Here is a 48000-nt window from a genome sequence, read left to right as displayed (position 1 = left end):
GCGCGCGGCCGGCGGCCGCGCGCTATCCTGCACTCATCTGGCAACGGGCGCGACACTGCCGCGCCCTGTCGCCCTGCCCGGCCTCAGACGCCGCAGAGAGAGACCGTCAGCCCCATCTCGCGCGCCAGCTCGGCCCGGGCCAGCATGGCGCGGTCGGCCTCTTCGGCCGAGTTGGCATAGACCACCTGGATGTGGTTGGCCTTGTGCCGCGCCATCATCTGATCACGGCTGACGCCGGTCAGCACGGCGTTCATGATCGGCCATTCCGGGTTGGTGCCCTGCGAGCGGCGCTCCTGCTCTTCAGTGCTCAACGCCACGGCCCGGCCCCGGCCAAGGTCCATGTGCAGCGCGCCGTCCTGCAGGAAGATGCGCGACCAGATGATCTCGCCCGGCTTGGCATAGCCCTTCAGCGTGCCGCCGCCCGCCGGGAAGAACATCGGCGGCTGGCGCAGGCTTTCCGAGCCGGCCCAGCCCCCCGCGTGGTGCGCAGGCGGTGCCGCGCCCGAGATCTCGAAGACCCAGACGAAACCGTCCTGTCCGCCCGAGGCATCCATCCCGCCCCAGCGGAGGTCATGCAGCGTGTTCTCGACCGGCTGACCAAGGGCGGTATGCACCCGCTGGATCATCACCCCGTCGAGCGCCGCGCATTCGTCGACCTCGTTGAAATGCACGATGGCCGCGCCCTCGCGGATGACGCTGCCATCGGCGCGGGCCACAGGCGGACGCTCGGCGTTGTTCAGCATGCCTTCGACCAGGTCCGAGGCCGGCAGCAGGTCCTTCAGGCCCTGCTGGTACTGGATGCCGATCGCCTCGCAGCCGAAGCGGTCCATCAGGCGCACGGCGGCGACATACATGCGGCACTGGTCCAGCACCTGGGCCTCGGTCAGATCCGTCGCCGGGTTGTCGCCCAGGTGGAAGGTCATGCCCTTGCCGAGCATCCAGTCGTAGACCGCGCGCGCTTCGGTCTCGGGAACCTGCTTGGTCTCGAAATAGAGCGCCGATTGCGACAGCCGTTCCTTGAAGATGCCCAGCGGCATCAGCAGCTCATCCGGGATGATGGCGTTGTACATGCCCATGCAGCCCTCGTCGAAGACCCCGAGGATCGTCTTGCGGCTGCGCAGGTCCTGGGCAATCTGCTGGGCCAGCTCCGCATCCGCGCTGCCGCCGTCGTAGGGGCGCACATGCGAGGTGTCATGGGTGATGCGCCCGGTCTCAAGCCACTCCTTCAGCCCGTCGAGGAAGAAGGCATCGCTGAAATCCTCGCTCCAGAGCGAGGCGTATTCGACGCCCGCCTTGGTCAGCGAACCGTTGAGGTTCAGCAGACCCACCAGCCCCGGCCACTGGCCCGACCAGTTGGCCAGAGTCAGGATCGGGCCACGGTGGGTGGTCAACCCCGGCAGGACATGGTGCGAATATTGCCAGACCGCCTCGGCGACGATCAGCGGGGCGTCGGGGTCGAGACCGGCGAAGATATCCATACCCTCGCGCTGGCTGGCGATGAAGCCATGGCCCTCGGGCTTTTCGGGATGGCCCCGGACAAGCTCATGGCCCAGCCCGGCCAGCACGCGGGCCAGGTCTTCTTCCAAGGCCTTCTGGGTCGGCCAGCATTGCAGGTTGGCGCTTTCGCGCAGGTCGCCGCTGGCGACGAGTTGTATCCTGGTCATCGCTCTCACTCCTCCATGATCGTTCGGTAGGCCGCGTGGTCGTCCTGCATCCGCCGCATGACCCGGTACTTGCGGTCATGGAAGGCTGCGATCCGGCCGCCGCGCGGGTGGATTTCGCTGTAGCCGCCGGACATGGCGGCCATCATCGCGGGCAGGTCCGCGCCATCGCCCGCCGCCACGGCGCCCAGCATGGCCGAGCCCAGCAGGACCGGCTCGCGCCCCTCGGGCACCAGCACGCGGCAGCCCGTGGCATCGGCGTGTTCGCGCAGGTAAAGCGCATTGGCCGCCAGCCCGCCGCTCATCACCAGCGTGTCGATCTGCGCGCCCTTGGCCCGCATCGCCTCGATGATGTGACGCGAGCCATAGGCCAGCGCCTGCACCGTCGCGAGGTAGTCCAGCGCCAGGTCGTCCAGCCCGCCTTCCAGCGTCAGCCCCGAGACACCGCCCTGCCGCCATGGTTCGGCCAGAGGAGAGCGGTTGCCATGAAAATCCGGCTGGATATGGCGGTCGCGGGTCAGCAGGGCGGTTTCCTCACCCATGCCCGCCAGGTGTTCCTCGATCAGCGTGGCGACCCGGGTGCCGCGCCGCGCGGCCTTTTCCGCCAGCGGCACCGAGGCCGCGTGGCGCGCAATCACCGCATCCATCAGCGCCCCGGCGGCGGACTGGCCGCCTTCCAGCGCCCAGAACTCCGGCAGGGCGGCGCCGAAGTAGGGCCCCCAGACGCCGGGCACGAAGATCGCCTCGCGCGACAGCGCGATATGGCAGGTCGAAGTGCCGGCGATCACGGCAAGGCGGCGGTCGATGCCCGCATCGCCCTCAAGCCCCAGCCCGAGGGTGCCGAGCGCACCGGCATAGGCGTCGATGACACTGGCCGCGACGGGGGTGCCGGGGGCAAGGCCCAGCTCTTCGGCGGCCCTCTCGCTCAGCCCGCCGCAGGGAGCGCCGGGCGAGGCGAGGCTGGCGCCGATGGCAGCGTGATCGTCGCGGGACAGTTCCTCAAGCCCGATGTTGGCGAGGAAGGCATCGTCCCAGCCCTCGCCCGCGGTGCCCTTGTGCCCAAGGTAGGTCCACTTGCAGACGGTCGAGCAGAGCGAGCGGGTCAGATCCCCGGTGGCGCGATGCACCAGCCAGTCGGGCAGATCCCAGAAATGCGCCGCCTCGGCCCATTGGCCCGGCAGTTCCCGCTTCATCCAGCGCAGCTTGGGCAGCTCCATCTCGGGCGAGATCCGCCCGCCCACATGGGCCAGCGGCGCGCCACCGATAGCGTTGATCTCTTCCGCGTCGCCGAGGGCGCGGTGATCCATCCACAGCATCACGTCCTGCCCCGGGGCGCCCTCGGGGTCGACGCTGACCGGTCCAAGGCGCGCATCCGACACCACCAGCGAACAGGTCGCATCGAAGCCCAGTCCGCGGATCGCGCTGGCCTCAAGCCCCGAGGCCTTGAGCGCCGCACGAACCGAGGCGCAGACGGCGGCCCAGATTTCGGCCGAGGCCTGTTGCGCGTGATGGGCGCGCGGGCGGTAGGTCCGGATGGCGCAGCTGCCGGCGCCAAGCAGGTCTCCGGATGCGTTGAAGACACCGGCGCGGGCGCTGCCCGTGCCGACGTCGATGCCGATATAGCTCATGTTTCTCTCCCTCAGCCTGCCGAAAGGCGCAGGTCATGCCGACCCGGCGCCAGGGCAAGGTGTTCCTTCCCGTCGCACCGCCATCCTGGCGGCAAGGTGACCTTCGCCGTCACGCCCGGTGGCAGGCTGACCTGCCAGCCGAGCGTATCGCCCTCGAACCGCCAGGCGCTTTCGACGGGCCCGGTGGCCGCGTCATAGCGCGCGCTGACATGGCCGATCCGCCGGTCGAAGACCGGGCGCATGCGCAGGCGCAGGTAGCCTGGCGCCGCCTCGTCCCAATCGATCCCGGCCAGCCGCGCCCAGATCCATTCCCCGATGGCGCCGTAGGTGTAGTGGTTGAACGAGTTCATCGCGGTCGACTGGAAACCCCGTTCCGGCGTCCAGCCGTCCCAGCGTTCCCAGATCGAGGTCGCCCCCTGCCGGATCGAGAACCCCCACGAGGGGTAGCTTTCCTTCAGCAGCAGATCGACAGCACGTTCCGGCCCCAGCCAGTCGCAGATCACCGGCGCCAGGTGGCGCACGCCCAGGAAGCCGGTCTGCAGGTGGCCGCCTGCCTCCTGCAGCAGAGCATCCAGCCGCGCAGCGGCCTGCGGGCGCTGATCCTCGGGCAGCAGGTCGAAATCCAGCGCCAGTAGGTAGGCCGTCTGGGTGTCGCCGGTCAGACGCTGACCATCCCAGAAGCGCGCGAGGAAACCTGCGCGCAAGCGCGTCGCAAGGGCCTGCCATCGAGTGGCATTCTCGCCGATCTCGGCTGCCATGCGGGCCATCAGATCGGCAAGACGGATCCAGTAGGCGGTGTTCAGCAGCGGCCGGTCGGTCGCGGGACCGATCGACAGCCAGTCGCCGTAATTGTTGTGGACCGAGTGCTCGCGGATGCCGTCCGGGTTCTCGCGCTCGATATAATCCATCCAGGCGACCAGCGGGGCCCACATGCGCTGCATAAGCGCCCGGTCGCCGTAGCGCATCAGGTGGTCCCAGCACAGGATCACCGGCGCATCGCCCCATGCGGGCGCGCCGGGTTGCGGGGTCAGGCGGTAGGGGTTGAGCGGCTTGGTCGGCGCCACGTCGGGGAAGACCCCCTCCGGCGACTGGCCGTCGACCATGTCCTCCAGCCACTTGGCGGTGAAGGCCGAGACATCCATGAAATACCCGGCGGTCTTCCAGAAGACCTGGGCATCGGCGGACCAGCCGTAGCGCTCATCCCGCTGCGGGCAATCGGTGGGCACGGCCAGGAAGTTGCCGCGCTGGCTCCAGAAGATGTTCGAGAGCAGCTGGTTGACCATTGCGTGGCCGGTCTCGATCCGGCCCGTGCGCGGCAGGTCGGTCTGGATCGCCACCGATTGCACGCGGATCTTCGCGCCGGGGTCGCTGCTGCGCAACCCGAGGTACTGGTAGCCGTGGAAGGTGAAGCGGGGGGCAAAGACCTCCTCCCCGCCGCCACGACAGATGTAGATATCCTCGCTGACCGCGAAACGCAGGTTGGCGGTATAGAGCGCGCCGGTCTCGTCCAGCCGCTCTCCGTGGCGCAGGCGGATCTCGGTGCCCTCGGGGGCCTCGACGGTCAGGCGGATGTAGCCGGCAAGGTTCTGACCAAAGTCGAAGATCCGCTCGCCATCCGGGGCGGCGCTTTCGGCGACGGCGTCCAGCCACGCGACCTCTCGAGCCTGCGGGGCGCGGGCGGCATCAAGCTGCGGGGCGCGCGGATCGGGCGTGAAGACCTCGACCGGCTGCCAGTTGACCTCGGTGAACCCGGGTGCCGACCAGCCGGGCATTTCCAGGCGGGCGTCGTACATCTCGCCTGCGAGGAAGTCCGAATAGCAGATTGGGCCCTGCCGGGTGGTCCAGCTGTCGTCCGAAGTGACCTTCTCGAGCCGCCCGTCGGCATACTCGAGGTGCAGTTGCAGCTTCAGCGCAGGCCGTCCGCCGTAGTGATTGCCCGCACGGCGCTGGTTGTGCCCGATCCGGCCCGAGTACCAGCCCTCGCCCAGGATCACGCCCAGCACGTTCTCGCCCGGAACGAGCGCCCCGGTCACGTCCAGAACGTCGTATTCGGCGCGCTGGTGGTAGTCGGTCCAGCCAGGTGCCATGACCGCATCACCGATGCGTGTGCCGTTGACCTCAAGCTCATAAAGGCCGAGGGCCGCGACATAGGCAAAGGCGCGCACCGGCGCTTCGGGCAGCGACAGCGGTCGGCGCAGGTAGTCGGCGGGGCGGGCCTGGAAACGGTTGTCGTAATTGGAATCCTGGGGAACCTCGCGCCCGGCGGGCAGGACGAAATAGCGGGCGATCCAGTCGGCTTGCCAATCGTCCGGCGCGAGGCCCGTCAGGATCGGCGCCGGGGCCGCGCGGGTGATCGCGCCATCGACCGAGGTCATCTCGACGCTCCACCAGAGGCGGGCATCGCGCGGCAGGTCGGGGCCGGTATAGGCAAGGCTGCGGGCGTCGGGCGCAAGCGCGCCGCTATCCCAGACCTCCGCCGAGCCATTGGCCAGCGCCTTCGCGTCGGTGCCCAGCAACAGACGCTGAGAGATGACCTCCCCCACCCCTTCGGCGCCCCATGCGAAACGGGGCGTGCCGTTCAGGCCCGCGGGCGCGGCCAGCAGGTTGCAGCGCAGGGACACGGCGTGCGGCGCGCCCGTGTTGGCGGGGGGCTGATCCGGGGCGAGGCCAGACGGTCCGGTCATTTCAAAGTTCCAGGGCGCGTTCGCGGGCGTTGGCGATATGGCGGTCCATGGCGGCGGGCGCGGCCACGGGATCGCGGGCCAGCAGCGCCTCGATCACCGCGATATGGTCGGCAAAGGCCGCCGGCAGGGTGATCGAGCTGAGCTTGATGCGGTCCAGCTTGATCAGCCGGATGCGGATCGAGTTGATGTCATAGGCCGCCTTGATCAGCTCGTTGCCGGTCTCGCGGATCAGCAGCATGTGAAAGCCGGTGTCGACCTCCTGCCCGCGCTGCAGGATCTCTTCCGAGGGGTTCTCGCGCACCGCCTCGATGATCTCGCGATGCAGGTCCAGCTGAGTGCGCAGCACCTCGTCGGGCATGGTGCGCAGCGCGTTCAGCACCGCTTCGCGCTCCAGTGCGGCACGCATCTGGAAGGCGTCGCGGATCATCGGAAGGTCGATGGCCGGGATCTGGATGCCCCGCTGCGGCAGGACATGGATCAGCCCCTCGGATTCCAGCCGCGGCAGCAGCTCGCGCAGGGCGCCGATGGAGAGGTGCATCAGCTCGACCAGCTCGCGCTGGCTGACCAGCTGGCCGGGGCGCAGGCGCCCGTCCAGCAGCGCGTCCTGGAACTGGTGATAGGCCGATTGCCGGACCGTTCCGTCGTGCCGTTTCGATGCGCCGCCGCGACCTGCTGCCATGATGCCTCTCCTCCCGGGTCTTTCCGCCTGACTCAGGCGGTCTTTTCGGCACCTGCAAAGCCCAACTCAAGGGCAAGCCTGCCCTGAAGAGCCGCGTCCAGCGGTGCCAGCGGGGGCATCGTACGCAGGAATGTTTCATCATCATAGCGGATCGCCAGCAGAGCCTTCAGCGCCGCCAGCCCGCCGTTGCCGTCCACCGCCTCGATGCGATGCGCGGCGCGGGCCTCGAAGGCTGCGTCCACGCCACCGGCGCAGAGCGTCACGCTGTCGGCAGGGAAGAGGTTCACCAGCCCACCGATCATGCCCGCGCCGCCTGCGGCGACCATGCGGCTCAGGATGCGGTCATCGCCGGTGAAGATCGACAGCTCGGGGAAGGCCTCGATCAGCGCCTTGCCGCCTTCGAGGTTGCCGGTCGAATCCTTGATGCCGATGACCCGTCCGCCCGCGACATCGCAGACCGCGCGCACCAGCGAAGGCGTGAAGGTAACGCCCGAGAAGAACGGAAAGTTGTAGAGCACGATATCTAGGTCCGGCGCGCCGGCCTTCTCGATCACAGCCGCGAAGAAAGCGGCCACGGCCGCCTCGGACGAAGGCGCATAGTAGAAGGGCGGGATGATCAGCGCGGCGCGGCAACCCAGCGCGGCATAGGCACGATAGAGGGTCGCCGCATCATCGACCGAGGCCGCGACGACGCCCGGCACATGGCGCGACATGTCGGCGCCCGCCGCCTTCATCTGCTGCAGCGCCGCGATCTTCTGGGCTGCCGAGAACGAGGCCCCCTCTCCGGTCGTGCCGAAGCACGACACGAAGGCACAACCGGCGTCCAGCAGCGCGGCGCAATGGCCCGACAGCTTCACCGAATCGACCTCCAACGCCTGCGTTACCGGGGTGACGGTCGCCCCCACCACTCCTTTGAAGTCCGTGCCGCTGCGCATCCTGCTTTCCCTGATCCAATCGGACGAATCGCCTGAAACAGGCCTGATTGCGTCACTGATATAACAACTGATACAATCAGTGTTTACTTGCGGGCCCGACCTTTGTAAAGTCCCGCTGATCCGCCGCCGTAGAGGAGCTTGACTGCGGTCGGAATGGCGGGGAAATTCCATCCAGGGAGGACACTTAATGAAATTGACATGCACTCTTGGCGCTCTGGCGCTGACCACCGCGCTCGCGGCCCCGGCGCTGGCCCAGGACGCGATCGAGATCAAGTACACCACGGCTTCGGTGCCCAGCGACCTGCACACCCGCGCCATGCAGGTGTTCAAGGATGAGCTGGAAGCAAAGGTCCCGGGCCGTTTCGACGTGCAGCTCTATGACTCGGGCTCGCTGTTCGGCCAGGGCGCGGACCTCGACGCCCTGCAGCGCGGCAACGCGGAAATGACCTACCTGTCGTTCCAGCTGATCGCCGATGCGATCCCGGAATTCAGCCTGCTGACCGCCGGTTACCTGTTCCAGAACCCCGATCACTACCGCGCCTTCCTCGCCTCGGACATCGGCGCCGAGTTCAAGGCGAAGGTCAGCGACGAAATGGACGTCCAGCTGCTGGACACCTGCTATCTTGGCACCCGACAGCTGAACCTGCGCAAGGCACGCGACGTGCAGACCCCGGCGGACCTGGACGGCGTGAAGCTTCGCATGCCCGGCTCTGACGCCTGGCTGTTCCTCGGCTCGGCCCTTGGCGCCGCACCGACGCCCCTGCCTTTCGGCGAGGTCTACCTGGCACTGCAGACCGGCACTATCGACGCCCAGGACAACCCCCTGCCCACCGTCGAGGCCGCCAAGTTCTACGAGGTGACCGAGCAGATCGTGCTGACCAACCACCTGGTCGACGGCATCAACATCGCCATCAGCAACGAGACCTGGGATCAGCTCTCGGATGACGAGAAGTCCGCCGTGACCGAGGCCGCCGTGGCCTCCTGCGACTGGAACAACGCCGAGCGCGTGGCCAACGAGGACCGCCTGGTCGACTTCTTCAAGTCCGAGGGCCTGCAGGTGACCGAGCCCGACCTGGCCGCCTTCCGCGAGCACGTGCAGGGCGCCTACTTCAACTCCGAGCGCGCCGAAGCCTGGCCCGAAGGCTGGGTCGAGCAGATCAACGCAATGGCCAAGTGATCGGCCGTGACTGACCAGTCTGTCCCCGACAGCCGTGTCGAACAGATCGGCCACCTGCTTTCGCGGGTGGCCGATGCCGTCGGCGTGGTAATGTTCCTGATCGCCTTCTCGGGCTTCATCGTCCAGGTCTTCTTCCGCTACGTGGTCGGCACGCCGCTGATCTGGACGGAAGAGGTGGTGATGATCGCCTTCATCTGGACCGTGTTCTGGGCCGTCGCCTTTTGCGTGCCGATCCGCGAACATGTGACCTTCGACGTGGTCTACGACGTGGTCTCGCCCAGGACCCGCCGCATCATGGCGCTCGGGGTCACCGTCATCGCGCTAATCGCCTTCGGGCTGCTGATCCTGCCGACGCTGGACTACCTCGACTTCCTCACCCGCAAGAAAAGCCCGGTGCTGCGCCTGCCGATGCACTGGATCTACGGCTGCTACATCCTCTTCGTGGTCGGTTTCTCGGTGAAGCTTCTGGCCCGCCTGCTGCGCCTTCTGGGTCCGAACTGGCGCGGCGCTCTCTGACCTGAAAGAACTTCCATGGAATTTTTCGCGGATAATGCGCTTCTGCTGATGATCTTCCTGCTCATCGGCATCACCGTCGCGGGGCTGCCCATGGGCATCGCGATGATCGTCTCGAGCATCTTCTACCTGCTGATGGCCGGGCGCGACATCGGCCTGGCCGCCGAGAACGTGCTGAACGGGGTCTTCGGCAATTTCGTCGCCCTGGCCGTACCTCTGTTCATCTTCGCCGCCAACATCATGAACGCAGGCAAGGTCTCGGACCGGCTGCTGAGCTTCGCGCTGGCCCTCGTGGGCCGGGTGCCGGGCGGTCTTGCGCAGGTCAATATCCTGACCTCGCTGATCTTCTCGGGCATGTCCGGCTCGGCCATCTCGGATGCGGCGGGCGTGGGTAAGGTGATCACCGACATGATGACCAAGGACGGCCGCTATCCGCGCGGCTTCGCCGGCGCCATCACCGCGACCTCTGCCGTGGTCGGGCCGATCTTCCCGCCCTCGATCCCCATGGTCTTCTACGCGCTGATCTCCTCGACCTCCGTCGGCGCGCTGTTCCTCGGCGGCGTGGTCCCGGCACTGATCCTGGTCGTGGTGCTGGGCGTGGCCGTGATGGTCATGGCCAGGCTGCGCGGCTTCCCGGTTGAAGAGGCCATCCCGTGGCGCGCCTTCCCCCTGATCTTCCTGCGCGCCCTGCCCGCCCTGCTGATGCCGGTGATCTTGCTGGGCGGCATCTACTCGGGTGTCTTCACGCCGACCGAGGCCGCGGCCGTCTCGGCCTTCTACGCCCTGCTGCTGGCGGTCTTCGCCTATCGCGTCATGGGATGGCGCAGCTTCTTCGACGTGGTGGTCTCGACCATGAAGACCACCGCCGTCGTCACCATCGTGCTCTGCGGCGCCTTCATCTTCAACTACGTCATCACGGTCGAGCGCGTGCCCGCGGCGGTCTTCGCCGTCTTCGACGGCATGGACCTCAACATGCTGCACTTCCTGCTGCTGTTGAACCTGCTCTACCTGCTGATGGGCTGCTTCCTGGATGTCTCGACCATCATGCTGGTGGTGACACCGCTGTTCATCCCGACCGCCGCAGCACTCGGGGTCGACCTGACGCACCTCGGCGTGGTGCTGGTCTTCAACATGATGATCGGGCTGATCACACCGCCCTACGGCATCCTGCTGTTCATCATCAAGGCGCTGACGGGCATCCCGGTCGCAGAGATGATCCGCGAGGTCTGGATCTTCCTCGCCATCCTGATCTCAATCCTGCTGTTGCTGACCTTCGTGCCGGATATCGTCCTGTGGCTGCCACGCGCCGCCGGCATGCTCTGAGCCGTCCAAGGGGGCCGCACCATCCGGCCCCCTTTCGGCTGCCCTAATGTAGCGCGACACGCAATTTTGCAGTGCGCGACACTGAAAGTTGCAGCAGATGACTTTCGTTTCAATGGCGGTTTCAAGGTCGCGCGTTATGGGCGCCTTCACTCCTAGACAATCGGTTCAAAAGGCTTCGTGGACACTCACCCGCGCGACCTCGATGCCTGTGGCGTCCTCTCCGTCCAGCCGGACCGTGAAGGAGGTGCCCCCGTCCGGCAGTACCAGAGGGAACCGCAGCTTAGTGCTGTTGGCCGATGTTCACTCGCTCAACCCTGTCGGACGCGACCCGATACCGTAGCAAGCGATAGCCTCACCCATGGCCAAACCGATTTCGTCATACCCGGCAGCGGTGTAGTGGAACGTGTCGCTCATCAATCCCCTGCCAGCAAAGTACTTCGCGCCGCTGTGCGCCATGAGTACATCTCCAGCAATCGCAAGGTTCGCCTGCGCCTGCCTTATCGTCGCATATCCGGTTGTGTCCCCGGTGCTTTTTGTGCCCGTCTGGGTCATTACCAGTTTGAACCGTTCCCCCATGCCCGTGTGTGCCTGCATCCGGGAAAGAAGGTCGAGAAATCCGTTCTCATAGTCGGTAGCGCTCATGCTATTGTCGCCATCTGTCTCGCCTTGGACGATTGCACCAATGCATCCGACGACATTCAGTTCTAGCATTTCAATCTCAGTCAGCGTGTTGGTGAACCGCGACTTTGCGTTGTTCCAAACCGTCTGCCCGTCGCCCCAATTGCTGACAATGCCGGTGCCGCCGACGGCAGTGTTGATGAAGATCACGCCTATACGCCCATTCGTGGCCGACAGGACCGCATAGCAAAGCGCGGACCCAAGCGACCCTTCGGTCGTGCCATCATTCCCTGTCGGCTCCTCTACATCGACAAGGCCGGTGCCGGCCTTGAACATATACCCGCGACCAGAGGGGACGGTGTAGGCAGTGGCGTCCTCGGCTCGGCCCGCCATGTTGGACTGCCCGACACCCCAAACGATGATGAAGCCGGTCGTATCGTCCCAGTCAGCTCCGCCCGAAGCTTCCAGCGTTTCAACGCGCTCCTCGATAGATGGGACATCCAGTGCCTCGATCACGCCAATGCGACGATCAAGGTCGAGAAGATATCCATCAGGGCCGCCTGTGATCAGGCCAAGGCGAACAAGGAAACGATAAGAGGGCCGGACGTTGGCGTCTGTGAATGTCGCTTTATCGCCTGTTGCGTAGTGGTATCCACCGAAGTCGCTGGTCCGCCCGTCGCCGTCGTAAACCATGGTCCCGACAGAGCCATAGAAACCGAAATGCTCACCTGCGGCGATGTCCAGGGGCTCATCTAGATAGATAGTCTGAACCCCCGAGCCCGGCACGGTCACCGTGACCTCGTTCGTCTGGGTGTAGGTGCTGCCGCTCAAAGAGAAGCTGCGCAGGCTAACGGTTCCAGCTGCGCGCGCGTAGAGCGTGAAATACTGCACACGAACGGCCTGTTCGAACGCCGCGGGGAAGACAAACGTCCGGTCCGGCATGTCGTCATCGCTGCCTGTATCGCTCAAGTCGTCAAGTGTGCCCCAGTCCCATGCACCAGCGCGCTGCTCGTACTCTGCACTGTCCATTTTCTTGCCGAGAGCGACTGCGAGGCTGCTGCGGATTGAAGCCGGCGGCATGACGGAAAGCCGCGCGTTGATGTGGTCTCCGGCGACGCCGGTCCCCGCCCCGAACGTGCCCGACGCTATGGAACCTATGCTCTTGTACGGCGTCCCAGGACTGTACGATTGCTCAAGCTTGACATCTGCCGTGCCGCTCTTGACGGCGAAATAGTGCCCCGCGCTTTCAATGTCCGGTACGCCCTCAACATCCAGAAGAGAAATGGTGTTCACTCCATCCACGACGTCCAGGGTGATTGTGCTGTCGACAAGCGTGTAGGCATCTCCGCTGTCTGTCCCGTCCGGTGCTGCGACAAAGGCCAAGATGATGGTCCCTGCGCCGGAGGCACCGATTACCAATTCAGCCGGTGTGCCGATGTCCAGTTCATCCGCCAGAACATAGTAGTTCCCGCCAACCACCGTGCTACCCGTGAACATGGAGCCGCCGAAGTCTTGGAAGTCGCCAGTGATTTGCGTGAAAAAATCGAGACTAGTCTTCGAGCTCAGCCCCGTGTCGTACGGCCCATCCCAGCTCGACCCGTTCCATTCGTAGATCTGCTGAGCATCCTGCTGGAAAGCGCGCTCTCCGGACGACGGAGACAGCGCCAAGCGCGCGGTTTCGTCGGCAGGGAAATACGTGATGTTCGCGCTGATCGCGGCCTGATCTGCCGAAGCTTCAGCGATTGTTCTCGCCTCTTCTGCGCTTTCCAACACTGAGATCGCTTCCAACTTCAGCTGGGTCGTCTCCTCGACCGTGGCCGGGTCGATCAGCTTTCCGGTCAGATCGGCATAGGCGTGGAAGGCCTTGATCGCGTAGATCATCGCGATGTTGCGCGGGCGTGTCTCGTCGCCAACACGGGCTTCGGGGCTGTCTCCACTGTCGAAGGAGACCGTCTGAACGCCGGCGCCGGAACCTTCATGCCGTGAGGTTTCACTCGTCGACGAGGTGGTGAAAGCGCCTCCGGAAATCCCCGTGTTGTTCGTGCGGTTGACGAAGGACCCGGTGATGCGCTGCATCTGATCCAGCTGCGACGACCCGAGATCGCGATCGACATCGACACCGCGTGCATTGTCCCAGCCTCGGATGAACTCGCCGCGCGTGTCAGGCAGCAAGGGATCGCCACTGCCGTCGGTGCCCCAGAGCGACCCGCCATCAATGAGGAGCTGGCGCAGATCCGGATAGTCTGAGGTGACAGCCTGGCCTTCCATCGCCAAGAAGGTCGAAGGCATGCTGTCGACGGGAAAGATCGCCACGGCGCCGATCGGGAACACTGCCCCGCCGATATAATCCTTGATGAGCTGCGCGTCCGAAACTGCCTCTTCAGCGTCAGTGACCGCCTGATCGACCTGGTCTTCGTGCTCGGAGAACTTCGCCGCCATGGCGCCGGTTTCTGCGAGTTGCGCGGCAAGGTGCTCCGTCAAGATCCTCCTGACGCCTCCCTCACGGTTCCCAACGAGATCGTCGATCAGTTCTGTCGTGGGGATTTGACCGGTGGTCAGTCCGTCATCAGCCATCAATGCGCTCCTAGATGGTGATCAGGAACGGGCCACTGACGGGGCCGGGCAGACCGTCCTCGTTCTGTGGCTCGATCCAGATGAAATGCGCCCCCTGTGCAAGGCAGGCGTCGGTTTCGAGGTAGGCGGAAAGGTTGTCCAATGCCCCGTTGAAGTCGGCAGATGCCAGGAAGGACAGCGTGTCGTTGCCGGTCGTTGCCTGGATCCGGTCAGCGAACTGGCCGTCGGCGCCAGCGGGACTGCCTGCCCGGACAGAGCCGCCGGTCAGGCGTGGCGTGACGGTGCCGGCGGTGCGACCCGAGACGTCATGGCTGATCCGATACCACTTGCCGGCGGTGGTTTCGAAGGCCTGCGAGACGGTGTCTGCTGCACCGGCCGTGTGCTGCGCAACGCCTCCGGAGATCGCCCAGTTGGCGTCGGCCGTCCAACTCGCGGCGGTATCCATATTGCCGCCGGTGACCAGTTCCTCCCGCGTAGTGTCGCCAAGGGTGATGGAGTAGCTCTGTAGCGGCGTGACCGCGATCCGTGCGCCAGCCGCATCGGTCTCCCGATCGAGCGTGGCGCTTTGCGACCGGTAGACCTGCAAGCCCGTCGTGGCCGTGTCGGTGCCGGTGGCCACCTGGATCAGGGCCCCGCCCAGGAGGGTGGTGATGTCGATCGCGTCGTCGTCAAGTGCAGCGGGGATATCCGCATCAGCTTCTCCGACCACGACTACGACGGTCCCGGTCCAGGGGCCGATCTGACCGGTGGAGGAGATCCCTCGTGCCTGCAGCTCGATCGTGTTGCCCGCAGAATAGCTCGTGAGGGTTCCGCCGCCGGTGGCCACAGCCACGGTCACCTCGGTCCATTCACCCGAGGACGTCAGCCGGTGCCAGATCTCGTACTCGGCCGTGGCGACGGCGCCGCTGCCGGGCTCCAGGAGGTATTCGACCAGGTTGGCGCTGCCGGTCCCCGAGATTCCCGTCGCCACGGAGACGAAACGGGGCGCCGACGGCTGCAGGAGGTTCTCATCGATCTCGGCCCCGACGCGCCCGGACCATGCCGGCACGGTATCGGCATCGAGGAGTTCGTCGATGATCGTGGCCTCGTCCAGCATGTAGAGGATCGAGTGCCCGTCCTCGGTGGCTTCGACCCGGTTCACGATGGCCGGGAAGCTCTCGACGCCGGCGATACCGAAATGAACCAGGTCCCCTGCGGTCGGCATGCTGTCCTCGCCCTGGACATAGATGACCGACCGGGCGTTCTCGTCGGTGCGGACAGTCCGCACCACGGATTGCCCGATGGTGTCTTCCTCGTCGGCAAAGACGCGGAATCGGATGGCATAGCTTTCCCCGGCTTGCATCGAGATCCGCTCATCCAGTTCGACCAGGCGCCCGACGATGCTCTTCACCCGGGCGGCCCGTTGGAACTTGTCCAGGACGTCGTGGCTGACCATGACCTTGTCGCCACGGGTCGCGGTTCGAAGGTGACCGGTCTGGGTCGCCTGGTAGACGTCGGGGCGGTAGATCGCCTCGTACATGCGCCGGCGGGCTTCGATCCAGATCTCGTCGGGGTCGGTCTTGCCCGGCAGCTCCAGGCCCTCGGTGGTGAGGATCTCTCCCTCGTAGCCCGGCCAGCGGATGATGCGCTCGGCCGGCTTGAAGTCATTGGTCGCATCCAGGAACTTGACCTTGAAAGCGTGGGGCGGCGTGAAATACGTCCGGGTGCAGCGGAAGTCCCAGCTGTTGCGCGGGCTGATGTGATCCACGACCAGATCCTGAGCGCGGTCGATCGTCACCCCCCATTTGACCCCGTCGTGGCGCGGCGTCGCCCGCCCGGCTGCCGCGATCTCGGTCAGCACCTCGCGCAGGGGCGTCTGCACCTTGTCTTGCACGCGGTCATATTTCAGGTTCTTGAGCCTGCAGAAGTTGTGCCATTCCTCCAACTGCTGCAGGTCGATCCCGGCGTCTGCAACGGCCCTCTGCTGCGCCGGGCTCTGCAAGGCGTAGCGATAGAGGGACGCCGGGTTCGAGGTCGCCCGCTCGATCCAGGTGCCGGTCGCGCTGTCATAGTCGAGGCAAATCCGCTGGACGAAGGCCGAGCAGTTGTCGAGCGCCCCGGAAAGCTGGTGAGTGGCCTTGATGCGCGCCGAGATGAGCGCCAGGGGCCGGGGGTAGTTCAGCGGATACTCCGGGCGAAGGGTATGGAGCGCTGCCCATGTGCAGCGGCGCTGGCGCTGGCTGTCGGTCGTCTCATCGGTCAGCATGATGAGGCGCACTTGCCAGCGCCCCCGGCTCGGGAAGGTCCAGGTGTGCTGCCGATAGAAACTCTCCAGCTTCTGGCCGCGGATTTCGAGGGTCTCCACTTCCTGCCATTCCTCGGCTTCCGCCAGGCGATGTTCGATCCGAACGGCGACCTCCTCAGTCCGCTTCTTCCCCTCATCGTTGAAGCGCACCAGGCCGGAGGGGAAAGACAGGATCACCGACGCGCCGGCGGCATCTGCACCCGTGGTGCGCACCACGGGCGTTTCGATCGAGGGATCATCCTCGATGATCTCGCCCAGCTCATCGCGGGGAAGCGGCCGGGTCAGCTCGACCGAGATTGCCTCTTCGGCGACCTGCTGGGGGTACAGGCTCAGCGGCAGGTCGCCAGCGAGACCGGCCCGGGTCTCGGTCTCGACGTTGGTGAACTCGCTGATGGAGGTCTCACCGATCCTGATGTCCGAAATCCCGACCTGACCTTCGCCGAAGTTGAAGGCGGTCCGGATGTACTGCCAGTCGCCCACGATCTCGGAGTAGCTGAGCGCGGCGAAGGGCGGAGCATAGCGGATCTGGCCCAGCACCATGGGCACCGCGCCGTCTGGATCGAGGGTGTTTCTGAAGCCGCTGATCGCGTAGCGGTTTTCCGCGTCCCGATCGTCGGGTTTCACGGGCGGAATGAGAGCGTTGATCAGGAGGTTGCCGACTACCGTGATCCCGGCGGTGATAAGGGCCGAAGAGATTGCGAAGGTGCTCGACCCGATCGCCCCGATGGCCCAGTACTGCCCCGCCGCGACGGCCGCGATCGCGACCACAACGCTGAGGATCGAGCGCAAGGCGCTCTTGTCCGAGATCACCCGAATGACGACGTGGACGCCCGGACGTGGGCGGACACGCGCCCAGTGCTCCGGCAGGATGACCTCGGAGGCCTGTGGGGTCACGAGAGCAACCCGGCACTGCCGGAGGTCTTCCTCGGGCAGCATCGGTAGCGTCACCCTCACGATCTCTGCGAGGCTCATGCCGGCGGGAAGCTCACGCGCGATGCGTCGGGCCTGAGGGTCGAAGTGCGGGAGTGCCAGCACCGGGGTCTGGAGATCCTTCATCGGGCGGCCTCCGAGACGATTTGAACAGGCCGTTCAAAGTGCCTGTAATGCCCCGTCAAACGGTGCTTCCAGGCACCGCTGGTGTAGTCGGCGAGCTTGGCGGCATCCTCGCCCTCCATGTGGATCATCAGGCCGTGGCGAACGACGATGCCGATATGCGAGCTGAGGCGCCCGCGGCGGAACACAGCGATGTCAAAGGCGATGGCCGGCCCTTCCGTCGGAAGCCAGAGCGGCGAGTTCAATGCCCCGTCGACCAGGGCAGAGATCTCGCCAAGCTCCTCGGCCGAGCCATAGCCGAGGTAGTCCGGCAGGCTGATGCCGAGCTCTTCCTGGTAGATGACGCAGGCCAGCCCCCAGCAATCGGCACCAGAGCGGCCACGCCCGAACTCCTGCCAGGGCAGACCGATGAAGCGGTTCGACCAGCTCATAGGAACAACCCCGGGAAGCTTTCGCGCGTCATGCGGCCGGACGGGAAAGGCTCGGCTTCGATCTCGTCGCGGCTGATCGACAAGACGATCTCGCCGGCATCGATGTCGGCCGAGACGATCTGCAGGTCCAGGTACTCGGCCTCGATGACGTCTGGGCTGTCGGCGAGGACAACGGCCATGTTGACCGATGGCGGGGTCGAGATGCTGCGCACGAGGCTCACCATGTCACTGTCGAGGTTCTCCAGGACCAGGGTCGAGCTCGCCGGCGCATCCTCCAGATCGGACGGCAGCAGGGTCGAGGCGACGATCCAGAGCCAGGGCTCGGTCGCAGGATCGGCGCCGCGCCAGGTCGAGCGCGTACCCATGAGATAGGGGTCTTCGCTCAGCTTCTCGGTCGGATCCGTGGAAAGCCGGATCACCTCATCCAGATCTGGATGCGTGATCTCGAACAACACGACCTCGATCTCCTGCGAGGTCACGCTGTCCTGCGCCTGGCGGGCGTTGAGGCTGACACGTCTCATGGCATCACCACGATGTTGAAGGATTTCCGGAACTCGATGCCCAGGACAGTCTCGCGTGGGGGCTGATCTCCCCAGGCGCAGAGCCAGCTGCCTGACATGAGCAGAGGGGCGCCGCTCTCGTCATAGAGCTGGGCGCCAGAGGGGTCTTTCAGCGGCCAGCCTTCAGTCGTCGGATCGGGCATCCTGAACAGGCGGGAACCGTCGAGGCAGTCCTCGACATAGAAGGTATCGAAGACCTCGCGTTGGCTCCTGGTGAGCAGCACCGAGAGCGTCACCATGGTCGCCGCGCTGGAGAAACGGCGCCCATAGGCGGGCGGGCCGGCTTCGCTCTGGCGGCGACGGCGGGCGTCCTGACGCTGCCTCTGGAACGATGTGCGCTCCGGGCGCGGCAGAGAGGTGGGCCAGGTCATGATCATCCCCGGTTCCTCGTCGTCGGTCGCAGGCCGAACTCATTCTGCATGGTCCGGCGCAGCGGGTTGCCACGCTGAGCGACTGCAGCTGCGGCCTGCCGGCCGACGGTCATGACCAGCTGCGGCTGACCTTTGCTGTCGGGCTGGACATCGACGTCGACGTCGTCGGTGCCGAAATTGTTGATGATCGGTGCGGGCATGACGAGGCGGGGAGACCCGCTCGCGGCGCCTGCACCTCCGACCAACCCACCTTGCGCAAAGGCCGGAAGGCCTCCGGCGTTCAGCGATTCAAGCAGGTGGCGGTTCTGGCGCGTGGCGCGGGCGTTCATGACGTATTCGCCTGCCGATGCCCACATGAGCACATCATCGGACTTGGCCCCGCCGGGACCATGGACATATCCGCCTTCTGCGCGGGCCTGAAGCCCGCCTGTCAGGCCAGAGAAGAGCGTGCCCAGCAAGCCACCACCCGAGCTGGTCCCGAACATCCCAGCCAGCGGACCCTCGCCCAGGAGGGCGGCCTTGAGCACAGCCTGGCCGATCATGTCGGCTACACTCGCAAAGGTGTCGGCGAGCGACTGCCCGCGGAAGACCAAGCCATCGATCGCGTCATATGCCGTCTGCGCATAAAACTCTTGCTGCTGTGTCAGCGAGGTCAGGGCGTCGTTCTCTTCGATCCTGGTGCGGATCAGGGCTTCCACCTCTGCGCGCTCAGTTTCGGTGGCCGACGCCAGGGTTTCTCGGTTGCGGATCATCTCCTTCTGGACGGGGTCAGTCTCGCGCAGAAGGTCGAGCTGCAGCTGCTCCTGCTCGATGAGCTTGCGAACCGCATCGGTTTCAGCGCCGCTGCTCCTGGTCTTCTTCAGGCGCTCCGAGCGCTGTTGATTGAGCTCGGCCTCCTGGGCCATGAGGTTGCCGTAGGCGACGGCTTCAGCATCGAGCGCGGCCAGTTCGGCTCCGGTGGCACCTTCGCGACGCACGCCCTGCGTTTGCTGCATCTGCCGGACACCGAGCTGCCGGGCAAGCTCAACGGGTTCATTGGCCAGGTCGAGACGGAGCTGCGCCTCCTCGACGGAGCGAACTCCCTGGGCCGAGAGCGAGGCGGAGGCCTCGAAGGCGCGGACCAGCTCGTCGGCAAGCCGGGACGCTTCGGACCGGGCGGCCGAGATCGCCGAGGCCATGCCGGCGTTCGCCAGACCCTCGGCATTTGCCTTGCCTTCGGCCAACTGCGCGGCCGCCTGACGTGCCAGGTCTTCGGCGCGGGTGAGGCCGTCAGCCACGTCCTGATCGATCGTCGCACCGCTTTCCTTCAGGGCGGCCTGCATCCGGGCAATCTGGTCGGCAACTGCCCCAAGGTCGCCAGCGGAGAGCGCTTCGCTGATCGACGCGCGAATCTCCGCGATCTCACGCGCAAAGTCCGGGGAAATCGAGAGGTCTTGGGCGAGAGCGCCAATGTTGCCCAAGTCACCCTCTAGAGCAGCAATCTCATTTCGATAGATCCCAGCCTGTTTCTCAAGGTCGCCTGTGAACTGGTTTGCGAAACTCATCGTGGCGATCTCGGCCTCGATGTCGCGCAGGTTTTTCCGTGCCAGCTCCAGCTGCTCAGCATTGGCTTGGCTGCCGGCGCCGGCCAGGGCCGCGCCCACGGCCCCGGCAATCCGCTCGATCTCCGTGTCGAACTTTTCGCCCGTCGCATCATCCAGGACGATCGAAACCTTGGCGACGGCCGCGCGGCGTTCGATGTCGAAGAGGCGTTCCGACAGGGCCAGCACCTGGTCGGAGATCTCGCCGTACTTGGCCCGCATGTCTTCCAGGCCGCCCATGCTGGCAAAGGCCGCTGCCTGCTCTGCCCGACCGATTGCAGCGGCCGCCTCGTCCACCTTCTCGGCGAAAGTCAGGGTTTTCTCTTCCGCGTCTTCGACCTTGAACGCCCATTGCACCAGCGCAGCGCCGCCGGCGATGACGCCGAGTGTGACGAGGTTTACGGGGCTCAGCAGGGACAGGAAGGCCGTGCCCAGAGCACGGACAGCACCACGCGCCCCCATCGGACCGATGACCTGGGTGATCTGCGTACCCTGCTGGATCGCAAGCTGAAACGGGTTCTGGCCAGCCGCGAGCATGACGCCAAGGTCGTTGAACTGTGCCGTGAGGTTGCTGATGCTGCCAGCGGCCATGGGGGCGCTGCGGTTCATGCCCATGAACCTGGCGTTTATCTGGTCGACCTGCGCCTGCATCTGCGCCATCTGGGCGACGGCCTTGGCCTCGGAGCTGGTCAGCACCTCGACCTGGGCCGAGGCCTTTGCGAGCTCCGCATTCAGCGCTGCGATCTCGGCATCCGTGGCGGTGCCCTTCTTCCCGAGCGACTGCACTGAGAGGCCGGCCTTGTCGGCACTTGCCGAGAGCTTCTGCAGCTCCGCCTGGGCCGCCTTTCCATCGGCCCGGATCAGGATGGAGAGTGCCGTTGTCATTTCCGGTCCTCGTTCAGCGCTTCCAGCGCTCCGCTTTCAATCAGCCTCAGGTCCGACCAGACCGAAGGCGGTGGCACGTCGCCCGAGAGACGAAGACCAGCCTCGGCCGAGGCGTAGTCGAGCCCGACGGTCACCATGCCGGACATCCCGATCGCGACCCGCCATTGCGTGCAGATCGCCAGGAAGGTCTGGAGGGCTGGCAGATGCGCGGACCAAATCTCGAAGATATCTTTGGCAGGCTTCAGGACCTCCAGATCGATGCCCCAGAGATCCGCGTCTTCCTCTGCGTCCTCAGCGCTTTCCTGGCCGAGCCGGCCCTCCGCCCAGGCCCGCCCGACCGCCCTTAGTTTCCCGCCTTGGCCTTGGTCAGCGCCGACATGTAGGTACGCAGCAGAGCGAGCCGCACGTAGGGGAGGCCCAGCAGCTGGTCGCGCAGGTCTATCGACCAGGCGACAGCCTGGCCGTCATCGTCTTGGATGTCGCTGGCCCCGAGCCAGACCTGGCGCAGGAATTCCTTCAGCCCGTCCTTCGTCGACACGTCATAGCCATCGACATCGTCGTCCGGCAGCACCTTGAAGCGGGCCTTGAAGGTCTCCTCACGGTGGCCGTCATCCTGGGGGACCATCACGACGACAGGGTGGGTGAACTCGGGGGCGGCATTGATCTTGAACATGAGGGCTCCGTGGGATCAGGTGAGGGTCAGGGTCCACTGGTCGTTGCCGGTGACAGGCAGCGGGACGAGGCGCAGCGGCCATTCCTTGATGTTCTGGCTGTTCTCCAGCCCCTGCGGGCGTTGCATCTGGGCACCGGGCACGTTCAGCGCGGCGATGCTGCCGGCGGTCACACCATGCACCAGGTCGACTTCCACGGCGGTCTGGGCGGCGGCCAGGGCGAAGGGGTTGAAGCTCGTCAGGGCCAGCGCCTCGACCACCGTCTCGATCGTCTCCGACCGGTCGGTGATCAGCACGCCTTCGGATCCGATCAGGAAACGGGTCTCGACGCTGTTGCCCAGGTTCATCCGGAAACTGCGCGCCACGAAGTCCGTACCGTTCATCTGGAAGGTCGGCGTGTTCGTCGAGGTCGCCAGCAGGGGCTTCTTGTAGGCGTCCAGCGCAACCGTCGGCCGGGTCTGTTCGGAGGGCTGGGTGAAGAGCCCGGTGAACTCGAAAGCGAGATAGGGAATGCCCTGGGCATCGAGCTGGATCGTGCAGTTGCCACGCGTGCCGAGAAGGACGTAGCGGGTCGAGCCGATCAGGAGGTGGATCGTAATACTTTCGTGGTCATCGCTCACCGGGTTGTAGGTGACGGATACCCCGGCCTCGATCGTCTCGGCCACTGCACAGGCGCGCAGGAGCGGACCCCAGGCCGGTGCTGTGCCGGCGGCACCGGAGGGGGCCATCTCGACGTTGAAGTTCAGCGTGGCGTGAAGCTCGGCCGGCATCGTGCCGGAGGCGCCCAGCCAGGGCGTTTCGAGGTCGCGGTCGACGTCCGAACCTTCCATCGGCGTCAGGCGAACGTCATTCGCCAGGACCGCGTTTAGCGCGCCGGTCGGCGCCGGGTCGGTCCCGTAGGTGTCCTCAATCTTCGCGAGCAGGATCTTCGACTTCCACTTGATGGGCATCTATCAGCCCTCCTTCTTCGTCGCGGTCTTGCGCGAGGTGGTCTTCTTCGTGGTCCCTTCCTTGGTCGGGGCCACCTCCTGCTTGAGGCTGCCGGCCTCATCGCGGCTGTAGCTGCCACCGGACTGGGGGAGCGGCTTCTTGGTCATGTCGGGATCCTCAACTGGTCGGTGATCGTGAAATCGAGCTGGTAGACGAGCGCGCCGGCCCGGATGCTGACGAGGGCACCGCGCCGGAGCTGAAAGGTTCCGATCTCGTCATCGGGTTCCCATCCGGCGATTGCCGAAATGACCGACCGGATCAGGGGATCGACTCTGGACAGCGCGCGGGCGCCGGTCTGGTCATGGCCGCGGATCGTGAGGACCACGGCCACGGCCTCGGTGAACAGCTGGGTAAACATCCCGGTCGCCGCCTGGGCCTGTCCGCCTGTCAGTCCCAGGGGAAGGACATGGGCGGCGGGCGTCACCTGGGGCAGCGCGTTGCGCTCCATGAGGCTGGTGAAGCTGGCAGCGCCCTCGACCCGCCCTTCGAGCGTCGAGACCTCTGCCTTCAGCCGGTCGATCACAAGGTCGAGCATCAGATGAAGCCCTTCATGTTTGCCTCGGTGAAGGGCCGTTCGCGATCGGTGATACGTGCGCCGGTGGTGTCGGAGGCCTCGGGCTCGACGCCTTCAGCCGGAATCCGGATTGCGCCCTTGGAAATCCCTTCCAGGGAGCGTCGGGCCATCTTGTAGTCCTCGGCGATCTTCGGATCCGGCGCATAGCGGTGCAGCTTGTAGATCGCGATGGTCAGCGCCAGGTCCGCGATCAGCGGCGGCACCTCGGCCAGGGGCAGCACGTAGCGGGGACGCAGGAAGCCATCGATCTCCGCATCGGTATCGGCCAGGGCCCGATCGACCACATCCACGTCAACTTCCCCGGTCGGCACGGTGGCGCGATCGGTAAGGCTGACGAGCATCTCGCTGCCGAAACGGTCGGTGAGCTGGTCGAGGGTGGCGTAGGTCATGGTCGTGCGGGTCCTGGCTGCGAGGGTCCCGGCGGCGATCGCCCGCCGCCGGGCAGGCCCCCGAAGGAGCTGGGCTGTCGTCTCTCACGGCTCGGAGCCCATCCCGGCCGCTGCCCGCCGGCCTCCCGCCGGGGATCAGTCGCCCTGGGGCTTGCCCAGCTCGACGACCGTCAGGGCCGGTTCGGAGAGCAGCGCGGTGTAGGCGTCGTCGCTGAGGTCCTTGACCGGGATGGTGACCTGTTGGGGGCCGAAGCGGCGGCCTGCACGACGGAAGCCGCGCGCCGGGCCGGAGATGACCAGAACATGCGGGATTTCGGTGGCGGGGGCCGTCTGGACCTCCGCCAGTACCGGGCCCTCATCCGAAACCACTTGCTCCGTGGACCCCACGGGGTTTTCCTGGTCGGACGTCCCCGGTGCGGTATTGGCGGCGGCCTCGGCCGCCTCGACCCGTTCCTTCAGGCTCTCATCGCCGATGTTGCCGGCGAACTTCACGCCGGCAGCCTTGGCACGCTCTTCGAGATCGATGCGTTCTGCGCTCTTGTCGGTCACTTTGCTCTCCTGTCAGCTTACAAAAGGGGCCGGCCGGACCGGCCCCTCGGTAAACTGACCGCTTCGTCTGCGGCGTCAGGCCAGCCAGGGCACGACGAGCAGTTCGGCGGTGCCCTTCCACTCGTTGGTCTCGCCACCGGTCCCCAGCTCGGAATTCAGGATCTTCCGGCCGGCGCTTTCCAGCGACGGGGGCACGACCAGCAGGTTCGGCATCAGGCCCAGGGGACGGCCATAGTCCCCCTTCATGCCACTGAGCGCCGCCCGTGCCGTGCCATAGGCAGCGGCATTCAGGGTCTGCTTGGAGCCGTAGGCCATCTGCCAGAAGCCGAAGCCCGCGTTGAAACGCGCGTCGGCGCCGTAGACGAATTCCTTGTTGTTGAAGACGTTGTCGTCGGTGACCTTGTCCTTGGCGACGAACTCGAAGTCCTTGCGCTTCTGCAGGATCACCGGCTTCAGTGCCCGGTTGGTGCAGAGCAGGAACCAGGGCGTGCCAGCGCCACCGCCGGTGTTGCTGACCGAGGTTTCTTCGCCTGCCTCGTCGAGCACCGTGTGGTCGGTGTCGAAGAAGTAGTTGCCGTCATAGCATTCGGTCGTGAAACCGGCCTTCAGCAGCTCGTAGACCAGGCTGTCCTTCTTCGAGCCGGTCGACTGGCCCATTTCGGTGAACAGCGGGCCGTAGATGCCGAGGTTGTCGGTCTCGATGTCGTCGCGGTCGACGCCGATGGTCAGTTCCCAGGGCTTTTCCTTGATGGCGTAGTCGTGCTGCGCGAGGTTCTGAACGGCGCGCGGGCCGATCCATTCGCGGACATTCGGCATCTTGCCGAGCCAGCCGTACTTCTGCTCCTTCTGGGTCGAGGTCACCTCGGTGGCGACCCGGTCCCACATGGTGGAGGCCTGGGACAGGCCGCCCTGGAAGGAGGTCTTGAAGCCGACGCGCAGGCTGTCGAGATTTGCGGCGTTGATAAGCATGGTGGGGTCCTCGTCAGGCTGCGGCTGCGGCAGCGGCGGTGGCTGCGGCCTTGGTCAGGGCTTCATCCAGGCGGATCCAGACGCCCTGGGCGTCGACGTCCTCGATGATGCCGGCGGGCGAGCGGGAAGCGGTGCCGTCGGTCTTGGCCACGGTCTGGTCATCGACCGCGTAGGCCAGCTCGCCGATGTCGGCGATGGTGACCTCGTCCGCTGCGGCAGAGTTGGCAAAGCGGAAGCAGCCGGGGCGGTAGGCCACGGACAGGTCGCCGGCCGAGCCAACGCCATTGTCGACCTGGGCCTCCGAGCGGCCGACGCCGACCAGGCCGGTCGCGGTCTGCCCGGCAACCAGGTAACCGGCGGCGTTCCGCATCAGCAGGGCTCCGGCGTAGGCCTTGACCGAGGCCGCCAGCGGGCCGTGGCGGGTGTCACCCTCGTAGCGAGGCGTGTTGCGATCTGCGGTAAGGGGGGCCATCAGACGGTCTCCTTGGCGGCCGCTTCGGCCTTCAGGGTTTCAGCGTAGAGCTTGGGATCGACGCCGATCAGGCGCGCGGCGGCGGCCTGGTCGTTGCTCAGCGCGACCTCACCATCGGCGCGGGGCACGGGCGGCGTCACGGTGGTGGTGCTGCGGTCGAGTTTCGGAAGGCCGTTGATCAGCTTCTGGCAGCGATCGGGGCTTTCCATATGCAGGGTCACGTAGTCCTCGCGGCTGGCCTTGACGCCGGCACGCAGGTCACGGATTGCCCCGTCAACGAAATCCTCGGCCGCCTTGCGGGCGTTGCCTTCGCGCAGGGCCTTCACCTCGGCCTGCAGCGTTGCCAGCGCTTCGGTCTGTTCGCCGCCGGCCGACTTCAGCCCCTTGGCCGTCGCGACCAGCGTGGCGACGGTCAGCTCGCCGCTGAGGCCCATGGCCGTGCCGATGCTGGACAGCATCTCTTCGCCTTCACCGACTTTCTCCAGGCGGGCGCCGAGGGCTTTCATGATCTCGTCCTCGGAAGCGTCTTCCGAGAGGCCGAGCAGTTTCGCGACCTTCGCTGCGAACATGTGGTTGGTCTCCGTGCTGTTGAGCGCGAGAAGCTCGCGCAGGGCGGGGTCATTGGTCAGGGCGGCACGCGCGATCGCGGACACCTTGCCGGTCTTCTTGTCGTAGGAGAGGACGGGGGAGATGCCCCAGTAAGCGCGATCTGCCAGGAGCGTCTTGCCACTCTCCGTCCAGTCGACACGCCCCCAGATCCCATCGTCGCGCTCCTCCATCTCGGTGATGAAGCCGCGCGCCGGGGCGGACATGCCAAGCTTCGCGGCAGTGTCCGTCGAGTGGTTTTCGTCGATGTGGATCTTGCGGCGGGTCGAGAAGCTGGTCTCGATCACCGCCTTGGCGTCCTGGTAGTGCCAGGGGCCGCGACCGTCACGAGCCTGCACCTCCCCCTTCGGGAGGAGCTGGATCCACTCCGGAACCGTCGCCCCTTCGGCAGGACGCGGCAGTTCGATGGCGGCAAGGGTGGCGGTGGCGTTTTCCATGCCAGCATCATCGCGATGCGCCAGATACGAAAACACCCGCAAGGGATTGCGGGTGCGACAGGATCATGTTGGCTATGCCCTCATGAGTAGAGCAATCCGGGCGAGCGTTCCAGCATCATCGAGACCCCGTGTTAAAGGGGCCGTTACTGGCCCTTGTCTGCGACCCGCCTGAGCCATTCTTCGACGGTTTCTGAGATCATCTCGCGGTCATCATCCGAGATGCCCAGGAAGGGCCGGGCCGGGATGTCGCCCCAGGGGATCGAGAAGAAATAGCTTCGGCCCTTGGTGTTCTTGCCCATCCTGGCACCGAAGGCACCGGCCTCGGCACCGAACTGCATGACTGCGGCCTGGATCGCATTCGAGGCGATCTCGACATAGTCGGCGCCGTGCGAGGTATGGATCTGGCTTCGCATCACACCGCTGGTGTTCAGCGGGTTGCCGTAGGACTGTTCTGTTTTGGCGTAGCGGTCGATCGTCGTTTGCGAGCGCGGAGCAAACGGCGTCCCGTCCGGCTGCAGCCCGGCTTGCACGCGATCCTGCGTCGATGCGAGCCATGCCTCACCGATCTCTCCCATGACCAGGGACATGTCGGTCAAGGCGGCCGCGAGCCCATCCAGGAGAGCTCGAACTTCGGCATCCTGGAGTTCAACCTGGATCATGGGCAGATCGAGCTCTGGCGGCGGGGGCCAGCGTCGAGGCGACGGCCGTCATGGCGCTGCAGTGAAGAGCGATCAGAAAGCATCGAGCGCGCCTCTCATGTCAGGATGCGGCCCGCTGGGCGCCAGTTCTCGCACACGAAGCAGCAGAAGGTCGCCCTCGGCTTCGCGGACAAGACGGCTTTCCAGGACCTCATATCGCAAACCCCGGCGCAGCATGATCCATGCCCCTTCGCCCGGCCCGGAGACACGCCGCCCGCTGAGGCCTTCGATGATCAGGCGCACCGGTCCCAAGGGAACGCGGTGTCGCTGCAATTCAGCGCTGAGGTATCCACTCAGGTTCAGGATGTCGCCGGCAGCCAGTTGCCGGAGGTCGATCTGATGCCCGAGCTCGACCAGGTTGAGATCGCGATAGGCGGTCCCCTTGTACCTGGGCAGTCGGGACAAGGCCTGGTCCAGCGTCCTGGCAACCGTGTCCAGCTCGCTGTCCAAGGCTTCCGCGCCGGCGGTGCGCTGGCGGAGGTAGTCGTCAAGCTGCTCGCGAAACTCACCACTCCGCTTGTAGGAGGCGACGACGCTCTTCTGTGCCTCGCTCAAGCTCGGTGCTTGCCAGGCCTTCGCAGTGGTAAGGATCTCGGTGCCGAAAGCCCCGTCCAGATGTGCCATGATCCGGTTCAGGATCTCGGCCATGGCATCTCCAGATCGGCCCTGGTCATCCGCGAACTGGCGCGCATGGGCCTGAAGCGGCTGCGGAAGAAGATCCGCCTTTGCCTTTGCGACATCGGTGATTCTGGCCGCGACTGTTCGTCCCGGCGCGTAGCCCCAGCCCTTGTCGATGCCGCTTGGGGCGCCCGTTCTGGGATCCCGTGCCTGCCATCCATCCGGCAACTGTTTGCCCGGCTTGCCCCCAACTCGCCGCGCTCCCTGTTCCGACCGCGCACCGAAGACACGGCAGCTGCAGCCCCAACCGTTCGGGGGATAGTGGGTGAGCCAGAATTCATGATCCGGCGCCAGGACGAGCCCATCCCATGCCAGGTGCTGAGGGCGAGGCTCCATCGACCCGCCATGCCGATAGACCCAGAAGGCATAACCTCCCTCGACGAGCTGCGCATGCCGGCCGGCCATGTAGCTGGTGCGCAGGTTGGTCTGGTAGATGACGCGCGTTCGCCAGGCCTCGCCTTTGGCAGTGCCCTCACCAGTCCAGCCATGCCAGCCGTGCGTCTCGACGATCGACCGAAAGTCCTGTCGGAACTCCTCCAGCGTGGTGCCCTGGGCAACAGCCTTCTCGACCGCTTTGGAGAGGTCATCCAGCAGGTCAGCCTTCATGGCGCCAGCCACCATGAACGAGGTGTTGTGCGCATCCTGCCAGACATCATCCCAAGACGCGGTCGGGACGAGGTTGCCCATGCGCAGCTTGTAGGCCGCGACCTGTTCGTCGAACGGTTTTCGGAAGGAAGCGCCAAGAGGGTCAGCCAATGCTTTCCTCCTCGACAGCTGCCCGGCCGGCGCCATGGGCAGCGGCAAGCGCCTTGGCCATCACCTGGGCCAGGGCGCTTTCATCCAACTCGGGGAACCCGGCCTGCAACATCGCCTGGAACTCCGGGAGCGAATTTGCGGCCTGCAGCATGGCTTCGATCTGCGCCAGCATGGCTTCCATGCCATCCCCAGCTTCGCGAGCGAGTCGGTCGGTCATCGGGTCTACGGGATTGGGACTTCCAGAGAGCGCCGCTGAGCGCGGTTCGGCCTGTAGGGTGGCCGTTCCCCGTTCCGAAGCGGGAAGGCCCTTTAATGGGTATTTAACGGCGCTCCCTGATGCATCCTCGTCCGTGAGCGGGTCGGCCTGCGGCGCTGACGACGCCGTGGGCGCCAGAATGTCGTCTCCTGCCTCGGGATCGGAAAGGCCGAACTTGCTGCGCACCTCCGCCTGCCGGACCTTCAGCCCGACCTGCACCAGCGGGGCGAGCGCAGTCGAGAATGCGGCCAAATCTTCCTGTTCTGCCCGCGCAATCACAAGGCGCGGATAGGCCGACTGGGGGCCGTATTCGAGATCGACCCAGGGACGGATCAGGTCGCGGTTGAGGATCGCCGCCAGCGCCCGCGCATCGGCCCGCTCGATATCTTCCTGGACCTCCCGGTGTTCCTTGCCGGAGCCGAGACCGCCGGTCACGGCATCCGTGGTCGCAGTCTGGCCGAGGACGGCCTTGGAGATCTGCTTATCGAGCCAGTCGGCGCGCTTCTCGTAATGCTCAGTCGAAGAGCCGAGCGACTTGGCCTCGATGAAGTCGATCGACATGCTGTCGGGAATGATCGCCGCGCAATCACCCGCGATATTGGCAACGGCCCGGAAGATCGTCTCCTTGTCGCGATCCGACGCGCCGGCGCCGTACTTGCCGATCCGCAGTGGCTGGCCGTAGGTCTGGGTGAAGATCGCCCAGTCCCGCTGGGTGTAAGCCTTGAACATCCAGCCCCAGGTCGCGACCCTGGCAAGACCGGAACGCAGCGACAGGCCGCTCTTCGCCTTGATCTGCGCGAAGATGAACTTGAAGGCCGGCAACGCAACCTCTTGCCCGTGATCATCGAGCATCAGCGGCGTTGCCAGGTCGTGGCGGGCAAACCGGAACCAGCGAGGATCCCGCCATTCCAGCCGTGCCGGACGCCATTGCCCTTCGGAGGTTTCCCAGATGATTTCGGTGAAGGAGTAGCCCTTTCCGATCGTGTCCAGGATGTCGAAGACCTCTTCGGTCAGCTCGTCGCGCTTCAGCCAGTCCCGGATCATCTGGGCGATGTCCTGGTCGCGCGGATCGTCGCTCGCCGCTTCGACAGTGATGTCGATCTGGCTCACCGACCGGCGCCGGGTTCCCAAGACCCCGAGATAGTGAGGGTCGCGCTCTTCGATCGTTTCCGCGAGTTCCAGGTAGCGCACGGGATCGCCCTGGTCAGCTTCGCGCAGGATGGCCGCGAGGCGAAGCGGGTTCAGCCCGTCGGCCGGGTATCCGGTGATCGGCGAGCGGACACCGCCAAGTGACGGCGCCGCGACCTCTTCCGTCAGCTGTTGTCGCCGCACAGGGCGCCCCCACCGATCAAGCACGCGGGATTGCTGTTCCATCAGACCATTCCTTTCATGGTGGCACCAAGCGGGCCAGACCACCAGGCGCGCTGACCATCGTGCTGATCGGCTTCATCGGCCGTTTCCGCAAAGCTGCGTTCCGATCGCTGGCCTGCATGGCTGCCGCCGGCGCCGCGATAGCCGTACTCGACCCACCGCATCCGGCTCGCGAAATGCGCCAGAGCCAGGGCGATCGCGTAGTCGCCGTGTCGCTTCTTGCCTTTCTCGCCTTCGCGGGTCGCCGGCACGCGGGGCGTTCCACGAACCAGCTTGATCACGCGCAGGTCAGAGAGGTGTTCCGCATCCGGCGCAAGGGCGATCTGGTCATCCTCGAAGGCGGCCTTCAGCGGCGGCATGTGCAGGCGGTACCAGTCCTCGCTGAACTTGATCGCCCAGACCAGGCCGCCGTCCTCCTCGTTCTCCCGGAGCCCGAATTCGCGGCCCATGTCCTCTGCAACCGTCCAGCCCATGCCCGTTGCGTCGAAGGCAGCGCCAACCAGGCGCGGCCGGACGTGGCGCAGGATCGTGCGCACGACGGTCTTCTGCTCGTCGCCCGGCACGTTGCGCATTTCGACCGACAGGGTCTCGCGCCGCTTCAGGCGCTGTTCAATGGCCAGCAGCGACGCGACAGAAAGGTCGGAGACCCGCGCGAAGTCGAAGCCGAAGGCAAAGAGGGGATCGAGGTCGATCGCCTCCAGGGTGCGTTCCAGCTTCTCCATGAACGGGCTGAAGAGGGCGAGGCGGTCGAGCTCGGCGAGCTGCAGGTAGTTGCCCGGCAGTTCGAGGCGCAGGACCTCCAGATCGGTTTCCGTCATCCGCGCTTCGACCAGGGGAGCCGAAAGCCAGGCGCCAGAGCCCATGGACGGGATGCAGAAGAGTTCCTCGTCGGCGCCGTCACCGTAGAAGTCGATGATGTCCTGCCGCCAGGTGGCTTCGCCCTCTGGCGTCCAGTCCTTGCTGCCGACCAGACAGATCCGCTGATATAGGCCGTCTCGCAGCGCTTCGTCGAAGTCGATCCGCATGTGCTTGTAGGGCACGCGCTCGGCCAGAATGTCCTGGATCTGCTGGTTGAAGACGTTCTCGGTGCCGTCGTGGGTCGAGCAGACCACGACCTGACCGCCCCACATCAGAAACGCCAGGGCAGCCTTCAGGAGCTCCGCCAGGCTGTCGACGAAGGCGGCTTCGTCGATGATCACGACACCCTGCTTCCCGCGCAGACCGCGCGGCGCCGAGCTGAGGGCGATGATCTCGAAGCCGGAGGCAAAGGCGATGCGGAAGGCCTTGATCGACCGATCGCCGTCCTTGTCACTGTCGGGGAAGAGGAACTCCTCTTGCGCCTGCGCTGCCGTCGAGAAGGCGCGTGCCCACATGGCACATGCGTCGATGAACTCGCGGGTCATCTCCTGGCTGTAGGAGATGTACATCACGTCCATTCCGCCAGCCGCCTTCTCGCGCCCGGCCCGCAGCACCGCATAGGCCGCCAGGCCCCAGGTTAGGCCGATGCGACGGCTCTTCTCGATGAAGAGAACATGGGTCGAGACGCTGTCGAGCAGCGAGACGGCGCGTGCCTGGTAGGGCAGCAGCACCTTCGGCAGACCGACCTGTTCGATGACATCCGGCAGGGCTTCCGTCGCCTCACGCCGCTGGCGTTCCCACTCATCGCGGGTGATCGGCGCGGTCATGCCGAAACCCCAAGAATCTCCGCCTTGATCGCCTCGGCCGTCGCCGCTGTCATACCTGCGCTTCGAGCGTGTTTCTCGACCGTAGCCGCGGCCTGTTCCCTGGCCTGACGTTCCACGCGGGTCCGCTCTTCCTCCATCAGCTTCTGGCGGATGCCGGACGAGCTCATGACATCCTTCAGCATCTTGCCCAGGAAGTGCAGCTCGCGCGGATCGATCTCGTCGCCCTCCTTGACCATCTGCGCCTGCATGACTTTGAAGGCGAGCGTGGTGACCATCTGGAAGAGTACGTTGTGACGCTTGGCCTCCTCTTCCAGCCCGTTGTCATTCATCCAGCCCGCGGCCCAGGAGCTGGCCTGCTCTTGCGCCTTCACGAAGTGTTCGTACTCCTGGCCGAAGGCATGCACGGCACTCTTGCCAATGCGAAGCTCCTGGCCCTCAGCCTCCAGGCGTTCGTTCAGTGCATCGGTCAGCGCGACATAGTCGCCGAAGCCGCGAGACCGCAGCTCCTCCTGAAGCCAGGCCTTCAACTCGGCCGGCAGAAGATCAACTTTGCGAGGAGGTGGCATGGTTACCTCCGGGCGCTCGGGCGCTGGATATCGGGATGGACTGCGCGGCCACGGGCGATCTCGACGCCTCGCGCGGTCGCTTCGACGACGAGGAAATCGCCGGCATCATCGAAGCTGACGAAACCGTTCTCACGCAGCCAGGCCAGCTCGGTCACGACCTGGTCTCGGCTGGACGTGACGCCGACACCGTCCAGGACATCGGTCAGGATCGAGGCATTGGAGGTATAGTCCATGCAGGCTTCGAGGTGCCGCAGGATGGCCAGACGGCGATGCTTGCGGAGGGTGGCGAGGTAGGTGGTCACTGGGCGGTTCCTCTCAGGTGGTCCTCGTGCCGGCTGACAATGCGTTCGGTACGCGCCTGGCTCTCGGCCATTGCGACGAGCGTCGACGACATGGCCTTCATGTCGCCGGCCATCTCGCTGAGATGCAGCTCAAGTCGGTGCATGTCGTCCTTGCCGGGCATCGCCTTCACGTCCTGCTCCAGGGCCTGAAGGCGCAGATCGTGGCGATCCATGCGTTTCGAGCCCTCCTGAAGCCGGCGATCGACATCCTTCCGCCGGCCGGCGAACCAGGCAAAGATCACGGCTCCGAGCGAGGCAAGCGTGCTGAGTATCGCAAGGCCGCGGTACAGCGTGTCCAGATCCACCGTCATGCACCGGCCCCGGTGTCATAGCCACAGCCCGCAATCAGACCGGCGATCAGCTGATCGCCGGTAATGACGGAGGGGTCATGCGGGCTCTCGGCAAGCGCGGCCGCATGGCGTTTCGCAGGGGCCAGCAGACCTGCGCAGAGGCCGTCACCGCTCGGGCGGACGGGCGCCGGTGCCGAACTGCTGCAGGCGCTCACGAGCAGCATCAGGCTCAGGCTCATCACGAGTCGCATCGTCGATCCTTTCACGGGTTGCGAGGTTGTCGGCATCGGCCTGTCTGGCGGTCTCGGTTTCGATCTCCTCTCGGGTCGAGCGCTTCAGCCAGCCGACTGCTGTCAGCAGGGCGACGAGCAGCGAGGCGGCGCCGCCGAACCATTTCCAGAGAAGCCGCATCAGGAGGCCTCCTTTGCAGGCGTCGGTGCTGCCGGTCCCACCAGCCGCTGCCAGAGGCGCCGGAGGAACGAGCGGGCCCTGGGAAGGCCCGGATCGGACGAGAACAGGGCCAGGCGATAGTTCGGCGCACGGCGTTCCCACCAGGCCCAGAGCCCGAAGGCCAGGGGCGCCAGCACCATGATCTTGTCGACGACCTCGCCTTCCGAACTGCCAAGCCCGAGGCGCTGCAGGGGCTGCCAGATATCGATGCCGAAGAGATTGCAGAGCACCGTCGCCGCCAGGAGCAGCGAGGCGTAGAAGCTGCGGGCGTGCCAGGCGGGTAGCGCCGGGAGGGTCATATTCTTGGCCATGAGATGCTCCTTCAGCTGACGGTCACGGGGGCCGCATAGCGTGCAACGATCCAGCCCTCGCGGCCGCCGTACTGGACGAGCAGCCATTCGCGACCGCCGAACATGCCCCGGCGCAGAACCGGGACGGGCGTGCCGTCCGGGATCGCGGCGAGCACGTTGGGATTGAAGGAGGGCCAGCGGCGCATGTTGAGGTTGTCGCCGCGGGTCTCGACTTCGACGTAGCTGTAGGGCGCCTCGGGCTCGGAGGCGTCTTCTGCGGCGATGTCGGCGGGATCGTCACGGCCGAGGACCTTGGCGCGGATGTGCTCCAGCGGGAACAGCGGGTTGGTGTCGACCTTGCGGCCGGGCGAGATATACCAGTGGGTGGTGATGTCCCGCAATGTCGGGATCCCGGCGAAGAGAGCCGGCAGCAGCTCCAGCAGCGCCTCGATCTGCTCTTCGGTGTAGGCCATCCAGAGGCCGGCCCCATGCTCGGGCGTCGTGACTTCTTCGATCTCGCCGACGGTGCCCCCCTCGGCGTCGAAAAGTCCGCCCCACCACGTCCGTGCGAAGCCGTCTTTCGTCCGCGTCATGCGGCCCGGGTTCACTATCTCGATGCCGACGGAAAAGTTGTTGCAGCCATCGCGCCCCTGGAAGGTGGATTTCCCGGCGTGCCAGGCGGCCCGGTTGGTTTGCACCTGCTGGGTGATTGTCCCGTCCCGCTCCAGCACGAAATGCACCGACACCTTGGCGTCGTTGTCGGCCAGGTAGTTGGCGGCATTGAGGGGGTCGAGGCGGCTGGCGGTGTCGTGCAACACGACGATTTCCGGGGTGATGACACCCCCCATCCACTTCGCCTGCTTGAAGCGGAGACCATCAAGTTTGTGGTTCGTGATTTGCATCAGTGTCACCGTCCCTTTCGGGATCAAGGTGACGGCTGACGCCAATCCGAAACACCCGCAAGGGCTTGCGGGCGTCAGAAGCCGGGCAGTCTGGGCTGGCTGGAGGAGGTTTCACCGGCTGCGCGATAGCGCTTCAGGTAGGCGCGCACCGTGACGTCACTGACGTGCAACTTGCGGGCAATTTCAGCTACTGGCAAGCCTTGAGCGCGATAGACCGCCGCAACCCACGGTTTGGCGGTCGGAATGCGGCGCGGAAGATGCGCCGCCGCCTCGGCCAGTTCAGCCGCTTTCTCATGGCCCACGAGGCCGACAAGGCGCGAGCGGCTTTTCGGAGTGGGGGTCAGGTAGAGGTCAGCGCCGCCAAAGGTCATCAGGAACTCGGTCGCAACGACCGGACCGAGGACGCGGACGAAAGGTTCGATGTGGGCAGGCGCCTTTGGATAGCTATCCATCAACCGCGCCCTCCGCCGGTCGCGGTGCGTAGGAACGATGCAGTACCGTCACGACATTTCCACCGCGCAGCACATAGCGGAAGCCATTGAAGAGGACCGAGGAAGCCCCGAACCGGACCCCACGTTCGGTCCTGCGAGCGATCTCGGTCCGGACGGCGTCGATGTCCAAGCCCTCGACACGTTCCAGGTGGCGAACAATGGCATGGTCGGTGACATGTGGGAGCATGGGCTTTTCATGCATTGTGCTCCCCCTTCAGCTGGATCCCATCGCGTCGGCACCAGGCTTTAAGCGCGTCAATCACGTCGGCGATCTGCGCCCAGTCGGTCATCATGTCGATGTCCATCGGGACCGCGCCCCATTTGCCCTCAAACTGCGAGCGGGTGAAGGCATTGAGCCCGGCCGGGCCAGCGACACGGACCGAGCCATTCTCATGAAGGAGCCGCCAGAGGACGTGGGCGAACCGGACGTCGGCCCGCTTGGCCTTTGGACGGCGCTTTGCATCGGATTTCACGACCCGCTTAAAACCCCGTGTTTCGAGAGCCTTGATGACCTGTTTCAGTTCGTCCTCGGTCATCTCCGAAAGGGAAGCCTTACCCGTTGCCCCCAGCTGAAGATCGCGGCGGGTGTCGTCATCGAGGCCGAGCTCGCGACAGCCGGCAAAGATGGTGCGTTGCAGGGTGCGGGACATCAGAACAGCCCGCTCAACAGCCAGGCCCAGATCAGGAACCCGCCAAGGACACCGGGCAAGATCCACCAGCCAGCGGGCCAGGCGCGCGGCAGGCTGCCCTGTTCGGCCCGATCGGTGTCGCCCCGCATGTCCGCCCGGATCGCCTCGATCGAGCGGTCCTGAAGCTGGCGCAGGTTGACCCTGTACCGGCGCGGCGGGTGGGCCTCGACGATGAACTCCATCGCCGAGCGGTTGATCGTCATGGAAACCTCGATCCGGGGTTCGCCCGGGGCCGAGACCTCTTCGAGATATTCCAGGACCTGATAGTCGGTGCTCTGCACCTCGACCAGGTCGACATCCACGAAATGCGTGATCAGCCGGGCATCCATCGGATCAGGCCTTCGCCAGGTCGATGGTGATGGCCTCCCAGGCCGCATCGGGGGCACTGCGGTGGTAGCAGCGCACGTAGGTCTTCGAGCCGACGACGCGCATGGCATCCCGGATTGCCTGCATGGCGCGCTGCCAGCGCGAATCCGAGATGTCGAGGCGCAGCAGCATGAAGATCTCGGTGCGGTTGATCTGGCCCTCCTTGTCGGTGTTGAAGGCCCGCGTCACGATCGTGCGGATTTCGTCTCGCGCGTCGGCCGCCCACTCGTTCAGGCACTCGTCGATCAGCTCCTTTGCGACCTGCAGCTGCGGCCCGAAGTCGATGCGATCGGCAACGGCCACCTGCACCTTGTAGAGGCCGTCGTGGCTCATGAAGGTCTTGTTGCCCTTCTTGCCACCTTTGGTCGCCTCGTACTCCTGGGCCAGGATGGCCTCGAAGTCGCCGAGATCGTCGAAGGTGTGCTCCTTGAAGCGGGAGACCTGGGCAGAGAGCTCCAGCGCGTGGCCGGCGATCTTGCGCACCGTCTCATCCTCCAGGAGGTCTTCGGGGCGGATCATCGACACGGGCACGAGCGAGCCCTTGGCGTCCGCCATGTAGGGGACGCCGTTGATCTGCTGGCGCCCGTCGGGGATCTGCTTCTCAGCCATTGTCTTGCTCCTTTCTGGTGCGCTGCGTGAGCGCGATGAAATTCGAGGGGGTGAAGCGGAGGTTGGCGAACTCGGGATCGTCGATCGTCCGGTCCGTCGGCACTGTCGGAAAGCCGAGCGCAGCCAGGGTCAGTGCCATGGCCTCGATCTCGGCATAGGTCACATAGCTGGCGCCGCGGGGGCCGTGCCGGTCGAGCTTGCCCAGGGCATGGCCCGCCTGCGTCAACATGAGAGATGTCGAGATACGCTCAGCCATTGGACACCTCGTCGTCCAGGATCGCATCGACGAGGTCATCCTGGATGACATGCTCCAGCAGGCGTGTCGCCAGCTCACCTGCAGTAATGCCGCGGGTGCCGGCCTCAGATTGCAACCGCCGAAGGACCTTGGTCGATACGACGACACGACCGACTCGTGGCTCCGTCTGCCGTTGGCCGAAATGGGGGATGTGGTGTCCTTCCCGACGGGCGCGGGAGATGTAGTTGTAGACGGTCTCCCGCGACAGCCCGAGCCTGTCGGCGATCCTGGCAGGCTGATGACGAGCCTGTGCCAGAGAGATGATGCTCTCATACGTCGTCATCCTTGCCTCCCTTATGGATCTGGCAGCCATTGCAGGCCCGGAACATGCGCACGCGCTGGCTGTTCTCGGTCGAGAACTTGCGGGCCTTGGTGCGCCACTCCTGGCAGACCTGCGGGGACACCTCCCCGAGCGCCGGACAGGTGATCGAGAGATCCTCGTAGGCGCCGCGCACGGCAGTCTCGACCGCCTTCAGGTCGCCGGGGTACTTGCGGCGCAGGACCAGGCTGACCACGGTCGCGGAATAGCCAAGCTGGCGGGCGACCTTGTTCTGGCTGGTGTTGGCGCACTCGCGGGCCAGCGTCATGACCCAGTCCGGCAGGTCGTCGCCCCAGGCGTCCTGGGCGGTATTTAGTTGGGTAGTCATGCGGCGCCCCGCGGCTCAAAAACCTCGTGGGTGTTGGGATCGTAGATGCGCTTGACCCGCTGGATTTTCGGCGGCAGCGGCCCGGTATTGCGGACCAGCTGGTACTTGGCGAGCCGCCCCTTCACGGGCTCGGCCTTCCGTAGCACCTTCAGGTATCCGCACTTGAGCAGCATCGAGACATAGGTCTTCGCGGTCTCTTTCGTCACCTGCACCGACAGGGTGGTGGCGTGGGCGGCGATGTCCTCGTGGGTGAACTCACGCAGCATGTAAATGCTGCGCCACATGTTCTCAGCTCCGGCGCCCTGGGTGACAGGTGTGCCATCCTTGCGGACGCGCGGGGCATGATGCCCGCCATCCTTGACCAGGTCATAGGTCGGTTGTTCCGGGTGATCGTGCTTCACGACGTAGCCGGCGGCGATGAGCCCCGCCAGGTAGTCGGAGATCGTCTTGCGATTGGCCAGGGAACGAGCATGCAGCAAGGCGATGGTGAACCCTTCCGCGTTAGCCTGGATTGCCTCCCAGATATCCTGACGGGACGGCTTGCGCTCATGGACCTGCGGTCGGCCGGTGGGCGAAATCGACATCAGCGGTTCCCCCGAGGGGCTGGTGCATCGCCGGTGTAGAAGCCGATTTGCGCAACATCTGCCATCGCGATGGCATCCTTGTCCTTCAGGGCCGCATGCTCGCGGATCTGGCCGAGGATCACGACGATCCGCCGGGCCCGGCCGCCAGCTGCACGCAGGATCTCCGCCAGCACCTCTTCCTCGATATCGATACCGGGGCACTTCATCCGGGCCAGCATCTGGACTTCACGCAGGTCGGCGGGCTGGGCCGCGACCCAGTCGAGCATGCGGTTGTGGGTCCGCTCCAGCTTTGCCAGGTTCTGCGGCAGACGCTCCTCTCCGATCAGGATGATCGTGCCCTTGCTGTCCTCGTAGAGCTCACGGATGAGCTCGATCATCTTGGCCTTCATCAGGTAGTCGGCCTCGTCGATCAGCAGGGGACGGCCGCTGACGGCCAACTGGCGGGAGATCTGCTCGGACATCTCGGGGATGGTGCGGCGCGGCTCGATCCCCATGTTGGTCAGGATCGCCCGGAACAGCGTCTTGCGCGTCCAGCTCTCGCGCATCTCGACCCAGTAGGCATTGGTCTCATTAGCGTTCCAGGTGGCGGCGGTGGTCTTGCCGTAGCCGGACGGGCCATAGAAGCACGCCATGCCCGGCAGATCCGGGTCGCGGTCGTTCACGCGCTGGATCAGCTGGTTGAGCAGCATGACGTTGCGCAGCGGCGCGACGCCATGGCTGAAGCTTCCTGCTCGATCGATTTTCATCGTCATCTCTCCTCGTTAAAGGCCTGTTGATCGGCCGGTTCAGCGGATGCTTTCCGCTCCGAATTTCTCGAACATCGTTAGGTTGGACCGGTACTCGGCCGTCTCGGCGTAGCGGCGGTACCAGGCGGCTTCTTCACGGCCGATCAGCTCGCCAGCCGCCGAGCGCTCCTCGATTGCCCTGGCCCGGAAGAAGCGATCTCGCGCGGTCTCCTGCGGCTCTGCAGTGGGTTTCCTGGTGCCGAAGTTGGCATTGAACTCCAGCAGCTGGGCATCCAGCTCGGGTGATGTCTCCGGCGCTGGCACGGGCTTCGCGATCAGGGCGCCCCGCTTGCGATCCTCCAGCCGCCGGATTTCCTCGCGGTTCGCCAGCTTGACGACCTTTGCCTCGACGGGGGCCGTGGCGAGCTTCGGCAGGCTGTCGAGCGCGGCGGCGAGACCGCCGACGGACACAGGGCGCAGGTCCTTGGCGGCCTGCCGCTGCGCCTTGATGTTCCTGCGGCGTTCCCGTGCGGCGGCCTCGGCCGAGGCTAGGTCGAAGAACTCGGATTTCTCCTGGCACTCCGCAAAGCCAAGGAACTCGCCTGCCAGGCTGTAGATATGCGCACCGGCATGTAGGTCTTCCGGGTTGAAACGCGCGACAACCTCCTGGCCCGCCATTTCGTTCATCCAGTCTGACCAATAGGCATTCTTGTGCAGCGTCAGGCGACCATGGGTGCCATGCAGCTTGCAGACCTTCTGGGCCATCAGGCACAGGCGGAGCTGTTCCTCGGTCGCTTTGCGGATCGGTGCCCGTGCATAGCTCTCGGCAAAGGTCTGGTCGAAACTCCGGCCCTGCGCGGTGTCGCTGAGACGGCCAAGGCGAGCGTTGTGCTCGGCGATGCCCTCCGCGACGACTGCCAGGAAGGCCTCCAGCTCGATCGCACGGCTCATATAGTTTTCGGGCTTGGCGTCCGGCCGATGGCCAACATAGGCCCCGGCGAACCGCGGGTCCTTGGCGACGTCACTGGCAAGGTCACGGAAGGCCCGTTCGATGGGTTTGGCCTGACCATGCCCCGGCGTGGCCCAGTGGATTTCCACGCCCAGCATCGCCAGGACACCCAGCGGTTCATCTTCGCGGACCTTGAACCGGAAGCGCGTGGGAGCGCCGCCGGTCAGCCACTTGTTTGCGAACTCGCGGCCGTTGTCGAAGAGGCAATGCTTGGGAATGCCCCAGGTCTCAAGCAATTCCTTGAAGGCCGACATCACCGCGACCTTGTTCGGGTCGACATCGACGCGCCAGGCGAGGATCTTGCCAGAATAGAGGTCCTGGAACGCCACGATCTGCGGGCGGATCGGCTTCTCGTAGCCGGGCCAGGTGACGAAGACGTCGATCTTGTGGCAGTCGGCGTTGACCCCTTCAAGCGCGGACAGGCTGGAACGGTCGCGGATCTGCGGTGGGAAGCACTTCATCAGTCCGCGCTCGCCTTGGCGCATATAGACTTGGCTCACGAGCGGCACGGTGCGGTCAAGCCAGCGCTTCGCGGTGCGCTCGGTCAACATCGCGGCGCCATGCGCCTTGCAGAGCTTCTCCGCCAGGCGATAGCTGCTGCTGAAACTGGGGCCTTCCAGCCGAAGATAGTCGGCTTTCAGCCAGTCATAGAACCTCTGGTCCGCCTCAGCCTTCTGCCCCGTGGTTTTTCCTGTCCGGTGACGCGGCGCGAGGTAGGGAAGCCAGTCGGCCACATCGACGCCTTCGACCATGCCGAACCAGTTCCAGATGGTGCGTTCGCTCTTGTCGATGCGGTTGGAGACCATGGAAACGGCCAGGTACTTGGTCGTGGCGACGGTAAGGCTCTCGACCTCCTTGAGGACCCGCAGACGATCCTGGGCGACCTTCTTGGTGGCTTCTGGCAGCCCGTCGAACCAGGCCCAGGCCTCACCCCGTTCCATATCCTGACTGTCGTCAGCTGCGGCCGTGCCGCTTTCGGCGAGCAGATGACGCTGCGCCCGCGACGGGAACAGGCGCCAGTGGTATTCCCAGCCGCCACCGCGACCGGACCGACGCCGGGCAAAGTCCGGCTGCTCGCGCCACCCCATCGACTTTGCCAGGGCTTCCACGCCCTGCCTTGTCGCGGGCATATCCGGAAGCGCGGCCTCGCCGATCTCGTTGGCTGTCCACCATTCCTTTGCGACCACGAAATCCTTCATGCCTGGACCGCCTCCGGCTTCGGCATCAGGGCGGAGACGTCGCCGCCGCATTCGTCGAGGAAGCGCCGCCGGGCCGTGGCGGGCGCGCGCTTCCAGGCATCCATGAGATCCAGGAAGGCCTTCTCGGTCGGATCGACCGGGGCCGGGACGGCGCCGGTGCTGGCCTTGATCTCCGCCATGGCCTTGCCTGCGGACTTGGCGCGGCCTTCAGCCAGGGCATCGACAACGGCGTAACGGTCGGTCGGACCGAGGGTGCCGATCACCTGCAGATCTGTGAGAGCGACGGGCCTGGGCGCGCGGCGCAGGCGAGACACCTCGTCGCCCGCTAGGCGCTCTCCGGCAGCCACCATGCGGCGCACATGGCGCTCGGTGATCCCGAACTTGTCGGCGGTGGCCTTGGCGAAAGATGCGACGGACACGATGTCCGCCGCATTCCAGCGTTTGTCTGCAAGGACGGCACCGGTCGCATGTTTTGCCTCCGGGTGCAGTTTCTCGTAGACGCGCTTGCGCGCGGCCAGGAAGACGGCCGTGTCCAGAGCGGTCAGCTCGGCACCGGCCAGATTGTCGTCGATCTCCATTAGCCGGGCGAAGTCGTCGTTGCACCGCCAGCAGGTCACCTTGATCGTTTGCCAGCCGAGTTCCCGCGCGGAGGTCAGGCGATGCAGACCCGCCAGGAGGCGCGTCTTGCCGTTCTTCATCCGACGGACGTGGATCGGATCCTTCATCACGCCCAACTCGCCGATCGAGGCGATGATCGCCTGCACGCCTGCCTCGCTGACAGGGCGCAAGCGGTCCACGACTTCGATTTCGTCGATGGGAAGTTCGGTGATGGTAGTCAGGATGTCAGCCATTCTCGGCAGGGCCTTTCGTCATCGTGTAGTAGAAGCGGACAGCGCCATTGACGCGCCGCCGGTCGCAATGGATCTGCGCGCCGTGGCTGCGCAGCTCGGAGATGCAGGCGTTCACCGCCATGACCTTTGCCTTTCTCACGATCTCCCGCGTCGAGTGCGGCTTGCCGTCAGCCAGGAGCTGACGAACGCGCACCAGACGAGGAGAGGAGAGCGAGGCCGCGTGCATGTCAGTGCGCGGCCTCAGCTTCGAAGGCAGCCGAGGCGTCCCTGCGAGTGGCGCGGAAACGGTGCCCCCATCCCTTGTGGCCGGCGATGCGGCAGACCCGCCTGACAGGTTCGTCGATGGCGACCGCTGCTTCAGCGATCGTGCAGTCCCAGCCGTTGCCCTGGCAGTGCTGCCAGAGGCGGAAAGCAACTGCTTCAGATGCCGGGTTGAAACGCTTGGTCATGAGAAGAGGACCCCCATAAACAGCCCCATGAAGAGGATGATGAACAGGCAGATCGCGCCGATCAGGTCCCCGACCCAGCTGTCGTCGATCCAGCGAGAAGCGATGCAAATCCGGCGCCAGGCCGCGCGCAGTGGTGGCAGCACGCGCGGCCCGGCGGGCTCCCGCTTCGCAACGCCCTGGGACACGGGCGAGGGAGGATCGAAGCGGAGGGTTTCGAGGGAGCGGTGATGATGGCCCCCGATCGGCAAGCTCTGGCAGCGGTGCATTTCCGCTTTCTCGCTGCCAGAGCCGCCCCTACCATCCAACGGGTGGGACGCGGGATGGAGGGATTCGATGAATTCGGTGCGAGAGGCCTCACCACTGTTCGGAGGGACAGCCCTTACATTGATCCGGACATCCGATCTGCGCGCGGAGCTATTCCTGCTTGCGATATCCTGCGGGTCGACAGAATGGCCTGTCCCCGCACCGGACGAGGCGGAGTGGCGGGAGATCATTGAAAACCTCCTTCCAGATGAGCTTTTGACACTCGGGAACCAGGACTGGCTTCGACGGCATTCGAGGCGGCACCGGGGTGCGCTTGGGATGCGGGCGAGTTTCCTTTGCGATGCGATCGACGATCTGCCGGAGGAAGCAGGCCGCGAATGGCGGCTGGCACCTCACGACCAGCGGCAGCGAATGCTTCACATATTGCTTGAAGATCGCCTTCCACCGGTTTGGGAGCGACCCAGTGGATCGTCCCATCCTGCGCAATCTCGATAGGGTGTGACGCCCCAGAGCTCGCTGTGGCAATTCGGTTGACCAGGTCAAACTCGAAGACAGCCATCACGCCACCTCCTTCCGGTTGGGCGCGGGGCGCGGGATGTCGGACGGCCAGGCGAGATCGGCCGGCCAGATCGAGCTGAAGTAGTTCTGGGCACGCCACGCTGTCGTCGGACGAACACCGGTCTGTTGACCTTTCCGGAGACGCTCCAGGGCGCCCATCACGGTCCAGCGCACACGATTAGCATTGTCATTCCAGCCATCGAGCGGGCCGATGTAGTCAGGCGCATTCTGGCCATCCAGGATGATGCCGGTGTGGGCTGCGTAGATGCGATCCAGACGGCGGACGATCAGCGCGTTTGCTTCTGCACGCGGGTCCAAGCTGGTGTGCTTGTCGCTGATTTCGAGGGCTGGATCATAGGGCAGCTCTGCCAACTCCGGGCAGATGAACAGCGCAATTTTCCGACGAAGGTCCATCATGCCGCCACCCGCTTGCGAGGGGTGGGGCGTGCAACTTCCGATGGCCAGGCCAGATCCGAGGGCCAGTTGTCGGAGAACCACGCGATTACGCGATCTGCGGTGCGAAGCGTGCATCCACCGCCATTCTTCAAGCGATCGAAGAATTTTCCATCGCGAACAGCATACGACCCTACCGTCGAAAGGGTCCGACCCGTGTGAGCGCAGTATGCTTCCGCCTGCATGATGATGGTGCCTGTGTTCATCCCGACCCTCCAACTGGGTTTCTCCCGAATCTTATGACTGGGTTTTTCCCGATTGTCAAAGGTTCGTTTTTCGGGCACCGTCCCGAACGATGGAAGACTTTGGGAAAACCTTCGCGGATGCAGTCGCTCAGCAGCTTCAGGCGCTGAACAAGAATGCCTTTGCAGTCGAGAAGGAGGGGGGGCTTCCGGTCGACGCGATTCGTTCAGTCGTGCGTGATGACGAGAAGAGAGCAGTACCCAGGATCACCAGAGCCAAAGAGATCTGCGACCTACTGGGGCTTGAGTTCTACATCGGCCCACCCAGAGATACCGGACCGGTCAAGCAGATCGTGCTAGATGGCGGGGACTATGCCCACATCCCAGTTCACTCAGCTACGCTGTCTGCAGGTGGCGGGGCAATCAATGGCGATGAACCGGTCGTCGACCATCTCGCATTTAAGCGCGCCTGGCTGAGCCGGATCGGGATTTCACCGTCGAATGCCGTCTTGGCCCGCGTTGCTCAGGGCGAGCTTGGCGAGAGCATGATGCCGACGATCTATCCGGGCGATATGGTTCTCATCGACACTGCGAAGCGGGAGATCCCACAGCGGTCACCGAACTATCGGTCCAAGAAGAGCCCGATTTACGCCTTCACAACGGACGATGGTGCGCGCGTGAAGCGCATCGCTCAGCTTGAAGACGCGATCATCCTGGTCTCGGATAATCCCGATGTCCAGCCTGAGTTTATCAAGCGCGATCGCTGGTCAGAGGTGAACGTGATCGGGAAGGTGGTCTGGTGGGGGCACACGGCCGAGGAGTGAAGTATCCGCCTAGGCTATCGGACACCCAAATTGCACTGGGCACCCGCATCACCATCAAGTTCTACCTGCGTCGTTAGCATTCGCTGCCCGAACAGAGCAAAAGAGGTCTTGTAGGTTGCCCAATCTCCGACCGTCCCTCCATCGCGCACCTCGATGGCTTGCCCGCAGATAACCAGCGTTCCTCTCCCAACCAGGTAGGCATACTGTTCTTGGTAGCGAAAGGTCTTCAGTCCATTTGCCACGCGCAGAACTTCCTGAGCCACGTTAAGCTGTTCAGGCGAGGGAATCTTCCGGAGTTCCTTCGCAGTCTCGATCAGATGCTCTTCAACGACCGCGTGGTCCGCGCTGATGCCATTCGCCTCGGCATAGGCCCGCCAAAGGTCATCCTCGCTCGCGACTTCCCAGCCATTCGCGACGGCCTCCTGGGCAAGCCGCTGGATCCGGTAGTCCGGCTGGCTCTCCTCGGCCAGGACAGGGGAGGAGAGCAGGAGAAGTGCCAGGGAGAAGGGGATCAGTTTCACGATTTGCTGTCCTCGGCATCTGGGGCGAGTGGTGGTCGATGTGAAAACCGTACATCACATCTTGGTGCTGCAGAATCCCAAACTTCTCAAGCGTCAGCCCCTAAGCTGCCACATGCGATAGGAAATGGAGAACATATCATGTCCGCCTCTCGATCAGGCGGTTGCCAAGCTGCCATAGAGTGACCAGAATCCCAGCTGTCAGTGAATGCGAGCAGAGAAATCCTATGGGCGAGAACACGAAGATCGAGTGGGCCACCCACACCTTCAATCCCTGGTGGGGCTGCGTGAAAGTCTCGGAGGCATGCAAGCACTGCTATGCTGAAGCATGGGCCAAGCGTGTCGGTCAGCCCGTATGGGGACCGAAGAGCGACCGGCGATTCTTCGGAGAGCAGCATTGGAGCGCGCCCCTCGGCTGGAACAGGAAGGCTGCATCGGCCTCGGAGCGGCCGCGCGTGTTCTGCGCTTCAATGGCAGATGTCTTCGAAGACCGCGATGAGCTCGAGCCTTGGCGCCGAAAACTGTGGGCTCTGATCGAGGAGACACCGCACCTCGACTGGCTTCTTCTGACAAAGCGGCCGTCGAATGTACCTCGACTTGCTGGATGGTCTCGCGACTGGCCAGGAAATGTCTGGCTGGGCACCACTGTTGAACTTCAGAAGCGTGCAGATGAGCTGTTGCCATATCTGGCCGCGATCCCTGCCAAGGTGAGGTTCATTTCTGCAGAACCGCTATTGGGGCCTCTTGACCTTGAGCCGTATCTTGGATCGTCGATCGATTGGCTGATTACTGGAGGAGAAAGCGGACCTAAAGCCCGTCCAGCATCTCCGACCTGGTTTAGGTCTTTGCTTACCCAATGCATGGAAAATGACGTAGCATTCCATTTTAAACAATGGGGCGATTGGGCTCCTGGAAATGGAATCAACCTGCCACAGCGCAAAGTGCTGCGTGAACAGGTTGCCGCGGACGGAACCCGGATGGTCCGTGTCGGCAAGAAGGTGGCAGGCAGAGATCTGGACGGTGCAGAGTGGGATCAACTGCCAAAGGCGCGCGCGATCTAGGGGCAGATCAGGGTAGCCTGTTTGGAGAGACGGAGGTGTTTTCGACCGCCCCATCGTCTCCCTTCATCGTGCATGATGTGAAGTCCCGACAACGGCCTATCGATCATGTTCCTGCCCAATCCAATCTCAAGAGCATGCTGATCGCGGAGTACATCAAGCGGTTCCAATTGATCACGAAAGGCGGTCTCTACATCGACGGATTTGCCGCGCCGCAAAGTCGCTTGCATGAGGAAGCTTGGACAGCCCGACGGGTCCTGGAAGTCGCGCCGCCGAGATTGAGCAAGTTCTGGCTCTGTGACCTGGACCCAAAGGGCTGCGAGCAACTACGCGAACTTAAGCGCCTGCATGACCGTCATCCGAAGTTTCGGCGTGTCTGGGTCTTGGAGGGCGACTTTAATCAGCGTGTTGATGAGATCTTGAAAGGCGGCCGCATTAGCCGAAATGCGCCAGTGTTCGCGCTTCTGGATCAGCGAAACATGGAATGCAAATGGAGGACAGTGCAGGCGATAGCTGCAAGGAAAGGTGCGAAGTACAAAATCGAGATGATGTACTTTGTTGGCACCGCCTGGCTGCTCCGCGCTGTGAAGACCAGATCCACGGCAGAGTCGCTCCGAGACATGGAGCAATGGTGGGGCGGCCCCGGGTGGCAACGCCTGATGGAGATCAACCAGCAGGAGGCTGCGGTCAAACTGATCGCGCGGAGGTTCACCGAGGAACTTGGCTATCGGACCGCCTTGGTCTACCCAGTTCCTCTGCTTGTCGATGGAGAGCGCACGGCCTTCCACCTGGTCCATGCGAGTGATCACCCTGAGGCTCCGAGATTGATGGATGAAGCCTTCCGCAGCGTGATCGGACAGCTAGCATCACAGCCGTCCCACTTGAGCGATCAAGGTGAGCTAGAGGTTTGACTTGGTGCTCTGATGGGGCGAAATCAGTTGCATGTTCGCGGCTAGGCGTTCTTCAGCGCCGTTCGCCTAAGCTACTGCCTTTGTGAGATTATTTCCAACATGCAAGAGCGACCAGGAACTTGCGCAATGATTTGCATGTTCCGCGCCTGCTGCCTCGGCCTCAAATGCGCTTCATCGCGTGCAAATCGCCCATGTAAATTAGGTATTTAAGGCTCTTCCAGCGCACTGCAGATCCCGGTGTCTCATCTTCCTGCCATCAGGCTTTCCGGCGCCCGTTTCAGCGTCACTGCAGGACATCACCGCGCCTCTCCTGGTAGGGGGCTCCGTTCTCTATAGTCCTTATCTTTCAATGTGATCCTGCTTCTTCCGGCTTGGTTCGTGGTCTTCCGGTATCACTGAAGAAAGGTGTGTCCAATTACACC

The 48000-nt window shown here is 64.7% G+C and carries 54 protein-coding genes; 6 read left to right on the top strand and 48 right to left on the bottom strand.

What is annotated here, in order from left to right:
• Nucleotides 1-83 precede the first annotated feature (83 nt).
• The 5 genes from OS124_RS0122265 to OS124_RS0122245 are packed head-to-tail and all read right to left on the bottom strand — an operon-like array spanning nt 84 to nt 7587.
• Nucleotides 84-1664, bottom strand: coding sequence for a fucose isomerase (locus OS124_RS0122265; protein ID WP_010142238.1), 1581 nt, complete (start codon nt 1662-1664; stop codon nt 84-86).
• 5 nt (nt 1665-1669) lie between these two features.
• On the bottom strand, nt 1670-3289 hold the full coding sequence (locus tag OS124_RS0122260; RefSeq protein WP_010142237.1) for an FGGY-family carbohydrate kinase: 1620 nt from the start codon (nt 3287-3289) through the stop codon (nt 1670-1672).
• A gap of 11 nt (nt 3290-3300) precedes the next feature.
• Nucleotides 3301-5973 (bottom strand): alpha-L-rhamnosidase, encoded by a 2673-nt coding sequence (locus OS124_RS25680; protein ID WP_010142236.1) that lies wholly within the window; start codon nt 5971-5973, stop codon nt 3301-3303.
• A gap of 1 nt (nt 5974) precedes the next feature.
• Nucleotides 5975-6652: a GntR family transcriptional regulator gene (locus OS124_RS0122250; protein WP_010142235.1), complete on the bottom strand. Its 678-nt coding sequence runs from the start codon at nt 6650-6652 to the stop codon at nt 5975-5977.
• A 32-nt stretch (nt 6653-6684) separates the two neighbouring features.
• A complete protein-coding gene (locus OS124_RS0122245) occupies nt 6685-7587 on the bottom strand; it encodes a dihydrodipicolinate synthase family protein (RefSeq protein WP_010142234.1) in 903 nt (300 codons plus the stop codon).
• Between the two features lie 187 nt (nt 7588-7774).
• On the opposite strand from OS124_RS0122245, the gene OS124_RS0122240 reads away from it, so the two are divergent.
• From OS124_RS0122240 to OS124_RS0122230, 3 genes are read left to right on the top strand one after another with little or no spacing between them, the layout of a single operon-like run.
• Nucleotides 7775-8764: a sialic acid TRAP transporter substrate-binding protein SiaP gene (locus OS124_RS0122240; protein ID WP_010142233.1), complete on the top strand. Its 990-nt coding sequence runs from the start codon at nt 7775-7777 to the stop codon at nt 8762-8764.
• A 6-nt stretch (nt 8765-8770) separates the two neighbouring features.
• Nucleotides 8771-9280, top strand: coding sequence for a TRAP transporter small permease (locus tag OS124_RS0122235; protein WP_010142232.1), 510 nt, complete (start codon nt 8771-8773; stop codon nt 9278-9280).
• Nucleotides 9281-9295: 15 nt separating this feature from the next.
• Nucleotides 9296-10600, top strand: coding sequence for a TRAP transporter large permease (locus OS124_RS0122230; protein ID WP_010142231.1), 1305 nt, complete (start codon nt 9296-9298; stop codon nt 10598-10600).
• A 300-nt stretch (nt 10601-10900) separates the two neighbouring features.
• On the opposite strand, the gene OS124_RS26300 is transcribed toward OS124_RS0122230, so the two are convergent.
• From OS124_RS26300 to OS124_RS25645, 42 genes are all read right to left on the bottom strand, one after another.
• A complete protein-coding gene (locus tag OS124_RS26300) occupies nt 10901-13792 on the bottom strand; it encodes a sialate O-acetylesterase (RefSeq protein ID WP_010142230.1) in 2892 nt (963 codons plus the stop codon).
• A gap of 10 nt (nt 13793-13802) precedes the next feature.
• Nucleotides 13803-17132 carry a TipJ family phage tail tip protein gene (gene gpJ / locus OS124_RS0122220; protein WP_010142229.1) on the bottom strand — a complete coding sequence of 1110 codons (3330 nt, stop codon included), beginning with the start codon at nt 17130-17132 and terminating at the stop codon, nt 13803-13805.
• Nucleotides 17129-17560: an NlpC/P60 family protein gene (locus OS124_RS0122215; RefSeq protein WP_010142228.1), complete on the bottom strand. Its 432-nt coding sequence runs from the start codon at nt 17558-17560 to the stop codon at nt 17129-17131. The genes gpJ and OS124_RS0122215 overlap by 4 nt, the downstream gene beginning before the upstream one ends.
• Entirely contained in the window at nt 17557-18081 is a 525-nt protein-coding gene (locus OS124_RS0122210; RefSeq protein WP_010142227.1) for a hypothetical protein, read from the bottom strand. The genes OS124_RS0122215 and OS124_RS0122210 overlap by 4 nt, the downstream gene beginning before the upstream one ends.
• The gene (locus OS124_RS0122205; protein WP_010142226.1) at nt 18078-18497 is read right to left on the bottom strand and encodes a hypothetical protein; all 420 of its coding nucleotides are present in this window, start codon (nt 18495-18497) and stop codon (nt 18078-18080) included. The genes OS124_RS0122210 and OS124_RS0122205 overlap by 4 nt, the downstream gene beginning before the upstream one ends.
• A complete protein-coding gene (locus OS124_RS0122200; protein WP_010142224.1) occupies nt 18494-20956 on the bottom strand; it encodes a phage tail length tape measure family protein in 2463 nt (820 codons plus the stop codon). Before OS124_RS0122200 ends, OS124_RS0122205 begins: the two co-directional genes overlap by 4 nt.
• Nucleotides 20953-21183, bottom strand: coding sequence for a DUF1799 domain-containing protein (locus OS124_RS28100; protein ID WP_272941960.1), 231 nt, complete (start codon nt 21181-21183; stop codon nt 20953-20955). The genes OS124_RS0122200 and OS124_RS28100 overlap by 4 nt, the downstream gene beginning before the upstream one ends.
• 116 nt (nt 21184-21299) lie before the next feature.
• Nucleotides 21300-21629 (bottom strand): hypothetical protein, encoded by a 330-nt coding sequence (locus tag OS124_RS0122185; RefSeq protein WP_010142222.1) that lies wholly within the window; start codon nt 21627-21629, stop codon nt 21300-21302.
• Between the two features lie 15 nt (nt 21630-21644).
• A complete protein-coding gene (locus OS124_RS0122180) occupies nt 21645-22577 on the bottom strand; it encodes a phage tail tube protein (protein WP_010142221.1) in 933 nt (310 codons plus the stop codon).
• Nucleotides 22578-22580: 3 nt separating this feature from the next.
• Nucleotides 22581-22724: a hypothetical protein gene (locus tag OS124_RS27665; RefSeq protein ID WP_168161504.1), complete on the bottom strand. Its 144-nt coding sequence runs from the start codon at nt 22722-22724 to the stop codon at nt 22581-22583.
• Nucleotides 22721-23152, bottom strand: coding sequence for a phage tail terminator protein (locus OS124_RS0122170; RefSeq protein ID WP_010142220.1), 432 nt, complete (start codon nt 23150-23152; stop codon nt 22721-22723). Before OS124_RS0122170 ends, OS124_RS27665 begins: the two co-directional genes overlap by 4 nt.
• Complete coding sequence (locus OS124_RS0122165; protein WP_010142219.1) at nt 23152-23580, bottom strand: gp436 family protein; 429 nt, start codon at nt 23578-23580, stop codon at nt 23152-23154. Before OS124_RS0122165 ends, OS124_RS0122170 begins: the two co-directional genes overlap by 1 nt.
• A 135-nt stretch (nt 23581-23715) precedes the next feature.
• Nucleotides 23716-24129: a hypothetical protein gene (locus tag OS124_RS0122160; protein ID WP_010142218.1), complete on the bottom strand. Its 414-nt coding sequence runs from the start codon at nt 24127-24129 to the stop codon at nt 23716-23718.
• A gap of 75 nt (nt 24130-24204) precedes the next feature.
• Nucleotides 24205-25098, bottom strand: a complete 894-nt coding sequence (locus OS124_RS0122155) for a Mu-like prophage major head subunit gpT family protein (protein ID WP_010142217.1) — start codon at nt 25096-25098, stop codon at nt 24205-24207.
• Nucleotides 25099-25111: 13 nt separating this feature from the next.
• A complete protein-coding gene (locus OS124_RS0122150) occupies nt 25112-25570 on the bottom strand; it encodes a hypothetical protein (protein WP_010142215.1) in 459 nt (152 codons plus the stop codon).
• Nucleotides 25570-26613, bottom strand: coding sequence for a phage protease (locus tag OS124_RS0122145; RefSeq protein WP_010142214.1), 1044 nt, complete (start codon nt 26611-26613; stop codon nt 25570-25572). The genes OS124_RS0122150 and OS124_RS0122145 overlap by 1 nt, the downstream gene beginning before the upstream one ends.
• A 143-nt stretch (nt 26614-26756) precedes the next feature.
• Nucleotides 26757-27272: a phage virion morphogenesis protein gene (locus OS124_RS0122140; RefSeq protein WP_010142213.1), complete on the bottom strand. Its 516-nt coding sequence runs from the start codon at nt 27270-27272 to the stop codon at nt 26757-26759.
• A 72-nt stretch (nt 27273-27344) separates the two neighbouring features.
• Nucleotides 27345-28745, bottom strand: coding sequence for a phage head morphogenesis protein (locus tag OS124_RS26295; RefSeq protein WP_010142212.1), 1401 nt, complete (start codon nt 28743-28745; stop codon nt 27345-27347).
• Nucleotides 28738-30375: a DUF935 domain-containing protein gene (locus OS124_RS0122130; protein ID WP_010142211.1), complete on the bottom strand. Its 1638-nt coding sequence runs from the start codon at nt 30373-30375 to the stop codon at nt 28738-28740. The genes OS124_RS26295 and OS124_RS0122130 overlap by 8 nt, the downstream gene beginning before the upstream one ends.
• Nucleotides 30375-32057, bottom strand: coding sequence for a terminase large subunit domain-containing protein (locus OS124_RS0122125; RefSeq protein WP_010142210.1), 1683 nt, complete (start codon nt 32055-32057; stop codon nt 30375-30377). Before OS124_RS0122125 ends, OS124_RS0122130 begins: the two co-directional genes overlap by 1 nt.
• Entirely contained in the window at nt 32054-32623 is a 570-nt protein-coding gene (locus OS124_RS0122120; protein WP_029375660.1) for a phage protein Gp27 family protein, read from the bottom strand. The genes OS124_RS0122125 and OS124_RS0122120 overlap by 4 nt, the downstream gene beginning before the upstream one ends.
• 2 nt (nt 32624-32625) lie before the next feature.
• Complete coding sequence (locus tag OS124_RS0122115; protein ID WP_010142208.1) at nt 32626-32925, bottom strand: VpaChn25_0724 family phage protein; 300 nt, start codon at nt 32923-32925, stop codon at nt 32626-32628.
• Nucleotides 32922-33275 (bottom strand): DUF2730 family protein, encoded by a 354-nt coding sequence (locus OS124_RS0122110; protein ID WP_010142207.1) that lies wholly within the window; start codon nt 33273-33275, stop codon nt 32922-32924. Before OS124_RS0122110 ends, OS124_RS0122115 begins: the two co-directional genes overlap by 4 nt.
• Before the next feature lie 144 nt (nt 33276-33419).
• Entirely contained in the window at nt 33420-33665 is a 246-nt protein-coding gene (locus OS124_RS26290; RefSeq protein WP_010142206.1) for a hypothetical protein, read from the bottom strand.
• Nucleotides 33665-34015 (bottom strand): hypothetical protein, encoded by a 351-nt coding sequence (locus tag OS124_RS0122100; protein WP_010142204.1) that lies wholly within the window; start codon nt 34013-34015, stop codon nt 33665-33667. Before OS124_RS0122100 ends, OS124_RS26290 begins: the two co-directional genes overlap by 1 nt.
• Before the next feature lie 11 nt (nt 34016-34026).
• Nucleotides 34027-34896: an N-acetylmuramoyl-L-alanine amidase gene (locus OS124_RS0122095; protein ID WP_010142203.1), complete on the bottom strand. Its 870-nt coding sequence runs from the start codon at nt 34894-34896 to the stop codon at nt 34027-34029.
• Between the two features lie 74 nt (nt 34897-34970).
• Complete coding sequence (locus OS124_RS0122090; protein WP_010142202.1) at nt 34971-35348, bottom strand: helix-turn-helix domain-containing protein; 378 nt, start codon at nt 35346-35348, stop codon at nt 34971-34973.
• Between the two features lie 233 nt (nt 35349-35581).
• Nucleotides 35582-36037: a regulatory protein GemA gene (locus tag OS124_RS0122080; protein ID WP_010142200.1), complete on the bottom strand. Its 456-nt coding sequence runs from the start codon at nt 36035-36037 to the stop codon at nt 35582-35584.
• Nucleotides 36037-36405, bottom strand: a complete 369-nt coding sequence (locus OS124_RS0122075) for a hypothetical protein (RefSeq protein ID WP_010142199.1) — start codon at nt 36403-36405, stop codon at nt 36037-36039. Before OS124_RS0122075 ends, OS124_RS0122080 begins: the two co-directional genes overlap by 1 nt.
• Before the next feature lie 4 nt (nt 36406-36409).
• A complete protein-coding gene (locus OS124_RS0122070) occupies nt 36410-37051 on the bottom strand; it encodes a DUF3164 family protein (protein ID WP_010142198.1) in 642 nt (213 codons plus the stop codon).
• On the bottom strand, nt 37044-37307 hold the full coding sequence (locus OS124_RS25655) for a hypothetical protein (protein ID WP_138919621.1): 264 nt from the start codon (nt 37305-37307) through the stop codon (nt 37044-37046). Before OS124_RS25655 ends, OS124_RS0122070 begins: the two co-directional genes overlap by 8 nt.
• Nucleotides 37300-37629, bottom strand: a complete 330-nt coding sequence (locus OS124_RS0122060; RefSeq protein ID WP_010142195.1) for a helix-turn-helix domain-containing protein — start codon at nt 37627-37629, stop codon at nt 37300-37302. Before OS124_RS0122060 ends, OS124_RS25655 begins: the two co-directional genes overlap by 8 nt.
• Nucleotides 37616-37993 carry a hypothetical protein gene (locus OS124_RS0122055; RefSeq protein ID WP_010142194.1) on the bottom strand — a complete coding sequence of 126 codons (378 nt, stop codon included), beginning with the start codon at nt 37991-37993 and terminating at the stop codon, nt 37616-37618. Before OS124_RS0122055 ends, OS124_RS0122060 begins: the two co-directional genes overlap by 14 nt.
• The gene (locus OS124_RS25650) at nt 37990-38577 is read right to left on the bottom strand and encodes a hypothetical protein (protein WP_010142193.1); all 588 of its coding nucleotides are present in this window, start codon (nt 38575-38577) and stop codon (nt 37990-37992) included. Before OS124_RS25650 ends, OS124_RS0122055 begins: the two co-directional genes overlap by 4 nt.
• A complete protein-coding gene (locus OS124_RS0122045; RefSeq protein ID WP_029375659.1) occupies nt 38577-39323 on the bottom strand; it encodes an AAA family ATPase in 747 nt (248 codons plus the stop codon). The genes OS124_RS25650 and OS124_RS0122045 overlap by 1 nt, the downstream gene beginning before the upstream one ends.
• A gap of 39 nt (nt 39324-39362) precedes the next feature.
• Entirely contained in the window at nt 39363-41510 is a 2148-nt protein-coding gene (locus OS124_RS0122040) for a transposase domain-containing protein (RefSeq protein WP_010142191.1), read from the bottom strand.
• Nucleotides 41507-42361 (bottom strand): ParB/RepB/Spo0J family partition protein, encoded by an 855-nt coding sequence (locus OS124_RS0122035; protein ID WP_010142190.1) that lies wholly within the window; start codon nt 42359-42361, stop codon nt 41507-41509. The genes OS124_RS0122040 and OS124_RS0122035 overlap by 4 nt, the downstream gene beginning before the upstream one ends.
• The gene (locus tag OS124_RS27810; RefSeq protein WP_202799084.1) at nt 42354-42500 is read right to left on the bottom strand and encodes a hypothetical protein; all 147 of its coding nucleotides are present in this window, start codon (nt 42498-42500) and stop codon (nt 42354-42356) included. Before OS124_RS27810 ends, OS124_RS0122035 begins: the two co-directional genes overlap by 8 nt.
• An 88-nt stretch (nt 42501-42588) precedes the next feature.
• On the bottom strand, nt 42589-42810 hold the full coding sequence (locus tag OS124_RS27135; RefSeq protein ID WP_138919620.1) for a hypothetical protein: 222 nt from the start codon (nt 42808-42810) through the stop codon (nt 42589-42591).
• Nucleotides 42807-43076, bottom strand: a complete 270-nt coding sequence (locus tag OS124_RS27130) for a hypothetical protein (protein WP_010142189.1) — start codon at nt 43074-43076, stop codon at nt 42807-42809. Before OS124_RS27130 ends, OS124_RS27135 begins: the two co-directional genes overlap by 4 nt.
• 224 nt (nt 43077-43300) lie before the next feature.
• Nucleotides 43301-43633, bottom strand: a complete 333-nt coding sequence (locus tag OS124_RS27125; protein ID WP_138919619.1) for a hypothetical protein — start codon at nt 43631-43633, stop codon at nt 43301-43303.
• Entirely contained in the window at nt 43633-44049 is a 417-nt protein-coding gene (locus tag OS124_RS25645; RefSeq protein WP_010142188.1) for a hypothetical protein, read from the bottom strand. Before OS124_RS25645 ends, OS124_RS27125 begins: the two co-directional genes overlap by 1 nt.
• A gap of 331 nt (nt 44050-44380) precedes the next feature.
• Here OS124_RS25645 and OS124_RS25640 point away from each other — a divergent pair, with 331 nt between their 5' ends.
• Nucleotides 44381-45091, top strand: coding sequence for a S24 family peptidase (locus OS124_RS25640; RefSeq protein ID WP_010142187.1), 711 nt, complete (start codon nt 44381-44383; stop codon nt 45089-45091).
• A gap of 14 nt (nt 45092-45105) precedes the next feature.
• Here OS124_RS25640 and OS124_RS0122010 read toward each other — a convergent pair whose 3' ends face one another.
• Nucleotides 45106-45612: a hypothetical protein gene (locus OS124_RS0122010; protein ID WP_010142185.1), complete on the bottom strand. Its 507-nt coding sequence runs from the start codon at nt 45610-45612 to the stop codon at nt 45106-45108.
• Nucleotides 45613-45836: 224 nt separating this feature from the next.
• Here OS124_RS0122010 and OS124_RS26730 point away from each other — a divergent pair, with 224 nt between their 5' ends.
• Together OS124_RS26730 and tcmP are read left to right on the top strand one after the other, a co-directional pair.
• On the top strand, nt 45837-46670 hold the full coding sequence (locus tag OS124_RS26730) for a DUF5131 family protein (RefSeq protein WP_083834707.1): 834 nt from the start codon (nt 45837-45839) through the stop codon (nt 46668-46670).
• A 35-nt stretch (nt 46671-46705) separates the two neighbouring features.
• Entirely contained in the window at nt 46706-47578 is an 873-nt protein-coding gene (gene tcmP, locus OS124_RS0122005; RefSeq protein ID WP_138919618.1) for a three-Cys-motif partner protein TcmP, read from the top strand.
• The last annotated feature ends 422 nt before the right edge of the window (nt 47579-48000 follow it).

The organism is Oceanicola sp. S124 (assembly GCF_000220565.1).
Taxonomy (GTDB): Bacteria; Pseudomonadota; Alphaproteobacteria; order Rhodobacterales; family Rhodobacteraceae; genus Pseudooceanicola.
The sequence above is the reverse complement of the archived record's forward strand: the minus strand, read 5'-3'. Positions and strand labels throughout refer to the sequence as shown.

Excerpts from the sequence above, each read along its gene's own strand:
- OS124_RS0122215 (WP_010142228.1), bottom strand. The coding sequence starts at position 17,560 with ATGAGCTGGTCGAACCGCTTCATCGGTCTGCCCTGGCAGGAGTTCGGG.
- OS124_RS0122045 (WP_029375659.1), bottom strand. The coding sequence starts at position 39,323 with ATGAAAATCGATCGAGCAGGAAGCTTCAGCCATGGCGTCGCGCCGCTG.
- OS124_RS0122150 (WP_010142215.1), bottom strand. The coding sequence starts at position 25,570 with ATGGCCCCCCTTACCGCAGATCGCAACACGCCTCGCTACGAGGGTGAC.
- OS124_RS0122250 (WP_010142235.1), bottom strand. The coding sequence starts at position 6,652 with ATGGCAGCAGGTCGCGGCGGCGCATCGAAACGGCACGACGGAACGGTC.
- OS124_RS0122165 (WP_010142219.1), bottom strand. The coding sequence starts at position 23,580 with ATGACCTACGCCACCCTCGACCAGCTCACCGACCGTTTCGGCAGCGAG.
- OS124_RS25640 (WP_010142187.1), top strand. The coding sequence starts at position 44,381 with ATGGAAGACTTTGGGAAAACCTTCGCGGATGCAGTCGCTCAGCAGCTT.
- OS124_RS26730 (WP_083834707.1), top strand. The coding sequence starts at position 45,837 with ATGGGCGAGAACACGAAGATCGAGTGGGCCACCCACACCTTCAATCCC.
- OS124_RS0122240 (WP_010142233.1), top strand. The coding sequence starts at position 7,775 with ATGAAATTGACATGCACTCTTGGCGCTCTGGCGCTGACCACCGCGCTC.
- OS124_RS0122140 (WP_010142213.1), bottom strand. The coding sequence starts at position 27,272 with ATGATCCAGGTTGAACTCCAGGATGCCGAAGTTCGAGCTCTCCTGGAT.
- OS124_RS0122075 (WP_010142199.1), bottom strand. The coding sequence starts at position 36,405 with ATGGATGCCCGGCTGATCACGCATTTCGTGGATGTCGACCTGGTCGAG.
- OS124_RS0122035 (WP_010142190.1), bottom strand. The coding sequence starts at position 42,361 with ATGGCTGACATCCTGACTACCATCACCGAACTTCCCATCGACGAAATC.
- OS124_RS26300 (WP_010142230.1), bottom strand. The coding sequence starts at position 13,792 with ATGGCTGATGACGGACTGACCACCGGTCAAATCCCCACGACAGAACTG.
- OS124_RS0122230 (WP_010142231.1), top strand. The coding sequence starts at position 9,296 with ATGGAATTTTTCGCGGATAATGCGCTTCTGCTGATGATCTTCCTGCTC.
- OS124_RS0122170 (WP_010142220.1), bottom strand. The coding sequence starts at position 23,152 with ATGCTCGACCTTGTGATCGACCGGCTGAAGGCAGAGGTCTCGACGCTC.
- gpJ (WP_010142229.1), bottom strand. The coding sequence starts at position 17,132 with ATGAAGGATCTCCAGACCCCGGTGCTGGCACTCCCGCACTTCGACCCT.
- OS124_RS0122245 (WP_010142234.1), bottom strand. The coding sequence starts at position 7,587 with ATGCGCAGCGGCACGGACTTCAAAGGAGTGGTGGGGGCGACCGTCACC.
- OS124_RS0122265 (WP_010142238.1), bottom strand. The coding sequence starts at position 1,664 with ATGACCAGGATACAACTCGTCGCCAGCGGCGACCTGCGCGAAAGCGCC.
- OS124_RS0122110 (WP_010142207.1), bottom strand. The coding sequence starts at position 33,275 with ATGACGGTGGATCTGGACACGCTGTACCGCGGCCTTGCGATACTCAGC.
- OS124_RS27125 (WP_138919619.1), bottom strand. The coding sequence starts at position 43,633 with ATGGCTGTCTTCGAGTTTGACCTGGTCAACCGAATTGCCACAGCGAGC.
- OS124_RS0122055 (WP_010142194.1), bottom strand. The coding sequence starts at position 37,993 with ATGACTACCCAACTAAATACCGCCCAGGACGCCTGGGGCGACGACCTG.
- OS124_RS0122080 (WP_010142200.1), bottom strand. The coding sequence starts at position 36,037 with ATGTCCCGCACCCTGCAACGCACCATCTTTGCCGGCTGTCGCGAGCTC.
- OS124_RS0122120 (WP_029375660.1), bottom strand. The coding sequence starts at position 32,623 with ATGCCACCTCCTCGCAAAGTTGATCTTCTGCCGGCCGAGTTGAAGGCC.
- OS124_RS0122130 (WP_010142211.1), bottom strand. The coding sequence starts at position 30,375 with ATGGAACAGCAATCCCGCGTGCTTGATCGGTGGGGGCGCCCTGTGCGG.
- OS124_RS25655 (WP_138919621.1), bottom strand. The coding sequence starts at position 37,307 with ATGGCTGAGCGTATCTCGACATCTCTCATGTTGACGCAGGCGGGCCAT.
- OS124_RS0122090 (WP_010142202.1), bottom strand. The coding sequence starts at position 35,348 with ATGGATAGCTATCCAAAGGCGCCTGCCCACATCGAACCTTTCGTCCGC.
- OS124_RS27135 (WP_138919620.1), bottom strand. The coding sequence starts at position 42,810 with ATGACCAAGCGTTTCAACCCGGCATCTGAAGCAGTTGCTTTCCGCCTC.
- OS124_RS27665 (WP_168161504.1), bottom strand. The coding sequence starts at position 22,724 with ATGACCAAGAAGCCGCTCCCCCAGTCCGGTGGCAGCTACAGCCGCGAT.
- OS124_RS0122260 (WP_010142237.1), bottom strand. The coding sequence starts at position 3,289 with ATGAGCTATATCGGCATCGACGTCGGCACGGGCAGCGCCCGCGCCGGT.
- OS124_RS0122145 (WP_010142214.1), bottom strand. The coding sequence starts at position 26,613 with ATGGAAAACGCCACCGCCACCCTTGCCGCCATCGAACTGCCGCGTCCT.
- OS124_RS25680 (WP_010142236.1), bottom strand. The coding sequence starts at position 5,973 with ATGACCGGACCGTCTGGCCTCGCCCCGGATCAGCCCCCCGCCAACACG.
- OS124_RS0122100 (WP_010142204.1), bottom strand. The coding sequence starts at position 34,015 with ATGGCCAAGAATATGACCCTCCCGGCGCTACCCGCCTGGCACGCCCGC.
- OS124_RS0122125 (WP_010142210.1), bottom strand. The coding sequence starts at position 32,057 with ATGACCGCGCCGATCACCCGCGATGAGTGGGAACGCCAGCGGCGTGAG.
- OS124_RS26290 (WP_010142206.1), bottom strand. The coding sequence starts at position 33,665 with ATGCGGCTTCTCTGGAAATGGTTCGGCGGCGCCGCCTCGCTGCTCGTC.
- OS124_RS27130 (WP_010142189.1), bottom strand. The coding sequence starts at position 43,076 with ATGCACCGCTGCCAGAGCTTGCCGATCGGGGGCCATCATCACCGCTCC.
- OS124_RS0122185 (WP_010142222.1), bottom strand. The coding sequence starts at position 21,629 with ATGTTCAAGATCAATGCCGCCCCCGAGTTCACCCACCCTGTCGTCGTG.
- OS124_RS0122200 (WP_010142224.1), bottom strand. The coding sequence starts at position 20,956 with ATGACAACGGCACTCTCCATCCTGATCCGGGCCGATGGAAAGGCGGCC.
- OS124_RS0122040 (WP_010142191.1), bottom strand. The coding sequence starts at position 41,510 with ATGAAGGATTTCGTGGTCGCAAAGGAATGGTGGACAGCCAACGAGATC.
- OS124_RS25650 (WP_010142193.1), bottom strand. The coding sequence starts at position 38,577 with ATGTCGATTTCGCCCACCGGCCGACCGCAGGTCCATGAGCGCAAGCCG.
- OS124_RS0122155 (WP_010142217.1), bottom strand. The coding sequence starts at position 25,098 with ATGCTTATCAACGCCGCAAATCTCGACAGCCTGCGCGTCGGCTTCAAG.
- OS124_RS0122060 (WP_010142195.1), bottom strand. The coding sequence starts at position 37,629 with ATGACGACGTATGAGAGCATCATCTCTCTGGCACAGGCTCGTCATCAG.
- OS124_RS25645 (WP_010142188.1), bottom strand. The coding sequence starts at position 44,049 with ATGATGGACCTTCGTCGGAAAATTGCGCTGTTCATCTGCCCGGAGTTG.
- OS124_RS0122205 (WP_010142226.1), bottom strand. The coding sequence starts at position 18,497 with ATGATCATGACCTGGCCCACCTCTCTGCCGCGCCCGGAGCGCACATCG.
- OS124_RS0122210 (WP_010142227.1), bottom strand. The coding sequence starts at position 18,081 with ATGAGACGTGTCAGCCTCAACGCCCGCCAGGCGCAGGACAGCGTGACC.
- OS124_RS0122180 (WP_010142221.1), bottom strand. The coding sequence starts at position 22,577 with ATGCCCATCAAGTGGAAGTCGAAGATCCTGCTCGCGAAGATTGAGGAC.
- OS124_RS0122070 (WP_010142198.1), bottom strand. The coding sequence starts at position 37,051 with ATGGCTGAGAAGCAGATCCCCGACGGGCGCCAGCAGATCAACGGCGTC.
- OS124_RS0122095 (WP_010142203.1), bottom strand. The coding sequence starts at position 34,896 with ATGCAAATCACGAACCACAAACTTGATGGTCTCCGCTTCAAGCAGGCG.